General features: G+C 73.4%; 32 protein-coding genes, 1 tRNA gene and 2 rRNA genes (2 of these 35 running past the window's edge). 5 read left to right on the top strand and 30 right to left on the bottom strand.

Annotated elements, in window-relative coordinates; translation table 11 throughout:
• Together FHX32_RS35575 and FHX32_RS32680 are read right to left on the bottom strand one after the other, a co-directional pair.
• A protein-coding gene (locus FHX32_RS35575; RefSeq protein ID WP_167191772.1) for a DUF3800 domain-containing protein crosses the window boundary here: on the bottom strand, window positions 1-806 show its 5' portion. The gene continues 205 nt to the left of window position 1, outside the view; 806 of the gene's 1,011 nt are visible here — the first part of the coding sequence; the start codon lies at window positions 804-806; its stop codon lies off the left edge, out of view.
• Between the two features lie 241 nt (window positions 807-1,047).
• Entirely contained in the window at window positions 1,048-2,571 is a 1,524-nt protein-coding gene (locus tag FHX32_RS32680) for a non-reducing end alpha-L-arabinofuranosidase family hydrolase (RefSeq protein ID WP_167192240.1), read from the bottom strand.
• Between the two features lie 474 nt (window positions 2,572-3,045).
• Here FHX32_RS32680 and FHX32_RS32675 point away from each other — a divergent pair, with 474 nt between their 5' ends.
• Together FHX32_RS32675 and FHX32_RS32670 are read left to right on the top strand one after the other, a co-directional pair.
• Window positions 3,046-12,309 (top strand): Tc toxin subunit A-related protein, encoded by a 9,264-nt coding sequence (locus tag FHX32_RS32675; RefSeq protein ID WP_167191770.1) that lies wholly within the window; start codon window positions 3,046-3,048, stop codon window positions 12,307-12,309.
• Window positions 12,310-12,319: 10 nt separating this feature from the next.
• On the top strand, window positions 12,320-20,014 hold the full coding sequence (locus FHX32_RS32670; RefSeq protein WP_167191768.1) for a SpvB/TcaC N-terminal domain-containing protein: 7,695 nt from the start codon (window positions 12,320-12,322) through the stop codon (window positions 20,012-20,014).
• A gap of 171 nt (window positions 20,015-20,185) precedes the next feature.
• Here FHX32_RS32670 and FHX32_RS32665 read toward each other — a convergent pair whose 3' ends face one another.
• From FHX32_RS32665 to ald, 10 genes are all read right to left on the bottom strand, one after another.
• Window positions 20,186-20,581, bottom strand: coding sequence for a VOC family protein (locus FHX32_RS32665; RefSeq protein WP_167191766.1), 396 nt, complete (start codon window positions 20,579-20,581; stop codon window positions 20,186-20,188).
• 124 nt (window positions 20,582-20,705) lie between these two features.
• Window positions 20,706-20,779, bottom strand: a tRNA-Pro gene (locus tag FHX32_RS32660).
• Window positions 20,780-21,186: 407 nt separating this feature from the next.
• On the bottom strand, window positions 21,187-22,590 hold the full coding sequence (der, locus tag FHX32_RS32655; protein ID WP_486481448.1) for a ribosome biogenesis GTPase Der: 1,404 nt from the start codon (window positions 22,588-22,590) through the stop codon (window positions 21,187-21,189).
• The gene (gene cmk / locus FHX32_RS32650) at window positions 22,587-23,267 is read right to left on the bottom strand and encodes a (d)CMP kinase (RefSeq protein ID WP_167191764.1); all 681 of its coding nucleotides are present in this window, start codon (window positions 23,265-23,267) and stop codon (window positions 22,587-22,589) included. Before cmk ends, der begins: the two co-directional genes overlap by 4 nt.
• A gap of 190 nt (window positions 23,268-23,457) precedes the next feature.
• Entirely contained in the window at window positions 23,458-24,228 is a 771-nt protein-coding gene (locus FHX32_RS32645; RefSeq protein WP_167191762.1) for a pseudouridine synthase, read from the bottom strand.
• Window positions 24,215-25,027, bottom strand: coding sequence for an SMC-Scp complex subunit ScpB (scpB, locus tag FHX32_RS32640; protein WP_167191760.1), 813 nt, complete (start codon window positions 25,025-25,027; stop codon window positions 24,215-24,217). Before scpB ends, FHX32_RS32645 begins: the two co-directional genes overlap by 14 nt.
• On the bottom strand, window positions 25,024-25,950 hold the full coding sequence (locus FHX32_RS32635; protein ID WP_486481475.1) for a segregation and condensation protein A: 927 nt from the start codon (window positions 25,948-25,950) through the stop codon (window positions 25,024-25,026). The genes scpB and FHX32_RS32635 overlap by 4 nt, the downstream gene beginning before the upstream one ends.
• 296 nt (window positions 25,951-26,246) lie before the next feature.
• Complete coding sequence (locus FHX32_RS32630; RefSeq protein ID WP_109906553.1) at window positions 26,247-27,170, bottom strand: ParA family protein; 924 nt, start codon at window positions 27,168-27,170, stop codon at window positions 26,247-26,249.
• A 312-nt stretch (window positions 27,171-27,482) separates the two neighbouring features.
• Window positions 27,483-28,475 (bottom strand): site-specific tyrosine recombinase XerD, encoded by a 993-nt coding sequence (locus FHX32_RS32625; protein ID WP_167192235.1) that lies wholly within the window; start codon window positions 28,473-28,475, stop codon window positions 27,483-27,485.
• Window positions 28,476-28,486: 11 nt separating this feature from the next.
• Window positions 28,487-29,602, bottom strand: a complete 1,116-nt coding sequence (gene ald, locus FHX32_RS32620) for an alanine dehydrogenase (protein ID WP_167191758.1) — start codon at window positions 29,600-29,602, stop codon at window positions 28,487-28,489.
• 224 nt (window positions 29,603-29,826) lie between these two features.
• Here ald and FHX32_RS32615 point away from each other — a divergent pair, with 224 nt between their 5' ends.
• A complete protein-coding gene (locus FHX32_RS32615) occupies window positions 29,827-30,150 on the top strand; it encodes a TM2 domain-containing protein (RefSeq protein ID WP_486481474.1) in 324 nt (107 codons plus the stop codon).
• 92 nt (window positions 30,151-30,242) lie between these two features.
• Here FHX32_RS32615 and FHX32_RS32610 read toward each other — a convergent pair whose 3' ends face one another.
• The 9 genes from FHX32_RS32610 to recN form a co-directional block, all read right to left on the bottom strand.
• The gene (locus tag FHX32_RS32610) at window positions 30,243-30,848 is read right to left on the bottom strand and encodes an NUDIX hydrolase (protein WP_167191756.1); all 606 of its coding nucleotides are present in this window, start codon (window positions 30,846-30,848) and stop codon (window positions 30,243-30,245) included.
• Window positions 30,845-32,587: a CTP synthase gene (pyrG, locus tag FHX32_RS32605; RefSeq protein WP_167191754.1), complete on the bottom strand. Its 1,743-nt coding sequence runs from the start codon at window positions 32,585-32,587 to the stop codon at window positions 30,845-30,847. The genes FHX32_RS32610 and pyrG overlap by 4 nt, the downstream gene beginning before the upstream one ends.
• 158 nt (window positions 32,588-32,745) lie before the next feature.
• On the bottom strand, window positions 32,746-35,118 hold the full coding sequence (locus tag FHX32_RS32600; protein ID WP_167191752.1) for a hypothetical protein: 2,373 nt from the start codon (window positions 35,116-35,118) through the stop codon (window positions 32,746-32,748).
• Window positions 35,118-36,284 (bottom strand): glycosyltransferase family 4 protein, encoded by a 1,167-nt coding sequence (locus FHX32_RS32595; protein ID WP_167192233.1) that lies wholly within the window; start codon window positions 36,282-36,284, stop codon window positions 35,118-35,120. The genes FHX32_RS32600 and FHX32_RS32595 overlap by 1 nt, the downstream gene beginning before the upstream one ends.
• Before the next feature lie 117 nt (window positions 36,285-36,401).
• Window positions 36,402-38,087 (bottom strand): lipid II flippase MurJ, encoded by a 1,686-nt coding sequence (murJ, locus tag FHX32_RS32590; protein WP_167191750.1) that lies wholly within the window; start codon window positions 38,085-38,087, stop codon window positions 36,402-36,404.
• Between the two features lies 1 nt (window position 38,088).
• Entirely contained in the window at window positions 38,089-38,955 is an 867-nt protein-coding gene (locus FHX32_RS32585) for a hypothetical protein (RefSeq protein ID WP_167191748.1), read from the bottom strand.
• Between the two features lie 91 nt (window positions 38,956-39,046).
• Window positions 39,047-39,988 carry a copper transporter gene (locus FHX32_RS32580; protein ID WP_167191746.1) on the bottom strand — a complete coding sequence of 314 codons (942 nt, stop codon included), beginning with the start codon at window positions 39,986-39,988 and terminating at the stop codon, window positions 39,047-39,049.
• 27 nt (window positions 39,989-40,015) lie between these two features.
• Window positions 40,016-41,194, bottom strand: coding sequence for a putative cytokinetic ring protein SteA (steA, locus tag FHX32_RS32575; protein ID WP_167191744.1), 1,179 nt, complete (start codon window positions 41,192-41,194; stop codon window positions 40,016-40,018).
• 119 nt (window positions 41,195-41,313) lie between these two features.
• Complete coding sequence (recN, locus tag FHX32_RS32570) at window positions 41,314-43,071, bottom strand: DNA repair protein RecN (protein ID WP_167191742.1); 1,758 nt, start codon at window positions 43,069-43,071, stop codon at window positions 41,314-41,316.
• An 80-nt stretch (window positions 43,072-43,151) separates the two neighbouring features.
• Between recN and FHX32_RS32565 the strand changes: the two genes are divergently transcribed.
• Window positions 43,152-44,135, top strand: a complete 984-nt coding sequence (locus tag FHX32_RS32565; RefSeq protein ID WP_167191740.1) for a helix-turn-helix domain-containing protein — start codon at window positions 43,152-43,154, stop codon at window positions 44,133-44,135.
• A 215-nt stretch (window positions 44,136-44,350) separates the two neighbouring features.
• Here FHX32_RS32565 and FHX32_RS32560 read toward each other — a convergent pair whose 3' ends face one another.
• The 5 genes from FHX32_RS32560 to FHX32_RS32540 all read right to left on the bottom strand — a co-directional run bounded on the left by FHX32_RS32560 (window position 44,351) and on the right by FHX32_RS32540 (window position 51,034).
• The gene (locus FHX32_RS32560; protein ID WP_167191738.1) at window positions 44,351-48,082 is read right to left on the bottom strand and encodes a S8 family peptidase; all 3,732 of its coding nucleotides are present in this window, start codon (window positions 48,080-48,082) and stop codon (window positions 44,351-44,353) included.
• 270 nt (window positions 48,083-48,352) lie between these two features.
• Entirely contained in the window at window positions 48,353-49,237 is an 885-nt protein-coding gene (locus tag FHX32_RS32555; protein ID WP_088994705.1) for an NAD kinase, read from the bottom strand.
• Window positions 49,238-49,301: 64 nt separating this feature from the next.
• A complete protein-coding gene (locus FHX32_RS32550; RefSeq protein WP_167191736.1) occupies window positions 49,302-50,159 on the bottom strand; it encodes a TlyA family RNA methyltransferase in 858 nt (285 codons plus the stop codon).
• A 19-nt stretch (window positions 50,160-50,178) separates the two neighbouring features.
• The gene (locus tag FHX32_RS35570) at window positions 50,179-50,424 is read right to left on the bottom strand and encodes a hypothetical protein (protein WP_167192231.1); all 246 of its coding nucleotides are present in this window, start codon (window positions 50,422-50,424) and stop codon (window positions 50,179-50,181) included.
• A gap of 28 nt (window positions 50,425-50,452) precedes the next feature.
• A complete protein-coding gene (locus tag FHX32_RS32540; RefSeq protein ID WP_167191734.1) occupies window positions 50,453-51,034 on the bottom strand; it encodes a hypothetical protein in 582 nt (193 codons plus the stop codon).
• 111 nt (window positions 51,035-51,145) lie between these two features.
• On the opposite strand from FHX32_RS32540, the gene FHX32_RS32535 reads away from it, so the two are divergent.
• On the top strand, window positions 51,146-51,484 hold the full coding sequence (locus tag FHX32_RS32535) for an SCP2 sterol-binding domain-containing protein (RefSeq protein ID WP_088994709.1): 339 nt from the start codon (window positions 51,146-51,148) through the stop codon (window positions 51,482-51,484).
• Window positions 51,485-51,525: 41 nt separating this feature from the next.
• Here FHX32_RS32535 and FHX32_RS32530 read toward each other — a convergent pair whose 3' ends face one another.
• From FHX32_RS32530 to FHX32_RS32515, 4 genes are all read right to left on the bottom strand, one after another.
• Window positions 51,526-52,539 (bottom strand): HAD-IIA family hydrolase, encoded by a 1,014-nt coding sequence (locus FHX32_RS32530; RefSeq protein ID WP_167191732.1) that lies wholly within the window; start codon window positions 52,537-52,539, stop codon window positions 51,526-51,528.
• Window positions 52,536-53,651: a Replicase polyprotein 1ab gene (locus FHX32_RS35565; protein WP_486481473.1), complete on the bottom strand. Its 1,116-nt coding sequence runs from the start codon at window positions 53,649-53,651 to the stop codon at window positions 52,536-52,538. The genes FHX32_RS32530 and FHX32_RS35565 overlap by 4 nt, the downstream gene beginning before the upstream one ends.
• Before the next feature lie 1,530 nt (window positions 53,652-55,181).
• Window positions 55,182-55,298, bottom strand: a 5S ribosomal RNA gene (gene rrf, locus FHX32_RS32520).
• Between the two features lie 83 nt (window positions 55,299-55,381).
• Window positions 55,382-57,671, bottom strand: a 23S ribosomal RNA gene (locus FHX32_RS32515) (it continues 822 nt past the right edge of the window).

The following is a 57,671-nucleotide window of genomic DNA, read 5'->3' as shown; positions in this document are numbered from 1 at the left end:
TCGGCCAGTACCCGCTGGAGGCGGCGCAACCGGTCGGCCGTCAGGGCGCTCTGCTCGTCGTGGATCACCAGCACCCGCTGCCGCCCGTCGCTCCAGAACAGGACGGTCTCGGCCAGCGCCGGCAGCATCGGCTCCAGCGGCGGCGGGATCGATCGGTCGTCGTCGCTCAACCTGGCCAGGATGGTGCGCACCCGGGTCCGGCTGAGTTTGTGGAGGACGGCGTCGGCCTGCGCGCCCAGCCCGTGTCGTACCAGCGCGTCCCGTGCCTGGAAGAACCGTTCCACGGTCGGCTGATCCGGCCGGTGTCGCTGTTTGATCCGCAGCATCTCGACGAAGGCCGCGAGGAAGACACGCCAACCGGAACCGGCCGAGCGTCCGGCTCGGTACAGGGCGAGGGCGGCCGGACGGTGTTCCTGGGTCAGGCGGGTGCCGGCCGCGTACGACGGCTCGGTCAGCAGCAGGTCGACGATGCGGGTGACGAGGAAGTACTGCTTGTCGACCAGGTGGACGTGCGCCCGGCCGCGCAGCGCCGCCAGGAACCACTCCAGCGCCGCACCCGCTTCGGGCCGACGGAGAAACTGCCGGGACTTGAACTCGCTCGGCGAGAACCGGAAGCCGGACCGCAGTGTCCCGAGCAGCTCAGCCGCCTCCTCGCCGCGCAGGTCGACACTCGCGTGTGTGATGACGGGAGTGGCGGGATCGAGCAGATTGGTACCGGAGAACCCCGATTCGTCGCAGGCGATCTCCACGACCGCGCCGGCGACCGCGTCCACCGGCGGCAGCCCGCCCTGAAGTGGCAACCTCATGCCCGGTCCCCTGCCATGCCGACCATGGTCGCCGACCCGGCGCGATCGGACCACCCAGTTGACTCCCGGCTCGGGTCGCTGGACATCTCGCTGCCCGATGCGGGGCGGGCTCGGCCACGCGCCGAGCCCGCCGCTCCAACTCCACCCGATCGTGCTCGCGGGCCCGAGCCATGCTCGTTGGATTCGGCGGAGCGCCGTTACCCGCGAACCCCAGGATCACCTGAGCCAGGTCTACGTCACGTCACTGCCGTTGCAGTGTCAGCAGACCCGGTCGGTAGGGCAGGAGGCCGTAGTCGCCGCCGGAGTTGGGGGAACGTCCCTGGTAGAGCAGCCGCAGATTGCAGGGGTCGACGGTCATGGTCTGGTCGGCGTTGGTGCGGATCAACTCGCCGTGGCTGATGTCGTTGGTCCAGGTGGCGCCGCTGTTGGCTTTGCCGGCGAAGGGGTTGCTCTCGGTCGTGGCCTGGGGTGTCCACGATCCGCCCAGGCTGGTGGCGGTGAACGAGCGGAAGTAGCGACCCTGCGAGCCGATCGCCTCGACGAGCATGAGGTATCGGTTCTGGCCCTGGAGCTTGTAGACCTGAACCGCTTCGAACAGGTTGTTCGTCGAGTCGCTCATGATCACCGTCGAGGTCGAGCCGAAGCTGCCCGGGAAGTTGCCGATGGGCATGCTGGCCCGGTAGATCCGGCCGTTGTCCCCGGCGAAGAACAGGTACATGTTCGTGTCATCACCGATCAGCGCCTGGTCGATGGGTCCGGTCGGGGAGTTGGAGATGCTGCCGGAGAAGAGCGTCTGCGGCGCCGACCAGCTGTTCACGTTGGTCGGGTCGGTCGACGTCCGGTAGGAGAACGCCGGTCCACCCCACTGGTAGGTCAGCACCCAGACGTTCCGCGGAGCGAAGTAGAACAATGTCGGTGCAACAGCCGCGAACGGCATCGCGTTCTGGCTGGCCGAGGCCATGTCGGACCAGTTTGTGAAGAGGCCGAAGTTCATCGAACCCCACGTCGTTCCCGTGTCGTGCGTCGTCGCGTAGACGAGGTGCCTGCCGTTGTAGGGGGCGTGGGTGAAGTCCTTGAGCGAGACCCACCCGGACCTCGGGTTCGCCAGCACGCCGGTCGAGCTCCAGCGGTACGTCGATGGAAGAGCGCACGTGCCGGGCGGCGGCGTCGTGGGGTCACCCCCGCCGTCGACGCGGACGAGTTGCCACTGCTGGTTGGCGCCGTTCCAGTCGTCGTACTGCACGATGTTCCCGCCGTCGGCGGTCGAGGCACCCTGCACTTCCATCACCTTGTTGCTGTGCCGGCTGATCAACCGGACGTAGCCTCCGTCGGAGTCAGCCAACCGGAACTGCTGGTTGGTCCCGTTGTGATCGGTCCACTGCACGATGCTGGCACCGTTGGCGGTCGACCAGTTGTAGACGTCCAGCACCTTGCCGGACAGCCGCGACCGCAACCGGTAGTAGCCGCCGCCTGAGTCCACGAACTGCCACTGCTGCTGGTTGCCGTTGTTTCGTGCCCACTGCACGATCCGAGCACCATCGTTCGTGGCCAGGTTGTACACGTCCAAGGCCTTGCCACTGTTGCGGTTGATCAACACGTACCACGCGCTCGTGTCGACCGTCGCCGCGGCGGCGGGTGTCGACACCACCGCCGCGGTGGCAACACCGACCACTACCGCCGTCACACCAGCGGCTACGACCCGGGGCAACCACCCACGCCGCCGCGACGGCGGCGCGAGGGATGAAGACCTACCAACGGCAAACATGATCCTCCTCCGGTGACGAAATCTGAACGGTTTCAGGGATGGGCGCACGTGCGACGCATGGCGAGCCACACCCCGGCGGGTGTTAGCGCTAACGTCGCATCTGCGCGCCCTTGGTGTGCGCCCGATCTCCGAATCGACAACGCAGGCTTGCCCGGTAAGCCAGAGACATCGCCGTCCGTCAATCATCGACTGTGAGCGATAACACGCGCTTAGTCAAGATGTCATCTTCCGGTTCGCCAGCCGGGCACCGAACCCCTCCGGCACAGCCGCTCCTGCCGCGCAGTATGGGCCTTGTTGGCGTTTGCCGTTGCCGATCGGTCACGCGTCGAGGCGGATCATGGACAGTCCGCTGCCGCCGAGTGCCGCCCGTCCAGAGAATGCCGGTAACTCTCGGTCGGACCGGCATCAAGGCAGCATCGCCCGTCGAGGCAGCCAGCGCCGCCGTCGCCGGCTGCCGGACGATCGGAGGCCTCCATGACCGGCCCGCTTGACCCGCCCCGGCGCCGCCCGAGCGACGACCTCCGGAGGCTGCACACCGCGCTGTTACGGGCGCCGGCCGAACTCGCCACCGACGAGCTGGTGGACGCCCGGTTCGGGCCTACCACCCGCCGCGCGGTGGCCGAGTTCCAGCGGGCGCACGATCTGCCGGTGACAGGCACGGTGGACGGGGCGACCCGGGACGCGGTGGAGACGGTGCTGGCCGAGGCACCGTCCCGCTTCACGGTGGCGGGCCGGGTCCGTTGGGCCGACGGGCGGCCCGCGGGCGGCCTCGTGGTCGCCGCGTTCGACCGGGACCTGCGGCACGCCGAACAGCTCGGTGCGGCGACCACCGGCGACGACGGGCTGTACCGGGTGGACTATCCACGGGACCGGTTCACCCGGTCGGAGAAGCGATCCGCCGACCTGTTCGTCCGGGTGTCCGCCGGTGATCGGGTGCTCTCCGATCCGCCGGTGAGCGCGGTGCTGTTCAACGCCCCCGAGCTGGCCGTGCTCAACGTGGACCTGTCCGGCGGTGGGGAGCGGGAACGCAGCGAGTACGAGCGGATCCTCGCGACGGTGGTCCCGCTGCTCGGCGAGCTGCCGCTGCACGAGCTGCGGCAGGACGACGAGGTCGAGGACGTCACGTTCCTGGCCGGCGAGACCGGGCTGCCGGCGGTGGCGCTGGCGCACTTCGGCGTGGCGCACAAGCTGGCGGCCGGCTACAAGCTCCCGGCCGTGTTCGGGTACGCGTTGTTCGCGGAGCGGACGCTGCTGTCGGCGAGCCCGACCGGCGCGGCGCTCGCCCGGTTCGACATCGACCTGAACACCGAGCCGCGGCCGCTGTACTACGACATCGCCCTGCTCGACGAGCGCACTGTCCGGGCCGCCGTGACGGCCGCGGTGCGCCACCGGTACGTCCCCGAGGACCTGCTCGGTGAGCTGGACCGGATCCTGGCGATGCTGTCCCGGGTACGGCCGGAGGCCGAGGCGTACGTCGAGCGGGAACGGCCGGAGGTGCTGTATGGGCGGATGGAGCGGTTCCTCGCCGACGGCGCCCACGAGCGGGTCCGGGACATCCTCGCCGCCGACGCGTCGGGTGACCTGCCGGGGCTGATCGCCCGGTTGACCGAGGCGGCGGCGTTCCCCGACCGGCACACCGGGGACGCGGCCGGCGCCGCGAGCGTGCTGGCCGACGTGCTGGGCTACGACGAGGCGATCGTCGACCGGGTCCGCGCGCACCAGGGAATCGAGCGGCCAGCCGACGTACGCCGGCTGGCCCGGCTGGCGCCGGCGGATTGGCGCCGGGTGCTGCGGGACAGCACGGCGGAGGTCCGGGTGGCCGGCCAGCCGGTCCGGCCGGAGCTGATCGACGTGCACGCCGGCGCGCTGGCCCGGAAGCTGGAGCGGCGCTATCCCACCACGGCATTCACCGCACAGCTGGAACGCGAGGTCGAGCGGGATCGGGCGAGGACCGGCGGCACGGACACGTTGCTGGAGCTGCTCACCGCCAATCCGGACTTCGACCTGGCCACCGGGAACGTGGAGCGGCTGCTGCGGGACCAGCCCGAACACCTGCGGGCCGCACGCCCGGCCCTCAAGGCGACGCAGCGGATCTTCAAGCTGGCGCCGACCTACCGGCAGACGACCGCGCTGCTGGCCGCCGGCGTGCCGTCCGCCGCCCGGATCCACGCCCTCGGCGAGACGCGGTTCGTGGCCACGGCCACGGGCACCGGCCGGTTCACCGACGAGCAGGCCCGGTCGGTGTACCGGAAGGCCGTGAACGTGCACCTGGCGAGCGGACTGCTGGCCGGGGAACTCCAGACCGCGGCCCGGTCGCTGCCGGTGCGGGCGCTGGGCGGCGGGGCGGGGCCGGACCTCGCCCCGGTGAGCGCGGACTTCCCCAACCTGGCGAGCCTGTTCCGGCTCGCCGACTCCTGCTACTGCGAGCCGTGCCGCAGCGTGCACAGCGCGGCGGCATACCTCGTGGACGTCCTGGCGTTCCTGGGTGACCGCCTGGTCACCGACGTCGACGCGCCGGGGCCGGCCACCAAGGTCGCCCGGGACGTGCTGTACGCGCGCCGGCCGGACCTGGGCGACCTGGACCTGAGCTGCGAGAACACCGACATCCCGCTGCCCTATCTGGACGTGGTGTGCGAGCTGCTGGAGGAGGCGGTGGCGCCGGATCCGGGGGTGGCGTTCGCCGGCGCGGTCAGCGCCGGTGCCGCCGCCGTGGAGGCGCCGTCGGCCGCGCTGCTGGCCGTATTGCAGGGCCAGGGCTGGGCGTTCACCAGCCGGGCCCTGGTGTACGAGCCGGATCTGGCCGGCGCCCGGGTGGTCCGGGACACCGGCGTGGTGGCCAAGCTGACCCCGGACGGCACCGGTGGGTGGCGGATACGCCGGCTGCGCCAGACCACCGGCACCGCGGTGGAGCTGGCCGCCGCGCCGCAGTACGTGAACGCGGCCGCGTACGCCGCGCTGGCCGACAGCCGGTACGCGTTCACCCTGCCGTTCGACCTGGCGCACGAGGAAACCCGCAGCTACTTCGCCCAGTTCGAGATCCCGCGGGCGGACCTCATGCGGGCCCTGCGGCTGCCGGCCGGGCCCGCCGAGGCGGCCATCGCCGCGGAGGAGCTGGGGCTCAGCGAGACGCAGCGGCAGTTGGTGGTGACGCCCGACCCGACCGACCAGGACGACATCTGGAACACGGCGCCGCTCGGCCCGCTGGGCGGCATCGCCCGGGTGGACAACTTCCTGGGCCGGGCCGGGCTGGACTACCGGGAGCTGACCGAGCTGCTCGCGCTGGCCTGGGTGAATCCCGGGAACGCGATGTTCGTCAAGCACCTGGACACCGGGTGCGACCTGGGCAAGAAACGGATCCAGAAGCTCACCGACGCGGGCCTGGACCGGATCCACCGGTTCCTGCGGCTGCTGCGGGCCCCGGGCTGCACCGCCTGGACTCCGCCGCTGTTGGACCGAGCGATCCGGGCCGGCGCGCTGGGCGACGGCGCGCTGGACGACGACCTCCTGGTCGCGGTGACCGGGCTGCACCGGCTCGCGGCGCGGCTCGCGCTGCCGCTGGCCGAGGTGGTCAACCTGTTCGCGCCGCTGGACGAGGCGCGGTACGCCGAGGTGTTCACCAACACCGCGAACGGCCCGGTGGACGAGGCGTTCGAGCCCGCGAACGTGGTCGCCAACGAGCAGGCCGAGCAGAACACGCCAGGTTCCGGCGAGCCGCTGTCAGCGCACGAGGCGTACCTGGCCACCTGCCTCGGCGCCACGGCGGGGGACACCGCGCTGCTGGTGGCCGACCTGCCGCCCCCGGCGATCGTCAGCTTCGCGGGGCTCCACGCGGTGTACGCCGGGACGTCGCTGGCCCGCGCGCTCGGGCTCACCACCGCCGAGTTCCTGATCATGAAGGAGCTGACCGGGCTGGACCCGCTCGACTCGCCGGCCGACGCGCTGGACTTCGTCGAGCGGTTCGACGCCGCCCGGGCGGGCTCCGGGATCCGCCCGGCGGACCTGCGCTACCTGCTCCGGCACTCCGCCGACGACCTGGCCGCCCGGGACCTGCCGGAGGCGACGCTGACCGGCGTGCTCAGCGATCTCCAGGCCGGCTATCAGAGCGCGTTCGCGGCCACCCGGCCGGCCGTCGACCCGGCCGCGCCGCCCGAGGAGAACCTGCCCGGGATGCGGGCACTGCTGGCCACCGTGCCCGGGGTCACCGAGGCGGACCTGGGCGGGTTGGCGTCCATCGTGGACGGCAGCTGGGCCGGCACCACCGCCGCCGCCGGCCAGTTCGTCGACGACAAGCTCGGCGGCCTCGTGGACACCACGCCGATCAAGGCCGCCATCGTGGCCAACCCCACCGAGGCCCAGCAGACCACTCTGCTGCTGGCGATCACCAGGGCGCTGTCCACGTACGCGTACACCCGTACCAAGACCGACCTGGCGGTCGCGACGGTGGCCGCCACCTACGGGTTCTCGCCGGAGGCCGCCGCGGCCGTGCTGTCCGGGGCGGAGCTGACCCGGCCGCTGCTGGCGGTGCTCACCGACGACGCGCTGGTGGACCTGGTGAACGATCCGCCGGCACCGCCGGCGGTGACCCCGGCCGCGTTCGACGAGCAGTACCGGGCGCTACGCCTGCTGCACGTGCTGGCTCGGCTCGTCGAGCACCTGAAGCTGCCCGACGCGGACCTCGGCTGGCTGCTGGCCAACGCGGGGCCGCTCGGCTGGCTGGCCCCGGACCGGCTGCCCTACCAGACCGGCGAGCCGCCGGCCACGCTGGCCGGCTGGATCCGGCTGGCCGGCGGCGTCGAGCTGGCCCGGACGTACCCGCCGGTGGCGAACCCGCTGGACGCCGCCGCGCCGTGGACGGTGTACGGCCTGTTCGACCTGGTCCTGGCGGCCGGCAGCACCGCCACGCAGGTGCACGCCCACCTGGCCCAGCTCGGCGGCTGGGACACCGCCGTGCTGGCCGAGCTGGACGGCCACCTCGGACTGTCCGCCGCGGACCTCACCGCGTACCGGCTGCCGGCCACCATCCAGACCCTGGCCGGCACGCTCACCCTGCTGCGCCGGCTGGGCCTGCCGGTGGCGTCGGCCGTGCCGCTGGCGCAGCCGGTCACCACCGCCGCCGAGGCGGCCACCATGCGCCAGGCGCTCAAGGCGCGGTACGCCGAGTCCGAGTGGTTCGGGGTGCTCCAGGGGGTGCAGGACCGGCTGCGGGTGGTCAAGCGGGACGCGCTGGTCGCGTACTTGCTGGCCGAGAACCCGGCGCTGCGGGACAGCAACGACCTGTACGACCACTTCCTCATCGACGTCGAGATGGGCGCCTGCATGTCCACGTCGCGGATCGTGCAGGCGCACGCCACCGTGCAGTTGTTCGTGCAGCGTTGCCTGCTCGGGCTGGAGCCGGACAGCGTCGCGGCCACCACCGAGGACCCGGGCTGGGAGCAGTGGGACTGGATGGCGAACTACCGGGTGTGGGAGGCCAACCGGAAGATCTTCCTGTATCCGGAGAACTGGATCCTGCCCGAGCTGCGCGACGACAAGTCGGAGCTGTTCGTCGAGCTGGACGACCAGTTGCAGCAGGACGAGCTGACCGACCTGGCGGTGGAGAACGCCACCATCGCGTACCTGGAGAAGCTGGACGACCTGGCGCACCTGGACGTGATGGCCTGCTACTACCAGCACGACACGCACACCATGCACGTCTTCGCCCGCACCCGGGGTGGCGACCCGGCGGTGTACTACCACCGGCAGTTCGAGCGGGAGCGGTATTGGACACCGTGGCGCCGGGTGCCGCTGGACATCGAGGGGAACCACCTGCTGGCGTTCGACCGCAACACGCGGCTCACGCTGGCCTGGCCGGTGTTCACCGAGGAGGTGGACACCGCGCAGACCTCCACGGTGCCCGACCCGGACAGCATCCCGCCGGCCGGCACCGACACGGAGAAGCCGCGCCGGCGCTGGCGGATCCAGCTCGCCATCGGCGAGCGGGCGCAGGACCGGTGGCAGCCCAAGAAGATCTCCAAGGACGCGCTCTACTACCCGGCCAGCGGCTACCAGGAGGAGTTGCCCACCGCCGACGAGTTCAACTGCTTCGCGTACGCGGCCGGCGGCGCCGGCCAGGCGATCAGCATCGTCACCGACGGCCAGTTCGTCGGGTCGTTCGCGCTGACCGGCTGCCGCGGCTATCCGGAGCCGATGGACGGCGGCGGGGGCGGCGGCATGCTGCTGTCGCCGGTGTTCCGGGAGACCGAGCTGCGGGCCGAGCGGTTCACCGAGCTGATTCCCCGGGAGCTGAACGACCTGGCGATCAGCACAGCGTTGCTGGGCGCGTACCAGACGCTGGTGGCGCAGACGCCCGGCCGGTTCCGGGTGACGTACCCGATGCAGATGTCGCTGCTCGACTGGATCATCCTGCTGCTCAGGATCTGGTTGCGCGGGTTCGGTTCGAGCGCCTACGACCGCCAGCCGGTGCTGCCGCTGGGCACCCTGATGCCCTATTTCTACGGCGACTACGACCGCGGGTACGTCATCATTCCCGGGTTCTACGACCGGCAGGCCGAGGATCCGGACGACCGGATCGAGAAGACGTACAGCGACGTGGACCAGTTCGTCCGCGACGTGCTCGCACTGCTCACCGAGTACCTGCGGCGGTACGCCGAGGACCCGGCGCACGACCTGAACGCCGCCGTGGCGGCGATGACGCAGGACCCGGAGTACCACCGGCTGACCGCGGAGTTCGACGTCTACCGGAAGCTGTCGTACGGGGTGCGGTTCGCCAACTTCTACCACCCGCTGCTGTGTTTCCTGCGGGCCACGGTGTACCGGTCCGGCGTGCCGGCGCTGATGAGCCGGGCCACCCAGCTCACCAACACCGGGTTCGACTTCGCCGCCACCTACCAGCCGGAGCCGGTGGTGGTGCCGCCGTATCCGGTGGAAGACCTGGACTTCGCCGCCGACGGCGCGTACGCGGGCTACAACTGGGAGCTGTTCTACCACCTGCCGTTCGACATCGCGCTGCGGCTCAACCGGGACCAGCGGTTCGCCGAGGCGCGGAACTGGTTCCACTACATCTTCAACCCGGTGGGTACGGCCGACGGCGCGCCGGCGCCGCAGAAGTACTGGGTGACGAAGCCGTTCTTCTCCACCGGCGTGCCCGAGCTGCTCAGCCAGCGGATCGGGGACATCCTCACGGCGATCGCGGCCGATCCGTCGGGGGCCAGCATCACGGACCTGAAGTTCGCGGTGGAGCAGTGGCGGGAGAAGCCGTTCAACCCGCACGTGGTGGCCCGCAGCCGGCCGGTGGCCTACCAGCTCGCCGTGGTCATCAACTACATCAGGAACCTGGTCGACTGGGGCGACCAGTTGTTCCGGCAGTTCACCCGGGAGTCGGTCACCCAGGCCACCCAGCTCTACATCCTGGCCGACAAGCTGCTCGGGCCGAAGCCGAGCGTGGTGCCGCCGCTGGTCACCCCGGCTCCGGCCACCGTCAACCAGCTCCAGGCGAGGGTAGACCTGTTCGGCAACGCGCTGCTGGACCTGGAGAACCTGATCCCCGACCTGGACCTGCTGCCGCACGGCGGGGCCGAGCTGCCCAGCCCGCTCAGCTACTCGGCGCTGTACTTCTGCGTCCCGCCCAACGAGGAGATGCTGCGGCTGTGGGACCTGATCGCCGACCGGCTGTTCAAGATCCGCAACTGCCAGAACATCGACGGGGTGGAGAGCGTGCTCGCCCTCTTCGCGCCGCCGATCGACCCGGGGGCGCTGGTGCGGGCCGCCGCGGCCGGCGTGTCCGTCTCGTCGTTCCTGGCCGGGCTCGGCGCGCCGCTGCCCAACTACCGGTTCCGGGTGCTGGCGCAGAAGGCCACCGAGCTGGTGGGGTACGTCGGTGAGCTGGGCGACGGGCTGCTGGCCGCGCTGGAGAAGCGGGACGCCGAGGCGCTCGCCCGGCTGCGCGCCGGCCAGGAGATCTCCCTGCTGGACGCGGTACGCGAGGTCAAGCTCGCCACGATCGCGGAGGCCGAGGGCAACGTCGCGGCGTTGGAGCTGAGCCGCAAGGTGGTCGAGGAGCGGCAGCGCTACTACTCCAGCCGGCCGTACATGAACGCCTGGGAGATCACCGCGACGGCGCTGTCCGGCCTGTCGCTGCTCGGCGAGGCGGCGATCGCGGTCGGCTACATCCTCTCCGGCGGGCTGAAGCTCATCCCGAACTTCACCGCCGGTGGCGCCGGGTTCGGCGGCTCCCCCACGGTCACCCTCACCCTCGGTGGGGACAAGGCCGGCGCCGCCGTGGACTCGGCGGTGATGACCCTGGAGGCGATCGCCCGGGCCCTGGACAAGGCCGGCGGGATGGCCGCGACGCAGGGCGGCTACCGGCGTCGGATGGACGACTGGGAACACCAGGCGGCGCTGGCCGGCCTCGAACTGACCCAGATCGACCAGCAGATCGCCACCGGGCGGCTGCACGTGTCGATGCTCCAGCAGGAACTGGCCGCGCACGACCAGGAGGCGGACAACGCCCGGGCGACCGAGGAGTACCTGCGCGCCAAGTACACCAACACCGAGCTGTACGAGTGGATGGTGGGCCGGGCCAGCTCCGTCTACTTCGGGGCGTACCAGCTCGCCTTCGACGTGGCGAAGAAGGCCGAGCGGTGCTTCGCGCACGAACTGGGCACCGAGGCGGCGTTCCTGCAACCGGGCTACTGGGACAGCCTGCGCAAGGGGCTCGCCGCGGCGGACGCGCTGCGCCACGACCTGAAGCGGATGGAGGCGGCCTACCTCGACCGGCACGCCCGGGAACGGGAGCTGACCCGGCACGTCTCGCTGGCCCAGCTCGACCCGGCGGCGCTGATCGAGCTGCGGGCCACCGGAACCTGCGTGGTCAACGTGCCCGAGGCGCTGTTCGACCTGGACCATCCGGGGCACTACTTCCGGCGGCTCCGCGCGGTCAGCCTGTCCATCCCGTGCGTGGCCGGCCCGTACACCCCGGTCACCGCGAAGCTCTCGCTGGTGAGCAACCGGTACCGGACCAGCACCGCGGCCCGGCAGGGGGCCACCAGCGCCAAGGACAAGTACGCCGAGGTGCCCGGCGACGACCGGTTCGCGTACAACGTCGGCGGGATCGAGTCGATCGCGACCAGCACCGGGCTCGGCGACAGCGGCATGTTCGAGCTGAACTTCGCCGACGACCGGTACCTGCCGTTCGAGGGCAAGGGGGCGATCGGCACCTGGCGGCTGGAGCTGCCCACCGCGATCCGGCAGTTCGACTACGACACCATCAGCGACGTCATCCTGCACCTGCGGTACACCGCCCGCGACGGCGGCTCGACCCTGCGCGGCCTGGTCGAGGACTCGCTGCGCGAACTGCTCAACGAGATGCTCGTGGACGCCGCCCGCACCGGGCTGTTCCAGGCGTACAGCCTGCGCCACCAGTTCCCCGACGAGTGGTGGCAGCTCGTCCAGCAACAGAGCACCGAACTCACCATCGCACCGGAGCACCTGCCGTACCTGGCCCGCGACCACCAGCCGGTGGTGGACCAGGTGACCTGGTACGCCCGGGTGGACGCCGACCCCGCCACGTACGCGCTCACGGTGGCCGGCACACCGGTGACCCTCGAACGGGACGGTGACCTGCACCAGTGCGTGGGCGAGTCGGACCCGCTGGTGCTCGGCACCCCGGTCACCCTGGCGGCCGACCCGGACGGGCTGACCGACCTGATCGTCCTGCTGCACTACCGGCTCGACGGCTGAGGGGGTTGGCGTGGCCACCAGCTACCCGGTCGGCGGCGGCTCCTGGGGACCGGGATCCGGCCCGCGCTGGCGCGGTGCCGCCGATCCGGCCGGCACACCCGGCGGCGCGGCGGGCGGCCCACTCGGCGGCGCGGCGGGCGCGGTCATCGGCGGGGCGCCCGGCTGGTCGGGCGCGATCCCGCCCGACCAGCCGGGCGCCGCAGCGCGGACCGCCGACCGGGCGGCGGCCGGTCCCGGCCTCGCCGGGCCGGCGATCAGCCTGCCCACCGGCGGCGGCGCGATCCGTTCCATCGGCGAGACCTTCACCGCCCACCCGGTCACCGGCACCGGCGGCATGTCGGTCTCCGTTCCGACCAGCGGCGGGCGGTCCGGGTTCCACCCGGACCTGACACTCGGCTACGACTCGGGCGCCGGCAACGGCCCGTTCGGTCTCGGCTGGCAGCTACCCGTACCGGCCATCACCCGGCGCACCGACCGGGGCCTGCCACGGTACGACGACACCGACACCTTCCTGCTGGCCGGGGAGGACGACCTGGTGCCGGTGCCGGGCGGCACCCCGGTCGCCGGGCACACGGTCCAGCGGTTCCGGCCGCGTACCGAGGGGGCGTTCGCCCGCGTCGAACGGTGGACCCGGGACTCCGACGGGGACGTGCACTGGCGCACCCTGTCCGGGTCGAACCTGCTGGCCGTCTACGGCCGGGACGGCAACTCCCGGATCGCCCGGGACGGGCGGGTGCACACCTGGTTGCTGTGCGAGACCCGGGACGACCGGGGCAACGCCATCGTCTACACGTACAAGGCCGAGGACGCCGCCGGCGTGGACCTCGACCGGCCGCACGAACGGCACCGCACCGAACGGAACGCCAACCGCTATCTCAAGTCGGTGCGCTACGGCAACACGGTGCCGCTGCTGGACGCCGCCGGCCGGCGGCCGGTCGACCTGACCCCGGACCAGCTCGCCGGCGCCGGCTGGGTGTTCGAGGTGGTGTTCGACTACGGCGAGCACGATGTGGACGACCCCCGGCCCGGCGACACCGGCACCTGGGCCTGCCGCCCCGACCCGTTCTCCAGCTACCGGTCCGGGTTCGAGGTCCGCACCTACCGGCTGTGCCGCCGGATCCTCATGTTCCACCACTTTCCGGACGAGCCGGCGGTCGGGGCGGACTGCCTGGTCCGCGCGGTGGAGCTGGAGTACGCCGCCGGTCCGGTGCTGTCCACCCTGGTCGAGGTGACCCAGCGGGGCTACGCACCGGCGCCCGGCGGCGGGCACACCAGCGCGGCGCTGCCGCCGGTGACCTTCGCGTACACCCCGGCGACCATCGCGCCGACCGCGCGCGAGCTGGACTCCGACAGCCTGGCCAACCTGCCAACCGGGGTCGACGGGCGCGGCGACCTGTGGGTCGACCTGGACGGCGAGGGGCTCGCCGGGGTGCTGACCGGGCACGCCGGGGCCCTGTACTACCGGCCGAACCTGGGCGAGGGCCGGCTCGGCCCGGTACGCGCCCTGCCCACCGCGCCGTCGCTGACCGACCTAGCCGGCGGACGCCAGCAACTGGTCGACCTGACCGGCGACGGGCGGATCGAGCTGGTGCAGCTCGGCGCCGAGCCGGCGGGTTTCGTCCGGCGCACCGACGGCGGCGGGTGGTCCGGCTTCCAGCCATTCAGCGAGCTTCCCGCCGTCGACTGGACCAGCCCCGACCTGCTGCTGCTGGACCTCACCGGGGACGGCCGGGCCGACCTGCTGCTTGCCGGGGACACCGTGCTGACCTGGCACGAGTCGCTGGCGGAGGCCGGGTACGGCGCAGCGCGCCCCGCGTTGTGGCCGGCCGACGAGGACCGCGGGCCGCGGCTGCTGCGCTCCGACGACCGGCAGAGCGTCTTCCTCGCCGACATGTCCGGCGACGGGCTCACCGATCTCGTCCGGGTCCGCGACGGCGAGGTCTGCTACTGGCCCAACCTGGGCTACGGCCGGTTCGGCGCCAAGGTGGAGATGGACGACGCGCCGTGGTTCGCCGGGCCCGCCGCGTTCGACCCGACCCGGGTGCTGCTGGCCGACGTGGACGGCACCGGCGTCATGGACCTGTGCTACCTGGGGCCGCGGGAGATCCGGCTCTGGTACAACCGGTCCGGCAACGGCTGGTCGGAGCCGGTGGCGCTGCCCGACCTGCCGCACCTGGCACCCGACTCGACGGTGACCGTCACCGACCTGCTGGGCACCGGCACCGCCTGCCTGGTCTGGTCCTCGCCGCTACCCGGCGACGCCGCCGGCCCGATGCGGTACCTGGACCTGGCCGCCGACGGCAAGCCGCACCTGCTCACCCGGGTGGTGAACAACCTGGGCGGCGAGACCACCATCCGGTACGCGGCGTCGACCGCGTTCTACCTGGCCGACCGGCGGGCGGGCCGGCCCTGGGCCACCCGGCTGCCGTTCCCGGTGCAGGTCGTCGAGCGGGTGGAGCAGGTCGACCGGATCGCCGGCACCCAGCTGGTGACCAGCTACCGCTACCACCACGGGCACTACGACGGCGTGGAGCGGGAATTCACCGGCTTCGGCATGGTCGAGCAGGTCGACGGCGAGTCGTTCGTGGACTACGTGCTGGGCGTCGAGGCGATCGACGGTGACCAGGACACCGAGCCCGAGCTGTTCCAGCCGCCGGTCACCACGAAGACGTGGTACCACACGGGCGCCCCGGTCGACCTGTCCGCCGAGTGGTACGCCGGCCGGCACCTGCCCGAGCCGGAGCTGCCGGCCGGGGTGCCCGCGGCGGAGCTGCGGGAGAGCCGGCGGGCGCTGCGCGGCCTGCCGCTGCGCCAGGAGGTGTACTCCTACGACGGCAGCCCCGCGCAGGACCACCCGTACGGGGTGGTCGAGCAGACCTACCGGGTGGACCGGCTGGACCCTCGGGTGTTCCTGGCCGTCGAGCGGGAGGCGGTCACCCTCTCCTACGAACGGAACCCGGCCGATCCCCGGATCAGCCACCGGCTCAACCTGGTCCTCGGCCCGTACGGCACGGTGCTGGAGGCCGCCGCGGTGGTCTACGGCCGGACCACCACCGACCCCGACCTGCCCGCCGAGGTGACCGAGGAACAGCGGCGCGGCCATATCACGTACGGCGAGCAGCGGTACACCACCGACATCGACGACACGCTGCCGGTGCCGGCGTACCGGATCCGCACCGCGTTCGAGGCGCTGGGGCACGAGCTGACCGGGCTGGCGCCGGCCGGCGTGCTCTTCACCCGCGCCGAACTGCTCGCCGGGTTCGCCACGGCCACCCCGATCGGGTACGAGGTGGTGGCCGACGGGGTCACCACGCAGAAACGGCTGCTGTCCCGCTCGCAGGTCCGGTTCCTGGACGACACGCTGGCGCCGCTGCCGGCCGGGCAGTGGGACACCCTCGGGCTCGCGCACCAGACGTACCAGCTCGCCTTCACTCCGGCCGCGCTGGCCGCCGGCTACGGCACGGCGGTGACCGGCGCGGACCTGGCCGCCACCGGCTACGTCCAGCTCGACGGCGCCCCGGACTGGTGGATCCCCTCGGGCGAGCTGCGCTATCCGACCGACCCGGCCGCGCACTTCTACCTGTCCACCGGCGCCCGGGACGCGCTGGGCCTGGCCACCTCGGTCGCCGTCGACCGGTACCACCTGCTCACCGAGCGGGTGGCGATCGACCAGGCGGCCTGGTCGGTGACCACCGCTGTCAACGACTACCGGGTGCTCGGCCCGAGCCTGGTCACCGACCCCAACGGCCAGCGCCGCGCGGTGCGTTACGACGAACTGGGCCGGGTGGTGGCGTCGGCGCTGCTCGGCCGGCCCGGCGCCGGGGACGGCGACACGCTCGACGACCCGACCCTGACCTTCACCTACGACCCGTTCAACTGGATGGTCAACGGCAAGCCCGCGTACAGCCGGGGGCGGCACCGGGAGCGGCACGGGCCGGCCAACCCGCGCTGGCTGGAGAGCTACGAGTACAGCACCGGCACCGGCGGGCTGGCCATGACCAAGTCCCGGGTGCATCCGGGGCCGGCGCTCGAGGTGGGCGACGACGGCGCGGCGGTCGAGGTGGACGCCGATCCGCGGTGGCTCGGCACCGGCCGCACGGTGGTCAACAACAAGGGCAACCCGGTGAAGCGGTACCAGCCCTACTTCAGCACCACGCACGAGTACGAGGACGCGGCGGCGCTGCGGGAGATCGGCGCCACGGCGGTGCGCTACTACGACCCGCTGGGCCGGGCCGTGCTCACCCGGTTCCCGAACGGGACGTTGAGCCGGGTCGAGTCCAGCGCCTGGGCGCACCGGCTGTACGACGCCAACGACACGGTGCTGGACAGCCAGTGGTACGCCGAGCGGGGTAGCCCCTCGGTGACCGACCCGGAACCGGGCGACCCGGACACCCGGGCCGCGTGGCTGGCCGCCGCGCACGCGAACACGCCCGCCGTGATCCACTTCGACAGCCTGGGCCGGGGCGTCTACTCGGTGGCCGACCGGGGCGGCGGCCAGCGGTTCGGCGTGCGCGCCAGCGGGGACCTCACCGGCCGGTTCTCCGCCGGGTACGACGCGCTGGGCCGGCACATCGCCGAGGCGTTCACCGCGATGCACGGCGCCGGGGTGCGATCGTGGAGTGCGGAGAAGGGCGAGCGGTGGGTGTTCCAGGACGCGCTCGGCGGGGTACGGCGGATCTGGGACGAGCACGGGCGCGCCTTCCGCACCGCGTACGACACGCTGCACCGGCCCGTGGGGCTGTACGTCAGCGAATCCGGCGGCCCGGAACGCTGCCTCCAGTACGTGGTGCACGGCGACCGGCACCCGGACGCCGCGACGCTGGGCCTGCACGGCGTGCCGTACCTGGTGTTCGACCAGGCGGGCCAGGTCCGGGTGCCGGAGGTGGACTTCAAGGGCAACCCGCGGCGGGCCGAGCGGCGGCTGGCCACCGACGTGGACGGTCCGGACTGGTCGGCGGTGGCCGTCGCGCCCGACCACGCCGCACTGCTGGCGGCGGCGGCGCCGCTGCTGGAGAGCGAGGTCTTCGCCACGTCGGGCGAGTACGACGCGCTCAACCGGCCGACCCTGGTCACCCTGCCCGACGCCACCGAGCTGCGGCCCACCTATCTGGAGGGTGGAATGCTGGGCCGGCTCACCGCCAGGCTGCGCGGCCAGGGTGCGGAGGTGGAGTTCCTGGCCGAGCAGGACTACGACGCGCTGGGCCGGCGGCGGTTCGCCCGGCACGGCAACGGGCTGGTCACCGAGTACTTCTACGATCCGCGGACGTTCCGGCTGGAGCGGCTGGTCACGGCCGGAGTGCGGGAGCTGCGCTACACGTACGACCCGGTGGGCAACCTGACCCGGGTGGCCGAGCCGGGGGCGCCGGCCTTCTTCGGCAACGCGGCGGTGCCGGCGGCCAGCGACTACGCCTACGACCCGCTCTACCAGCTCGCCCGGGCGACCGGGCGGGAATTAGCCGGCGCGCCCAACGACACGATCCGCGACCACACCGACGTGCCGCCGGCCGCGAGCCTGACCGACGTCGGCGCGGTGCGCGCCTACACGGAGGAGTACGACTACGACCCGCTCGGCAACATTACCGTGCTGCGGCACCGGTTCCGGACGCAGGCCGGGGTGGGCGCGGGCTGGACCCGGCACTACCGGTACGCGTACCAGGACGACCCGGCGGACGTCACGAACCGGTTGGCCGCGACCAGCGTCCCCGGTGATCCCGACGCGGGTCCCTACTCGGCGACATACGCGCACGACCCGGTCGGCAACCTGATCGCCGTGCCGCACCTGGCGGCGCTCGACTGGAACGCGCAGGACCAGCTCCGCCGGGTCGACCTGGGCGGCGGGGGCGAGGCCCGGATGGTGTACGCAGCCGGCGGGCAGAGGCTGCGCAAGGTGGTGGACCGCCCGGGCAGCGTCCAGCTCGAATGGATTTTCCTGGGGGCGGTGACCGTGTTCCGCCGGCGCAACCGGGTCACCGGCGTGCTCCAACTCGAACGCTGGACCACCACGATCTCCGACGGCACCGGACCGGTGGCCCAGGTGGACGTCAAGACCGTAGACACCGGCGGGTTCGACCCGGCCAATCCCGTGGAGGTCCCGCTGATCCGCTACCAGCTCGCCAACCACCTCGGTTCGGCGGTGCTGGAGACCGACGCGGCCGGCGCGGTCATCTCGTACGAGGAGTACCACCCGTACGGGACGACGGCCTACCGGTACGGCCGGCCGGGCACCGACCTGAGCCTCAAGCGGTACCGGTTCGGCGGGCACGAGGTGGACGAGGAGACCGGCTTCTACTACGCCGGCGCTCGGTACTACGTACCGTGGCTGGGCCGGTGGGCGAGCAGCGACCCGGGCGGTTTCGTCGACGGCGGCAACCTGTTCCGGTACTGCCGCAACAACCCGGTGGGGATGGCCGACCCGGCCGGCTTCAAGCCGATGAATGTCCAGGGACCGGAGACGCACACCATCTCCATCCAGGAATCGCACTTCACCGGCGCCGAGAACCCCACGGTGGAGGACTTCCGCCAGTATCTGAGCAGCCACGGCGCGACGCTCGATCCACGGATCACCAACAAGAACTCGGTCATCTACTACCAGCCCAACGTCACCCTCAATCTCGAGGAGGGCAACTGGTCCGAGCATCCCGGCGGCACCTGGGTGCTGCACGCCGTCCTGCCGCCGCCGGCGCCGCCGAAACCGAAACCGGCGCCACCCCCGCCACCGCCCGCGCCACCGCCGCCGGAACCGCCACCCGCCGAACCGGCACCGGCGCCGGAACCGCCACCGGCGGCTGCCACGCCGCCCGCCGCCCCGCCCGAGCAGTCGTCCCCGGCGCCGGGCACGGCCGGCGTCGCCGCCGCGCAGACCGCGCCGGCAGCCGAGAAGTTCATCTGGAACTACAAGTTCAAGGGCCAGCCGGGCACCTTCCGCGGCAACATCCTGGAGTGGCTGTACGGGGTGCCGTGGCGGGACAACGGCGCGGACCTCGACGTCGAGACCCCCACCTCGGTCAAGCAGATCAAGTCGACCAACCAGTACGACAAGGCGGGCAACATAACCCGGTCGGCGACCCGGGACGCGGACGCCGGGATCAGGGCGAACAAGAGCGGCACGATGACCGGCAAGCGCCCCCAGGCGGTCATCATCACCGAGACCGATGTGCCGGCCAAGGCGGCGAACGAGATCCGTACCGCCACCAACCCGGGGCCCAACCGCAAGATCCCGGCGAACGCGCTGCCCCCGGAGCACGTACGGGGGCTGCCCGGCCGGACCGGCCTAGCGGGCAACGGTCTGTCGATCGCCGGCTTCGGGCTCTCCGTCTACGCGCTGTGGGGCGACTACCAACGCGGCGACTGGGAGATGGGCATCGGTGACGCGCTCGGCGCGGTCGGCGGCGGCCTGGAGGTGTACGGGATCTTCGTCGGCGGAACGATCGCCGGGGTGAGCGCGGTGACCGCCGGCCTGGTGATCGGCGGCCTGGGACTCGCCGCCGTCTCCTACGTGAGCATGAACCGGGCCGCCGAGGCCGGCGACACGGGCGGCGTGGTGGCCGGCGCGGTCGGCATCGGCGCCGGCCTGGCCATCGCCGCGGGCGCCATCGGTATCCTGGCCGGCAGTGTGGTGGTCGCCCCGGTGGTGCTCGCAGTCGGCATCGTGGCCGCCATCGGCGTGGGCGTCTTCCACGCCGGCCGGTACTTCAACTGGTGGTGAGCGCCTTCCGACCGTGACCGTCCGTGTTATGGCAATCTCATCCACGAGCGGGGTTCCTGGTTCGGGTTGTCTTGGAGTGACAAACCTTGATACCGGAACCCCGCTTCTCACTTCCTGATCAACACACCCCTTGACCAGGCCCCGCCCACGCCTAACTGAACGGCGTTGGGTCTAGTTCTGCGGTGCCAGGGTGCGTAGGACGCAGAACTCGTTGCCCTCGGGGTCTGCCATGACCACCCAGTTTCGGTCTGAGCCTTGGCCCACATCCGTCTTGGTGGCGCCGAGGCCGAGCAACCTGGTCACCTCGTCCTCAGTGCTGCCGTCGATCGGGCTGACGTCGAGGTGAAGCCGGTTCTTCCCGGTCTTGCCCTCGGGCACCCGGATGAACAGCAGGGTGGGCGACAGCTGGCGGGCCCGAACATCCTCAACGGTCGGCACCCAGGAGCCAATCTCGACCTTGCCCTCGCTCCGGTCGATCACCTTGAAGTCCAGCACCTCGCACCAGAAGGCCGCGAGCCTCTCGGGATCGTGGCAGTCAACGGCCAACTCGGTGAACCGACTTGTCATGGCTCTCCCAGATGTTCGGACGGGGTTCGGAGTATCGGCCGGCCAATGAGCCGTTGCTGTACTTCGCTGCCGTACAAGATCAGAAAAGGCCATCCGGAAGATCCCGAATGGCCTCTGACCTGCGTCGGGACGGCCGGATTCGAACCGACGACCCCTTGACCCCCAGTCAAGTGCGCTACCAAGCTGCGCCACGTCCCGATGCCATCGCGCGGTACTTCCCGCGACAGCCGGTACAGCTTAGCGCAGATCTTCCCGTCGCCCGCACACGCCCCTCCCGGCCCACAGGTGCGCCGCCCGCCTCACCACCTCTACGGCTTCCTAGGAAGATAGGGGGAATGCGTCGCCGACACCGCACGCAGGGACATCCGGATCTCCGAGCCGTGGAGGGTTCGCCCCGGAGCGGCGATACCGCAGAGTCATCAAAATGACTCTGCGGTATCGCGCTTGCGGGACGACCCGGCGGCCAGGAACGACACCCCGGTGGCGCGCGGGTGGAGTTGACGCGGAAGACTCCGGCCCGGAGGCATCATGGGCCGCCGGACGCTCCGCACGTCAAGGGCGAGCCGCCCGCCCCGGGTGGGAACCCCCACCCGGGAACGGACACGTCAGCCGTGCGCCTTGCCGCGGCCGCCGGGGCCGAGCTTCTTGCGCGGGCGTACGGAAATCTCGATCGGGCTGCCCTCGAAGCCGAACTCCTCGCGGAGCTTGCGCTCGACGAAGCGCTGGTAACCGGCGTCCAGCGGACCCGTGGTGAAGAGCACGAACCGCGGCGGCGCCACTCCCGCCTGGGTGGCGAAGAGGATCTTCGGCGCCCGCCCACCCCGCACCGGGTGCGGGGTGGCCTGCACCAGGGCGGTCAACCAGGCGTTGAGCTGCGCGGTCGGCACCCGGGTCTCCCAGCTGGCCAGCGCCTTGCGCAGCGCCGGGGCGAGCTTGTCGACCGCCCGGCCGGTCTTCGCCGACAGGTTGAGCCGGATCGCCCACGGGATGCGGCGCAGTTCGCGCTCGATCTCCTTGTCCAGGTAGTACCGGCGGTCGCCGTCGACCAGGTCCCACTTGTTGAAGGCGATCACCAGCGCCCGGCCGGCATCGGTGACCATGGACAGGATCCGCTGGTCCTGCTCGCTGATCACCTCGCTCGCGTCGAGCAGCACCACCGCCACCTCGGCGGCCTCGATCGCCGACGCGGTACGCAGGCTGGCGTAGTACTCGGTGCCGCTGGCCTTGCCGACCCGCTTGCGCAGCCCGGCGGTGTCCACCAACTGCCAGGTCTCCCCGCCGATCTCGACCAGGCTGTCCACCGGGTCGACCGTGGTCCCGGCTACCGCGTCGACCACCGCCCGCTCCTCCCCGGAGAAGCGGTTGAGGAGGCTGGACTTGCCCACGTTCGGCCGCCCGACCAGCGCCACCCGGCGCGGGCCGCGGGGCCGGTGCTCCACGATCTTCGGAGCCTCCGGCAGCGCGTCCATGATCGCGTCCAGCAGCTCGCCGGAGCCCCGGCCGTGCAGCGCCGACACCGGGTGCGGCTCACCGAGGCCGAGCGACCACAGCGAGGTGGCCTCCATCTCGATGGCGGTGTTGTCCGCCTTGTTCGCCACCAGGATCACCGGCTTGGCGCTGCGCCGCAGCATCCGCACCGCGGCCTCGTCCACGTCGGTGGAGCCCACCACCGCGTCGACCACGAAGAGCACCACGTCCGCGGTGGCCACCGCCGCCTCGGCCTGCGCCGCGATCGCGGCCGCCCGGTCCCGGGCGTCCGGCTCCCAACCGCCGGTGTCCACCACGGTGAACTGCCGGCCGGCCCACTGCGCGTCGTACGGGACCCGGTCACGGGTCACCCCGGGCACGTCCTCGACGACCGCCTGCCGGCGGCCGATGATCCGGTTCACCAGGGTCGACTTGCCCACGTTGGGGCGGCCGACCACGGCCACCACCGGCTGCGGACCGGGCTGCTCCTCGGTGTCGAGGTCCGGTTCCCGCAGCTCTACCCAGCCCTCGCTCCCGGTCACGCCACTCCCCGCTCGGTGAGCAGCGCGCGCAGCCGGGCAACGACCTCGTCGATGCCCAGCTCGGTGGTGTCCAGCACGACCGCGTCCGGGGCCTGCTGCAACGGGTTCACCTTCCGCGTGGAGTCGAGCCGGTCCCGGCGGGCCAGGTCGGCGGCGGTGGCGGCCACGTCGGTGGCGTCCTCGGCGCTGCGCCGGGCCGCCCGGGCCGCTTCGGACGCGGTCAGGTAGACCTTCAGGTCGGCGTCCGGCGCCACCACCGAGCCGATGTCCCGGCCCTCGACCACGATCCGGCCGTGGTTGACGATCATCTCCCGCTGCCGGGCGACGAGCAGCGCCCGCACCGCCGGCACGGCGGCGACGGCGGACACCGCCGCGGTCACCGCGGGGCCGCGGATCTCGGCGTCCACGTTCACCCCGTCGGCGGTCACGCCGTACCCCTGGGGGTCGGTGCCGATGCGCAGGTCCACCTCGCCGGCGACCTTGGCCACCGACTCGGCGTCGGCCAGGTCGACCCCGGAGCGCAGCACCGCCCACGTGATCGCCCGGTACATCGCCCCGGTGTCCAGGTAGCGGGCACCGAGGCCGGCGGCGAGCCGCCGCGAGACGGTGGACTTACCCGAACCGGACGGCCCGTCCACAGCGACCACGCAGCGCCCGGTCCGTACGTTTTCCTCCACCGTCGTCCTCCTCAGCCCGTACCTCACGGGTCGCCGGTCGCGACGCCGTGAGCGGTCGTCCATCGTCAATCATGCCCGCGGCCCGGCATCGGGCCACACGCCCTGCCGCCGCGCGCCATCCGCGCCCGCGCGTCGAGCGCGCCGGCGGCCGTCACGGAGCCTACCGGCTGCCGTACCCCGAACGACGGGGTCAGTCACCCACCGCCTTGAACAGGGCGGCCACCTCGGCGTTGGTGAGCCGGCGGGTGCGCCCGGCACGCAGGTCACCCAGCCGGATCGGCCCGATCGAGGTACGCACCAGCCGGGACACCGGATGCCCGACCTCGGCCAGCAGCCGCCGGACGATGTGCTTGCGCCCTTCGTGCAGGGTCAGCTCCACCTGGGCGGTCCGTCCCAGCGTGTCCACCACCCGGAACGCGTCGACCCGGGCCGGGCCGTCCTCCAGCTCCACCCCGGCCATCAGCCGCTTGCCCAGGTTGCGCGGGATCGGCCCGGCCACCTCGCACAGGTAGGTCTTCGGCACCCCGTAGGAGGGGTGCATCAGCCGGTGCGCGAGGGTGCCGTCGTTGGTGAGCAGCAGCAGCCCCTCGCTGTCCGCGTCGAGCCGCCCGACGTGGTAGACCCGCTGCTCCACCCGGTTGCCGAGGAAGTCGGCCAGCGCGGTGCGGCCCTTCTCGTCGGCCATCGTGGAGACCACCCCGCGCGGCTTGTTCATCGCCAGGTAGACCAGGCGGGTGTCGGCGACCAGCCGTTCGCCGTCCACCTCGATCACCGCGGTCGTCGGGTCGACCTTGTCGCCCAACTGCGCGACCCTGCCGTTCACCGTCACCCGGCGCCGGAAGATCAGGTCCTCGCAGGCGCGGCGGGATCCGACACCGGCGGCGGCGAGCACCTTCTGCAGGCGCTCGGCGCCGGTGTACACCGGCGCGTCGGGTCGGGGGGCACGGTCATCGCGTGGCATCGGCAAGCTCTTCTACGTCGTCGGGCAGGAACGGGGCGAGCGGCGGCAGGTCGTCGAGGCTGTTCAGCCCGAGCTTCTCCAGGAACATCGTGGTCGTCCGGTACAGGAACGCCCCGCTGTCCGGTTCGGTGCCACACTCCTCGACCAGGCCGCGGGAGACCAGGGTACGGATCACCCCGTCGCAGTTCACCCCGCGGATCGCGGAGATCCGCGAGCGGGTGACCGGCTGCTTGTAGGCGACCACGGCCAGGGTCTCCAGCGCGGCCTGGGTCAGCCGGACCGACTGCCCGTCCAACACGAACCGCTCGACGTAGCCGGCGTATTCCGGTCGGGTGTAGAGCCGCCAACCGCCGGCGGCCCGGCGCAGCTCGAAGCCGTGCCCGGCCGCGGTGTAGCCGGCGGCGATCTCGTCGAGCATCGGGCCGATCCGCTCGACCGGCTGCTCCAGCACGTCGGCCAGGGTCGGCTCGCTGACCGGCTCGTCGACCACCAGCAGGATGGCCTCCAGCGCCCCGCGCAGCTCTGCGTCGTCCAGCTCGGGCGCCGGCTCCGGCGCCGTCCGCCGCCGCCCGCGCTTCTCCGGTACGCCGGCAGCGCCGCCCTCGGCCGCGACCGGCCCGGGCTCCGGAAGCGGCAGCTCCGCCGCCGCGTCTCCCCCGGTCGACGCCGTGTCGGCGGTGGGTGGAGTGGCAGGCTCGGCGGGCGGCGGGGACGGCTCGGCGGTGGGCGGGCGCTGCCAGGGCGGCACCCAGGCGGCGGCCTGGTCGGCCAGGGAGTCGCGGCGCTCCTCGTTGCTCATCGCGGTCCCTCCTCGGTCCGTGCCGGCGCGCCCCCACCGGCGGCGCCCGGGTCCCCGTCGACGCTCTCGGCCCCAGCGGTGGCGCCCGCGTCCTCGGCCGGGGTGCCGGCGTATTCGTCGATGTGCAGGTCCGGGCCGCCCTCGGCAGGGCCCGTCCAGCGTACGGTCAGCTCCTCCAGGGCCTGTTCCTGGACGAAGGCGACCAGGCCCTCCCGGTAGAGCTCCAGCAGCGCCAGGAACCGGGCCACCACCTCCAGGGTGGCGTCGCAGTCGGCGCAGAGCAGGGAGAAGCTGGCCGTGCCGGCCCGGCGCAGCCGCTCGGTGATGATCGCCGCGTGCTCCCGGACGCTGACCCGGACCATGTGCACGTGGGCGATCGAGACCTCCGGCACCGGCTTCGGGGTCATCGCCCTGATGGCCAGCTTGAGCAGCCGCTGTGGGCCGATACCGAGCACCAGCTCGGGCAGCGCCTCGGCGTAGCGGGGCTCCAGGGTGACCGCCCGCGGGTAGCGGCGGCCGCCGACCTCCTCCAGCGCGGCGATGTGCGCCGCCGCCTCCTTGAACGCCTTGTACTGCAACAGCCGGGCGAAGAGCAGGTCCCGGGCCTCCAGCAGGGCCAGGTCCTCCTCGTCCTCCACCTCGGCGGCGGGCAGCAGCCGGGCCGCCTTCAGGTCGAGCAGGGTCGCGGCGATCAGCAGGAACTCGCTGGCCTCGTCCAGGTCCCACCGGTCGCCCATGGCCCGGATGTACGCGATGAACTCGTCGGTGACCCGGTGCAGCGCCACCTCGGTGACGTCGAGCTTGTGCTTGCCGATCAGTTGCAGCAGCAGGTCGAACGGGCCGGTGAAGTTCGCCAGCCGGACGGTGAACCCGCCACCCCCGGCCGCTTCCTCCGTCGCCGCACCGGCAGCGTCCGCCGCCACGCCCTCGGAGTCCGCCGCCGCACCGTCAGGGACCGCCGCCACGCCCTCGGAGTCCGCCCGGGCGCTGTCGGTGGACGCCGCCGCGTCGTCGCTGGCCGCCGGAACCGCGCCCGTGGCGTCGACCGGGCCGGCGTGGTCCCCGGCCACGGCGGCGCCAGGGCCGGCGGCGGCGCCAGGGCCGGCGGCGGCGGCTGGCGGCTGCTCCGGCGCGGCGGGCGGGTCGAGGGGCGGCGCGGTCACCGGACGACCGTAGTCCACGGCCGGCGCGGCCCGGCGCTCTGGTGGTGCACTCCGGGCTACCGCTCCGCCTGGGCGGCGATCACCTCACGGGCCAGCTGCCGGTAGTTGCGGGCGCCGGACGAGGCCGGGTCGAGCGTGGTGATCGGGGCGCCGGCGACGGTCGACTCGGGGAACTTGACCGTCTTGGTGATGACGGTCTGGTAGACCTTGTCGCCGAACGCCTCCACCACCCGCTGCAGCACCTGCCGACAGTGGGTGGTGCGGCTGTCGTACATGGTGGCCAGGATGCCCTCGAGCTCCAGGTCGAAGTTGAGCCGCTCGCGCACCTTGTCGATGGTGTCCAGCAGCAGCGCGACCCCGCGCAGGCTGAAGAACTCGCACTCCAGCGGGATCAGCACACCGTGCGCGACGGTCAGCGCGTTGATCGCCAGCAGGCCCAGCGAGGGCTGGCAGTCGATCAGGATGAAGTCGTACTCCTTGCGGATCGACTTGAGCACCCGGGCCAGGGCCATCTCCCGGGCGACCTCGTTGACCAACTGGATCTCGGCGGCGGAGAGGTCGATGTTGGCGGGCAGCAGGTGCAGCCCGGCCACGTCGGTCTTGATCAGCACGTCGTCGGCCGTGACGTCGTCCTGCATGAGCAGGTTGTAGACGGACAGGTCGAGGTTGTGCGGGTTGACCCCCAGCCCGACCGAGAGCGCGCCCTGCGGGTCGAAGTCGACCAGCAGCACCTTGCGGCCGTACTCGGCCAGCGCCGCGCCCAGGTTGATGGTCGTGGTCGTCTTGCCGACCCCACCCTTCTGGTTGGCCATCGCGATGATCCGGGCCGGCCCGTGCCGGTCGGTCGGCATCGGCTCGGGGATCGGCTTGCGCATCGTGTAGGCCGCCGGGTCCGCCGGACCCAGGTCGTTACCGAGCGCGGCCTGCTGCTCGCGGAGCTCCGACGTCCACGTCTCGGCACGGTCACCGTTGCCAGCCATGTCCTCGTTGCCCCCTCCCGACGACCACCCGGCGTCGGAGCCGACCGACGTCCTTCGCGGCGCCGCTGCGCACCCCGGTCGCATCGCCCCGCCAGGTCCGCGCCGATGCCGACTGTACGCCACCGGCCAGCAGGGCGTTCGGCACCCGCTCGGCGTGTCGGCCGCCGCCCTCGCCGCCACCCCGACGCCCTCGCCCTCACCGCCGGCGGACCGGCGCCCGCACGTTCACCGAACGAGTGGCCAACACGGTCGGCGTGGCCACTCATTCTCTGTATGTGGGCGGAACCACGGGCGGGGGTGCAGGGGGCGGGGTCAGGCGCGGGCGCGGGGGTGGGCGGTGGCGTACACCTCGCGCAGCCGCTCCACGGTGACCAGCGTGTAGACCTGAGTGGTGGTGACCGAGGCGTGACCGAGCAGTTCCTGCACCACCCGCACGTCCGCGCCGCCGTCGAGCAGGTGAGTGGCGTACGAGTGGCGCAGGGTGTGCGGGGAGACCGCCTGCGGGCCGTCGACCGGCAGGCCGGCCCGCTGCGCCGCGCGGCGCAGGATGGTCCAGGCGCCCTGCCGGGACAGCGCCCCGCCGCGAGCGTTGAGGAAGGCCGCCGGGGTGCCCCGGCCGGCGGCGGCCAGCGCGGGCCGGGCCCGCACCAGGTAGGCGCGCAGCGCCTCGACCGCGTACCCGCCGATCGGCACCAGCCGGGTGCGCCCGCCCTTGCCGCGCAGCAGGGCGGCCCCCTCGACCGGGTCGAGGTCGTCCACCGCGGCGCCGACCGCCTCGGAGATCCGCGCCCCGGTGCCGTACAGGAACTCCAGCAGCGCCCGGTCGCGCAGCGCGAGCGGTGCGCCCTCGCCGGTGGCGGCCACCGGGCCGGCCGTCTCCAGCAGCCGCACCACGTCGTCGACCGGCAGCGCCCGGGGCAGCCGGCGCGGCGGGGTGGGCGGGCGCACGTCGCGGCTCGGGTCGGCCCCGGCCAACCCCTCGCGCACCGCGAAGCGGTGCAGGCCGCGCACCGCGCTGGCGGCCCGGGCCGCGGAGGAGGCCGCCAGCGGCGGATGCCCGTCCTCGCCGGCGCGCAGCCGGGCCAGGTGCGACTCGACCAGGCCGGGGCCGACGGCGGCGAGGTCGGCGACGCCCGCCGCGGCCAGCGTGGCGAGGTACCGATCCAGGTCCCGGCGGTACGACGCCAGGGTGTTCGCGGACAGTCCACGCTCGACCGTCAGGTGGTCGAGGTAGCCGCGCACGGCACGGCGCAGGGCCGGCGCGGGCTGCGTGCCCGCGCCGGCCCCGTCCGGTGCTCCGGTCAGCCCGCCGCCTCTCAGGCCAGCACGTCGTCCAGCGGGAGGACGTCCATGCCGTGCGCCTCGGCGACCGGACCGTAGGTGACCTGGCCGGCGTGGGTGTTCAGGCCCAGCGCCAGCGCCGGGTCCCGGCGCAGCGCCTCGCGCCAGCCGTGGTTGGCCAGTTCCAGGGCGTACGGGAGGGTGACGTTGGTCAGCGCGTGGGTGCTGGTGTTCGGCACCGCGCCGGGCATGTTCGCCACGCAGTAGAAGATCGACTCGTGCACCCGGTAGACCGGGTCGGCGTGCGTGGTGGGGCGCGAGTCCTCGAAGCAGCCGCCCTGGTCGATGGCGATGTCGACGAGGACACTGCCGGGCTTCATCCGGGAGACCAGCTCGTTGGAGATGAGCTTGGGCGCCTTTGCGCCGGGCACCAGCACCGCGCCGATGACCAGGTCCGCGTCCAGCACGGCCCGCTCGATCTCGTACGCGTTGGAGGCGACCGTCTGCAGGTGGCCCCGGTAGATGGCGTCGGCCTGGCGCAGCCGGGCGACGTTCTTGTCCAGCAGCAGCACCTCGGACTGGAGGCCGAGCGCGATGGCGGCGGCGTTCATGCCGGAGACGCCGGCGCCGATGACCACGGTCTTGGCCGCGTACACGCCGGAGACGCCGCCGGGCAGCACCCCCCGGCCACCCCCGGTACGCATCATGTAGAACGCGCCGACCTGCGGGGCCAGCCGGCCGGCCACCTCGGACATCGGGGCGAGCAGCGGCAGCGACCGGTCGGGCAGCTCGACGGTCTCGTACGCGATGCCGGTGACCTTCCGGTCGAGCAGCGCGTCGGTGCACTCCTTCGACGCGGCCAGGTGCAGGTAGGTGAAGAGCACCTGCCCCTCGCGCATCCGGTGGTACTCCTCGGCGATCGGCTCCTTGACCTTGAGCACCAGCTCGGCTGCGTCCCAGACCTCGTCGGCGCTGGCCAGGATCTTCGCGCCGGCCGCGGCGAACTCGTCGTCGGTGATGGTGGAGCCGACGCCCGCGCCGGACTCGACGAAGACCTCGTGGCCGTGGCGGGTGAACTCGTTGACGCCCGCGGGTGTGATCGCCACCCGGTACTCGTGGTTCTTGACCTCGCGGGGGATTCCGACCTTCACGATGCAGACACCTTCCTTCGGGGCCGCTCTCCCCCGACTGCTCGGTGCCACGGCGGCCCCATTGCCACCGCGGTCCACCGGTCCCGCCGGCGGCAGTCTAGGCGCGTCCGCGGCCGCCGGGGGCCAGCACAGTGACATCCGGTGACCACCGACGCTGACGAAGTGTCAGGCGTCGCCTCGGCCGGCGGGGTACGCCGCCTCAGCCGTCAGGACAGTGTTCGTCCATTATCGTCCCACTCGCTGGGTACCGTTGCGGACAGGACGAGAGTCGATCACTAAGGTGTCGCCTCATGACCACTCCTCCTTACCAGCCCGGCTACCCCGCCGGCGTTTCCGACAAGAGCAAGGTGATCGCCGGTGTCCTGCAGATCCTGCTGGGCGGCTTCGGCGTCGGCCGCTTCTACATGGGCGACACCAAGACCGGCGTGATCCAGCTGGTCGTCACCCTGGTGACCTGCGGCCTCGGCAGCATCTGGGGCCTCATCGACGGCATCCTGATCCTGGTCAACGGTGGCGTCGACGGGCAGGGTCGCCCGCTGCGCGACTGACCCGACCCCCGGGACGACGGAAGGGGCCGTGCGGTATGCCGCACGGCCCCTTCCCGCGTCCGTCCGCCGGTGGACCGGCCCGACGTCCGGGCTCAGCCCGGCACCGGCGTGTCCGCCCGGCGCAGCACCGACCAGCCGGCGTCCCGGGCCCGGGCCGCGGCGAGCAGGCCGGCGACGCAGGACGCGTTGGTGATCTCGCCGGCCAGGACCATGCCGACCGCCTCGTCCAGGTCCAGCCGGACCACCTGCAGGTCGGCCTCCTCGTCGCGGCGCTCGTGCCGCGACTCCGCCGGCACGTCGGTCAGCTCACGGGCCAGGAAGACCCGGACCAGCTCGTTGGTGAAGCCCGGCGAGCTGTGCAGGTCGACCAGCACGTCCAGTCGCCCGGCGACCAGGTCGACCTCCTCGGCCAGCTCCCGGGCCGCCGCGGCGGCCAGGTCCTCGCCGGTGACGTCGGTCAGTCCGGCGGGCAGCTCCCACAGGTGCCGCCCGACCGGGTGCCGGTACTGCCGGATCAGCACCACCTGGCCGGCGGCGTCGAGCGCCACCACGGCCACCGCCCCGACGTGCCGGACGTAGTCCCGCACCGCGGTGCCGCCGCCCGGCATGGTCACCTCCTCGCTGACCACGTCGAAGATCCGCCCCCGGTAGCGTTCCTCGCGGGAGCGCACCTGGTAGCGGTGCTCGACCGCGCTCATGAGGCGGACGCCGCCCTGGCCGCGGCGGAGCCGCCGTTCTGGGCGGCCGCGTTCGCCGCCGCCTCCAGGTCGACCGGGAGCTGGTCGGCCTCGGAGTAGGTCACCGCCGCCTTCACGAACGCGGCGAAGAGCGGGTGCGGTCGGGTCGGCCGGCTCTTCAGCTCCGGGTGCGCCTGGGTGGCCACGAAGAACGGGTGCAGGCTACGGTCCAGCTCGACGAACTCGACCAGCCGGCCGTCCGGGGAGGTGCCCGAGATGTGCAGGCCGGCCCTGGTCAGCGCGTCGCGGTAGGCGTTGTTCACCTCGTACCGGTGCCGGTGCCGCTCGCTGACCTCGGTGCTGCCGTACGCCTCGGCGACCAGCGACCCCTCGGCGAGCCGCGCCGGGTACGCCCCGAGCCGCATGGTGCCGCCCAGGTCGCCCTTGCCGGCGACGATGTCCTCCTGGTCCGCCATGGTGGCGATGACCGGGTGTTTGGCCTCCTCGTCGAACTCCAGCGAGTTGGCCCCGTCCAGCCCGGCCAGGTGTCGGGCCACCTCGATGGTCATGCACTGCAGGCCGAGGCAGAGCCCGAGCAGCGGGACAGCGTTCTCCCGGGCGTAGCGGGCCGCGCCGATCTTGCCCTCGATGCCGCGCACGCCGAACCCGCCGGGGATGACGACGCCGTCCACGCCGGCCAGGGCGGCCGCCGCGCCGGACGGGGTGACACACTCGTCGCTGGGCACCCAGCGCAGCTGCACCCGGGCCCGGTGGCCGAAGCCGGCCGCCCGGACCGCCTCGCTGACCGACAGGTACGCGTCGGGCAGGTCGACGTACTTGCCGACCAGCGCGACGGTGACCGTGTGCCGGGGCTGGTGCACCCGGTCCAGCAGGTCGTCCCAGCTGCTCCAGTCCACGTCCCGGAAGGAGAGGCCGAGCCGGCGCACCACGTACGCGTCGAGCCCCTCCCGGTGCAGCACCTTCGGGATGTCGTAGATGCTCGGCGCGTCCGGGGCGGCGGTGACCGCCTCCCGGTCGACGTCGCAGTAGAGCGAGAGCTTCTGCTTGACCTTGTCCGGGATGTCCCGGTCGCAGCGCAGCACCAGCGCGTCCGGCTGGATGCCGATGCTGCGCAGCTGGGCCACCGAGTGCTGGGTCGGCTTGGTCTTCAGCTCGCCGGAGGGCGCCAGGTACGGCACCAGCGAGACGTGCAGGTAGAAGCAGTTGTCCCGGCCCAGGTCGTGGCGGACCTGCCGGATCGCCTCGAGGAACGGCAGCGACTCGATGTCGCCGACCGTGCCGCCGACCTCGGTGATCACGACGTCGGGCACCTGGCCGTCGTCGTCCGGGTCGGCCATGGCCAGGATCCGCGCCTTGATCTCGTTGGTGATGTGCGGGATGACCTGGACGGTGTCGCCCAGGTACTCGCCGCGCCGCTCCTTGGCGATCACCGCGGAGTAGATCTGGCCGGTGGTGACGTTCGCCTTGCCGGAGAGCGCCCGGTCCAGGAACCGCTCGTAGTGGCCGACGTCGAGGTCGGTCTCGGCGCCGTCCTCGGTGACGAAGACCTCGCCGTGCTGGAACGGGTTCATGGTGCCCGGGTCGACGTTGAGGTAGGGGTCGAGCTTCTGCATCACCACGCGCAGCCCGCGCGCGGTGAGCAGGTTGCCGAGGCTGGAGGCGGTGAGGCCCTTACCCAGCGAGGAGGCGACGCCCCCGGTGACGAAAATGTGCCTGGTCGTCCGTGCTGAAGGGGCCAAGGCCTGCTCCCGTGTCGTCCGTCGCGGTCGTGCAGACCGCCGTGCCGATCAGCCAAGTGATCACGCGATCCACGGGATTCCACGGTAACACCTCACCGGCGGTGTGCCGGTGCCGCACCCGAGGTACGCGCCGGTCGGCGCCGGTCCGCCTCCGCCGGTCAGGAGGTCGCGACCTCGGTGGACGAGCGGGCGGCGCGGCCCCGCTCCCCCGGCCGCGGCTCGTCGGCCGCCGTCGCGGACGACTGCCCGCCCGCCTTCGAAGCCGCCCCGGACGACGGTCCGGTCGCCTCCGAAGCGGGCGTGGACGACGGTCCGACCGGGTCGGAAGCCGGCGCGGACGGGGAACCGGCCCGGTCCGGGGCCGCGTCGGGCGATGCGGGCGCCGGGTCCGGGACGGGGTTCGCCGGGCCGTCGTCGCGCTGCCCGCCGGCCTCCGGCCGGGTCCGGTCGGTGGAGTGGTCCAGCACCCGCAGCGCGGACAGCGCCGCCATCGGCACCACCAGCGCCCCGGCCGCCCCGGCCACGTCCAGCGCCGAACCGCCCAGCACCCCGCCGATCACCGCGGCGACGGCGGTGCCCGCCATCGCCGCCCGGACCGCCGGGTAGATGCCGAACAGCCGCATCAGCCCGCCCCACGGCTGGAGCAGGGCGAACCACACCAGCAGCGCGCCGGCCAGCGCCAGCACGGTCAGCGGGCTGTTGACCAACGTCTCCACGTTGGCCGTGCTGGACCGGTGCACGGTCAACCCGCCGGTGCCGTCGCCCAGCGCGGCCAGGAACCGGCCCAGGCTGCCCCGCTCCGGCGCGGGCCGGCGCAGGTCGAGCAGCGCCAGGCCGACGGTCACCGCCAGCCCGGCCATCGCCGCCCAGGCCAGCCGGCTCACGGTGAGCCAGCCGCCGGCGCTGATCACCGCGGCCACGCTCACCCCGGCGGTCAGCGCGATCGCGCCGATCGGGTCGGCGCCGAGGTAGGGGCTGCCGACGACCACCACGGCGGCGCCGCCGACGACGGCCACCACGGCCGGCCGCCAGGAACGGCGTACCCGCTGCGCCAGCCAGCCAGCGCTGAGCAGCGCGCCGGCCAGGAACGCGCCGAGCCCCACGGTGCCCAGCCCGGCGTACCGGCCGCCCTCCAGAGCCGAGTAGCCGACCACGCCGTTGAGCTGCAACCGGGCGCCGGTGACCACGTCCAGCCCGACGGTCAGCGTGGTCAGCCCGGCCACCGCGCCGAGCGGGCCGAGCGTCGCCGGATAGCCGGGGGTGAGCCGGACGGCGGCGGTCGCCCCGATCACCAGCAGCACGGTCACCCCCGCGTACCAGGCGCCCGCGTGCTCACCGCGCCACCAGGGCACCACGTCGGCGAGCAGGGCCGCCGGCACGGCCAGCGCGGCGGCGATCAGCAGCACCTCGACCACCGCCACCACCCGCCGGGACACCGGTTCCGGGCCGTACGGGCCGGCGTGCCGGCGGGCCCGGCGCAGCATCGGCAGCACCGCCAGGCCGAGCAGCACCTGGGCGGCGGCGAGCAGGGTGAAGAACCAGCCGGCGACCCGCCGCTGGGCGGCGGCCTCCCGGTCGGCGTCGGCCGGCTGGGCGATCGCGGTGGCCAGGTCGGCCGGCCGCCCGCCCACCGACTCGGCGGGCCGGCCCAGGAAGGGCCGCTCGGGCATCGGCCGGCCCAGCGCCGCGAGCGCGGTCGGCGCGAGGTCGACCAGTTGCAGGTAGCCCTCCCGGCCGGTGCTCGCCGAGGTGAGCCAGCCGCCCTCCCAGCCCGGCCCGTCGGCGACCGCCACGTGCAGCCGGGACGGCAGGTCGGTGTCGGACACCCCGGCGACCAGCACCAGCGAGCGCGGCGGGCGGGCGGCGAGCACCCGGGCCAGCTGGGCGTCGGCCGCCCGGGCCGCCGCCTGCCGGGCCGCCGGGTCCTCGCCGGCCACGGTGCCCAGGTCGACGATGCTCAGCACGCAGGAGCCGAGCAGGACGGCCGGGTCCGCCGGCAGCGCCGGGGCGTACCGGTCGACCCGGCCGAACGGCCGGGCCGCGGCCACCGCCGCCCCCGGCCCGACCGCCACCGAGCAGCGCACCGACTCGGACAGCGAGCCCGGGACCGTGCCCCACGGCAGCCGCTCCTGATTGTGCAGCACGACGCTCTCCTGGTCGGGCAGGTTCGCGCCGATGCCGTCGGGCTGCTCGACGGTGACCGCCGCCGGCGGGCACGCGCCGGCCTGCCGGCTGCCGTTCCACGCCGCGTAGCTGCCCGCGCCGAGGGTCAGCCAGCCGTCGACCGGGCAGGTCGGCCGGTGCGCGGAGCGCACCGACAGCGAGCCGATGGAGCCCCGCTGGGCCATCCGCCACAGCGTCGGGGTGGTCTGCGGGTCGACGTCCTCCCAGCGCAGCCCGGCCACCCCGGCCAGCACCACGAAGTCGGCGGTGCGACCGGGGGCCTCCGTCGTCGGCCGGGCCGCCAGCGCGGTGATGCCGAGCGCCACCACGACCAGGGTGAGCAGCGCGGGGGCGATTCTGCGCAGCATCACCGGCGTCCCGTCGAGGAGGCGTCGGCGCCGGGGGTGGCCGGGCCGGCGGCGTCCGGGGCCAGCTCGGCGTAGAGGGCGGCGAGCTGAGCCAGGGTGTCCGCCTCGGTGGGCCAGCCGGCGGCCCGGGCGGCGCCCCGGCGGGCCAGGTCGGCGCGGCGGGCCGGGTCGTCGAGCAGCCCGCGCACGGCCGCGTCGACCGCGTCCACGTCGCCCGGCGGCACCAGCACCGCGGCGTCGCCGACCAGCTCGGGCAGGCCGCCGACCCCGGTGGCCACCAGCGGCACGCCGGCCCGCAGCGCCTCCTGCGCGAACAGCTGGCGGGCCTCCCAGTCGCTGGTCACCACGGCCAGGTCGGCGCCGGCCAGCAGATCGGCCACGTCGGTGCGGTGGCCCAGCAGGGTGACCGGGGCACGGGCGGCGGAGATCCGGGCGGCCAGCGGCAGGTACGCCGGGCCGCTGCCGGCGATCACCACCACCGGCGGCGGGGTCCGGGTACGCCACCGGGCGGCCGCGTCGATCAACACGTCGTACCGCTTCTGCGGGTGCAGCCGACCGACCGAGACGATCAGCGGCTGGTCCGCGGCGACGCCGAACTCGGCCCGGACGGCAGCCCGGCGGCGGCGCGGCGCGGGCAGCGCCGGCGCGGCGACCGGGGCGAGCCGGGCGTCCGCGGCGCCCAGGTCGGCGGCCCGTGCCACCAGGTCGGCGGAGGCGCCGAGGGTGACCCGGGCGCCGCGGGCGACGATCCGCTCGACCAGCCGGGACAGGCCGCCGCGCAGGCCCCCGGCGAGCACCGCGTTGTGCCAGGTGACCACCACCGGAACGGCGGGCCGGGCGAGCACCGCGACCAGCCCGGCCCGCAGGCCGTGGGCGTGCAGCACGTCGACCGGCTCGGCGCCGAGCGCCCGACGCAGCGCGGCCACCGCCCGCGCGTCGGCCGGGGTGGGGCTGGCCGGGATCTCCACCGGGTGGAAGCGGGCTCCGGCGCCGGTGAAGTCGAACTGTTCCTGGGTCGCGGCCGGGCCGCAGACCAGCACCCGGACGCCGGCGGCGGCCAGCCCGGCGGCCAGCGAGCGGACGTGCTGCCCCACCCCGCCGGTGCTGGAGGCGAGCAGCAGACCGATCGTGCCGTGCCAGCCGGGAACCGGTGCCGGTTGCGTCACCACGACCCCCTCCGCTCGGCGACCGCCGACCGCCGGTCACCCGTCCCGCGCCGTACCGGATTCATCCGGCACGACTCCCGTCGCCGGCCGTGCGGCCCGCGGGCGCACGCCACGCGCTCACCGGGACACCGTCTCCTTCCCGTCCCCCCGTTCCGGGGGCACGCCGTCGGGTCGCGCCCCGCCGGCCCGCCGCCCCCGGCCGAGCCGCCGCAGCACCCCCGCGAGCAGCGGCTGCACGTCCCGCCGGTCCACCAGCCGGGCCACGGCGAGGAACACCACGCCGACCAGGACTCCGGACAGCATGCCCTGCACGAGTGCCGCGAGTGTCGTCGGGGTCCCGTCCCCGGTCGCCGCGAGCCAGTGTGCCGCAGCCGCGCCGGCCGCCGCGGCCAGCACGCCGGCGAGCAGCCCGGCGCCACCCGCCCGGGCCGCTCCGGCGAGCGCGGCGACCCCGGCCGAGCGGCGCACCGCCACCAGCAGCAGCCCACCGAGCAGCAGCATCCCGACCGAATTGGCCAGGGCGACGGCCGGCACCCGGTCGCGCAGCGGCAGCAGCGCGCCGAGGGACAGCGCCGCCGCTGGCACCACCAGGAAGCCGACGGCGATCGCGCCGGTCGCCGCCCGGGTCTCGCCCCGGGCGTACAGCGCGCGGCTGAGCAGGGCGAACAGCCCGTAGCCGAGCAGTCCGGGGGCGAACCCGGCGACCGCCCCGGCGGCGGTGGACGCCGCCGGGCCGTCGAAGAAGAAGTGCCCGACCGGCACGGCGGTGCCGACCAGCGCCGCGGCGCCGAGGAAGCTGAACAGCAGCACCCCGCGCACCGCCGGCGCCAGCGTGGCGCGGTAGCCGTCCTCGTCGCCGGCCGCCCGGGCCGCCACCAGGGTGGGGTACGCGGCGACGGCCAGCGGCACCGCCAGCACCGCCCACGGCAGCAGGTAGACGGCCTGCGCCAGGTTGTAGACGCCCGGGTTGGCGGCCGCGCCGTAGGTGACCTGGTTGAGGCTGACGATCAGCGCGACCTGCTGGGCGGTGACCGTCACCGCCCCGGCCACCGCCAGCCCGCCCACCCGGGCGCGGGCCTCGGCGGGAAACCCGAACCCGAACCGCGGCGCGAGTCGCAGCCGGCGGACCGGGACCAGCAGGGACAGCGAGAGCACCACCACACCCGCCGTGGTGCCGGCCGCCAGGAACAGCTCCCCGCCCCGGCTCACGTCGGTGACCGTGGCCAGCCGCCCCTCGGCCGCGGTGAAGCCGAGGTAGACCACGATCACGGTGAGGCTGGACAGCAGCGGCGCGATCACCGGCCAGGCGAACCGGCGGTGCGCCTGGAGCACGCCGGTGAGCACGATCCCCACCCCGTAGAGCGGCAGTTGCGGGGCGAAGACCCGCAGCATCCGCTCGCCGCTGTGCTGCTGGGCCGCGCTAAGGCCCTCGCCGAGCGCCCCGACCAGCGGCCCGGCGAACAGCACCACCAACAGCGCCAGCGGCACGAGCAGGACCAGCGTCCAGCAGAGCAGGGCGCCGGTGGTACGGGCCACGCTCGCCCGGTCCCCCGCCGCCACCGGCCCGGCCAGCAGCGGCACGACCAGACTGGCCAGGGCCCCGCCGGCGACGATCTCGAAGATGAAGTTCGGCACCTGGTTGGCGACGACGTACGTGCCGCCGAGGTCGGTGGGGGCCAGCGTCCAGGTGAAGACGGCGGTACGGCCGAAGCCGGCGAGCCGGCTGAGCACGGTGAGGACGGCGATGAGCGCGGCCGCTCCGGCGACACGGCCGGTGCCGGCGAGGGGTGCCGGTGTGGTCACGTCAGTCGGCGCGACGGCCCAGCGCGTCGAGTTCGCGCAGCCCGGGGGTGCGCTGGATGACCTGGGTGAAGCTCACCTTCTCGCTGGCCGCGGTGAGGCCGGCGAGCGCGGCGAGCACGGCGGCCCGGCCGACCGGGCCGGTGCGGGCGGCCAGCGCGACGCCGAGCAACGCGCCGAGCGCGTTCGCGCCACTGTCGCCGACCATCACCCGCTCGCCGAGGTCGTCGGGGAGCAGGCCGGCGGCGGCGCCGACCGCGCCCGCGGCGATCCCGCCGTGCGGGCCGCCGGCCAGCGGCGCGCCGAGCAGCACACCGGACTTCAGCGCCCGCCCGGGGCGCAGGTCGAGCAGGTTGAGCAGGTTGGCGGTGCCGGCCACCACCCCCGCGCCGAGCAGCACGTCCACGCCGCGACCGAACGCGCGCTGACGCTGCCGGCGGGGATGCGCGGCGACCCGGGGATCGGCGGCGAGCAGGGCGGCGGCGCCCAGCCCGGCCGCGCCCACCCCGACGATCTTGATCAGGCCGGCGGTGACCCGCCCCTCGCGCAGCGCGGCCAGGTGCCCGGCGAAGCCCTTTGCGGTCTTCTGCTCCGGCCGCGCCCCGACCACGTCGTCGTAGAGCCCGACCGCGCCCGCCCCGACGCCGGCGACCAGCGCGGCGGCCCCCGAGGCGGCGCTGGTGGCGCCGAACGCGCCCGCCCCCGCCGCACCCACGGCCAGGGCCGGCCCGGCGGCCAGGCTGACCGAGCGGCCACGGAAGTTCGTCCGGTCCAGCGCCGGCCCGACCGGGGCGCTACGCACCTCGCGCAGCGCGTACCGGGCGGCGGCCGCACCGGCCCCGGCGATCAGCAGTCGACCCAGCACGCTCAAGCTGCTCCCCCGCTCCGCTCGGCGGCGGCCGGCGCGCCGCCACGGCCCGGTTCCACGGCCGGCAGGCCGGACACCCGGGTACGTCCTTCGCTCACTGGGGCAGTCTAGGCAGCAGCGAGGCGGCGTTGTCGCCGACGCCGTACTGTCCGGCCTTCTTCTCGTTGAGCTGCTGCACCAGCGCCAGGGTGGTGACCAGCTGACCCTGGATGGTGTTGGCGTTGTCGACGGTGGAGATGGTCTGGGTCAGCACCGGGTCACCGCGCACGATGGCCACCAGGTTGCCGCCGGCCGAGCCGGTGCCGCCGACCACGATCGAGCCGGTGCGGTCGAACTGCTCGGCGACCTTGACCACCGACTCGTCCTTCTTGGCCGAGTCCTTGTCGACGTACGGCTGCCCGCTGACCACCACCACGGCCTCGGCCGACCCGGTCACCCGGTCCTCGGTGGTCAGGTAGCCGGCGTTGCTGTACGCGGCCAGCACCGCCCGCCGGTCGGCCTCGCTGACCGGGGCCGCCCCCGGCGAGCGGTCGAGCAGCACGCTGGCCAGCAGGGCGCTGGAGGTCTCCACGCCGTGCCCGTTGCCCGGCAGGCCGGAGGTCGGCGCGCTGGTGGGGCGGGCCGCGGTCACCGCCAGCTCCAGCAGGTTGTTGTTGTTGTCCGGGTTGATGAACTTGTCCTGCAGGTCGACCCGGCCGGTGACGTCGGCACCGGCGAGCTGCAGCATCTTCACCACGCCCTCGGTGTGCTCGCGACCGGTGGGCAGGCTGAGCACCAGCACCCGCTTGCCGGTGAGCCGGCCGGGCAGGACGACCTGGGCGATCTCGGCCGCGAAGTCCTCCTCCATCTCCAGCTCCCGCTCCAGGTTGTTGACCGTCTGGCGCATCTGCTGGTTGTCCTTGCGCAGCGCGTTGACGTTCTCCTTGAGCGAGTCGGCCACCGGGCCGTTGAGGGCGGCCGTGCCGACCACCAGGCCGATCGCCAACGCCAGGAACACCGCGGTCAGGGATACCACGTGGTAGCGGAAATTGATCACGCTTGCAGCCTCTTGATCGTCGGGGAGCTAGAAGAGCTGGCCGAGCTGGAACACGAAATTGTCCCACCACTCGGAGACCACGCCCAAATACGCCTTGCCGACGGTGGAGACCGCCACGGCGGAGGCCATCGCGGCGACCGCCGAGAGGACCAGCAGCAGCAGCGAGGAGCCGGAGATGCTCTGCCGGTAGAGCCGGCTGACGCCCTTGGCGTCGACCAGCTTGCCGCCGACCTTCAGCCGGGTGAGGAACGTCGAGGCCATCCCGCCGCGGCCCTTGTCGAGGAACTCCACCAGGGTGGCGTGGGTGCCGACCGCGACCAGCAGCGAGGCGCCCTTCTCGTCGGCCAGCAGCATGGCGAGGTCCTCGCTGGTCGCGGCGGCCGGGAAGGTCACCGCCGGGACGCCCAGCCCGGTGACCCGGGCCAGCCCGGGCGCCCGGCCGTCGGGGTAGGCGTGCACGATCACCTCGGCGCCGCAGCGCAGCACGTCGTCGGTGACCGAGTCCATGTCGCCGATGATCATGTCGGGGGTGTAGCCGGCCTCGACCAGGGCGTCCGCGCCGCCGTCCACGCCGATCAGCACCGGCTTGAACTCCCGGATGTAGGGGCGCAGCACGTCCAGGTCGGCCTTGTAGTCGTAGCCGCGGACCACGATCAGGCAGTGCCGGCCCTGGATCTGGGTCTGGATCTCGGGCACGCCGACGCCGTCGAGGAGCAGATCGCGCTCCTGCCTGAGGTAGTCCATGGTGTTGGCGGCGAACGCCTCCAACTGCACCGAGAGGCCCTCCCGGGCATCGGCCATCGCCTTGGCCACCGTCTCGGCGTCCTGCAGGGCGCCGTGCGCCACCGGCTCGTCGCCGACGTACACGGTATTGCCCTCGATCCGGACGACGTCGCCCTCGCGGATCTGCTCGAAGATGCTCTCGCCCAGGTCGTCCAGGAGCGGGATGCCCGCGCCGATCAGCACCTCCGGGCCGAGGTTCGGGTAGCGACCGGAGACCGACGGCTTGGCGTTGAGCACCGCGGCGACGCCGACGGCGACCAGCGAGTCGGCGGCGACCCGGTCCAGGTCGACATGGTCGATGACCGCGATGTCGCCGGGACGCAGCCGCCCGACCAGCCGCTTCGTACGGCGGTCGAGCCGGGCGGTGCCGACGATCCGGCCCGGTTCCGTGGTCCGGGTCCGGCGCAACGTGGGTAGACGCATCGTGACCATCCTGGCATGTGAGGCAGGGTTTGCTGTCGCGACATGCCTGAGCAGGGCCGCCTACCCAGGGAAGCACACCGGGACGCGCCCCGGTGTGCCTGTGGTCACAATCGGCGGGGTCACAGCCGCCTTTCCCGGGCCGCCACCGCCAGCAACTCCTCGGCGTGGGCGATACCCAGATCCGAGTCCGGCAAACCGGCGAGCATCCGGGCCAGCTCCCGGGCCCGCTCGGTGTCCTCCACGACGCGCACCCCGCTGGTGGTGACCGCGCCGCCGGTGTCCTTCGCCACCACCAGGTGCCGGTCGGCGAACGCGGCCACCTGCGGCAGGTGGGTGACCACCAGCACCTGGTGGCTGCGGGCCAGCCGGGCCAGCCGGCGGCCGATCTCCACCGCGGCCTGGCCGCCGACCCCGGCGTCGACCTCGTCGAAGACCAGCGTGGGTGGACCGCCGGAGCCGGCGAAGACCACCTCGATGGCGAGCATCACCCGGGACAGCTCACCGCCGGAGGCGCCGCGCTGCAGCGGCAGCGCCGGCGCGCCCGGGTGGGCCAGCAGGCGCAGCTCGACCTCGTCGCCGCCGTCCGGGCCGACGCCGACCTCGACCCCGTTGACCGGCAACGCCGGCTCGGCCCGCCCGGCCGGCCGGGGCAGCACCGCCACCTCGATCCGGGCGTGCGGCATGGCCAGCCCGGCCAGCTCGACGGTGACCTGCTCGGCGAACCGGGCGGCCGCCTCGCGGCGCGACGTCGACACCCGGCCGGCCAGGTCGGCCACCTCGCCGGCCAGCCGCTGGGCCTCCCGGTCCAGCTCGTCGAGGAATTCGTCGGAGGTGTCCAGGTCGGACAGCCGGGTGCGGGCCCGCTCGGCCCAGGCGATCACCCCGGCCACGTCGTCGGCGTACTTGCGGGTCAGCCCGCGCAGCGCCGCCCGGCGCTCGTAGACGGCCTGCAACCGGGCCGGGTCGGCGTCGAGCGTGGCCAGGTAGGCGGAGAGTTCGGCGGAGACGTCGGCGACCAGGGTGGCCGCCTCCTCCAGCCGCGCCGCCAGCTCGCCCAACGCCGGGTCGGTGCCGGCCTGCGCCTCCAGGGTGCGCCGCGCCGTGCCGAGCAGGGCCGTCGCGTCGGGCGTGTCGTCGGCGGCCTCCACCCCGCCGGCGACGCACTGCTGGGCCAGCCCGGCCGCGGCGCGCAGCCCCTCGGCGTGCTCCAGCCGCTGCGCCTCGGCCTTCAGCTCGTCGTCCTCACCGGGCTGCGGGTCGACCCGGGTGATCTCGTCCAGGCCCAGCCGCAGCAGGTCGGCCTCCTGGTTGCGCTCGCGGGCGTTGCGCCGCCGGTCGGCCAGGTCGTCGACCACGCGCCGCCAGCCGGTGTACGCCTCGCGCAGCGCGTCGAGCAGCTTCTCGTGCTCCGGGCCGGCGAACCGGTCGAGCGCCGCCCGCTGCTCGGCCGGGCGCAGCAGCCGCAGCTGGTCGGACTGGCCGTGCACGGCCACCACCTGCTCGCCGACCTCGCCGAGCATGGACACCGGCATGCTGCGGCCGCCCAGGTGCGCCCGGGACCGGCCCTCGACGGTCACCGTGCGGCTGAGCAGCACCGCGCCGTCCTCGTCGGGCTCGCCACCCGCGTCGGTGATCCGGGCGTGCACCGTCTCGGCGACCCGGCCGGCCAGCCGCAGCCGCCCCTCCACCACGGCGCGGCCCGGCGCGGCCCGCACCCGCCCGGCGTCGGCCCGGCCACCGAAGAGCAGGCCGAGGCCGGTCACCACCATGGTCTTGCCCGCACCGGTCTCGCCGGTGATGACGTTCATCCCGCCGGTCAACGGCAGCGTGGTGTCCTCGATGACGCCCAGTCCGGTGATGCGCAGCTCTTCCAGCACAGCACCCGACAGTAGACGCGGCCCCCGACAGTTGACCAGCCGGCGAGGCCGTGGGTCGCGGCGTCGTACAGTTCAGCTCCGTGTTGGACGTGATCGGCCTGACCTCGGACGAGGAGGAGCTGTACCGCTGCCTCGTCCAGCTCACCGTGGCCCGGGTCGACGAGCTGGCCCGGCGGCTGCGCCGCCCGCGCGCCGAGGTCGTCGCCCAACTGGCCGCCCTGCGCGGCAAGGGGCTGGTGCTGCCGACCGGACCCGACCCGGACGGGCCGCTGCGGCCGCTGGCGCCCGACGTCGCGCTCGGCGAGGCGCTGCTGCGCCGGCAGGAGGCGCTGGAGGCGGCCCGGGTGGCGGTCACCCGGCTGACCGAGGAGTACCGCGCCGGCCTGCGTCGGCACGACGCCGACCACCTGGTCGAGGTGATCACCGGCGCCGGGGTGCTCCGGGAGCGGCTGCGCGACCTGCAGAACTCGGCGCGCGACGAGGTGCTGTGGTTCTGCCGGGCCAACCCGCTGGCGATGCCCGGCGCGGAGAACGTCGAGGAGTTCGACGCGCTGGCCCGTGGGGTGCGCTACCGGGCCATCTACGAGCGGGAGATGCTCCTGGAACCGGGCGCGCTGGCCGACGTGGAGCAGGGGGTCCGGGCCGGCGAGCAGGCCCGGGTGCTGGACCGGTTGCCGGTCCGGCTGGCCATCGTGGACGCCCGGACGGCGATCTGCCCGCTGGTGCCCGACCGGGACGGCGGCGAGCCGACCGCCGCGGTGATCGGCAGCAGTCAACTGCTCGACGCGCTGATCGCCCTCTTCGAGAGCCACTGGCGGGTGGCGATCCCGCTGCGGTCGGCCACCGCGCCCGCCGGTGACGACGCCGACGGGTACCAGCCGGACGCCGACGAGGTGCGGCTGCTCTCGCTCTTCGTGGCCGGGGTGCCGGACAAGTCCATCGCCTCCCAGCTCGGGGTGAGCCGGCGTACCGTGCAGCGCCGGCTGGCCGACCTGATGACGGCCGCCGGGGTGGACACCCGCCCGGGGTTGGCCTACCAGGCCGCCCGGCGCGGCTGGCTCTGACCGCCCGGCACCGGCCTCCCCGCGCCGCGCATGATCTCGGCGGCGATGACCGGCTCCGCGGCCGGCCGCGCCGCCGCCGGCCCCGCCACCCGAAGGCGGTGCCGGCGGCGACTGGCCGCGGCCCGGTCCGGCTGCCGACCATCGCCTGGTGGCAGCCGGACGGGCCGGCGGTGCGTCCGCGCGGGTGAGGGGGCCGGCCCCGCGCGGACGCCGGTTCAGCGCAGCCCGTACGCGTCGATCACGGTCTGGTCGACGACGTTGCCGGCGCGGTCGGCGGCGTGCACCCGCAGCGACACCGCTCCCGTGCCGGCCGGCACCAGCGCCGTGTAGCGGGTGCCCGAGCCGCGCACCGGCACCGACCGCCAGGTCGCGCCGGAGTCGAAGGACACCTCCACCCGCAGGCTGGTGCCCTTCGGCGCCGGTACGCCGGCCGGCTGGCGCAGCGTCAGGCCGAGCCGGTGCTCGTGCCGGCCGGACACCTCGCCGCGCAGGTCGGCCGGCACCTGGTAGTCCACCTGGAGCAGCGGCAACGGCCGCGCCTCGTCGCCGGCCGGCCGGGCCGAGCCGAACCGCCAGCTCGTCTCGGTCCGGGTGGCCCAGCGCCACTCCTCCGACGCGCGGCGGGTGGTCAGGTCCAGCCGGTAGCGGGCGGCCTGCGGGGTGGTGGCCACCGGCGCCCAGCCGCCGCTGAGGTCGGCGATCTGCTGCCCGTCCCGGCTGAGCCGGGCCTCCACCACGTCCTGCTCCTCGCTGGCCCCGGCGGTGCCGTAGTGCCCGTCGGCGTCGACGAACTCGGCGACCCGCAGGTCCAGGGTGTCCCCGGTGCGTCGCGGCACCGGGGCGCCGGCGGCGGCCGGCACGGCCGGCCGGACCACCGGGGCGTGCCAGGTCTCGGTGTCCCGGTCGGTGCCGGTGTACCGGCGGGGCTGCTGGGTCAGCCCGCCGAGCAGGCGACCCCAGCTCGACCAGGTGAGCCGGTGCATCACCCGGTGCTGCCACCACGAGTCGCCGGCGCTCACCCACTCCTGGCGGGTGCTGCCGCTGCGCGCGATCCGCTGGTCGTCGTTCCAGGAGTACTCCTGCCAGGGGCGCCAGCCGAACCGCTGCTCCTTGGTCCAGTCCAGCCCGCCGGTGTCGGCGTAGTGCGTGGTCACCTCGGCGGTGTTCGCCGCGGTCACCTTGTGCACGATCCGCTCCGGCACCCGGCCCTTCGACACCTGGAACACGTCGTACAGGTAGGGGCTGTCCACGGTCAGCGTCAGGTCCAGGGTCGCGCCCCCGGTGCGGGCCGCCGCGATCATCCGCTGGCCGTCGTCGTACGCGACCACCATGGCCGGGACGGGCAACCGATCACCGACCGGGTTCCAGACCGTCCACGCGCTCCAGTCCGCCGGGCGGACGATGAGCACCACCGCCACGCCGGCCGCGGCGGCCGCGGCGACCTGCTCCTCCTCCGAGCGCTCCGGGTCGGCGGTGAGCAGCGCGGCGGCTCCCCGCGCCCGGGCCAGGTCGGCCGGGCTGCCGGTGCCGGCCCAGACCAGCGGCAGCTTCCGCCGGCCGGTGGGGGCCGGGGACTGGTGCAGCAGGTTGATGTCCAGCGGGCCGGCCACCTTGCTGACCGTGGCCTCCACCATCGGCTTCACCAACTGCCAGCGGGAGGAGAACTCGAACTCGCCGCGGCTGACCGGGCGGGTCGGGGTCACGTTCACCTGCTGGATGGTGCTGAACGTCATCACGCCGTGGTCGACCTGCCGGCCGTTGCCGAAGACACGGTGCTCGTAGAAGCTGATCGTCGCGCGCTGCTCCGCCGGCTTCGGCGTCTCGATCCGCACCGGCGTGCCCTTGCGCGGGTCGAGCAGCACGGTGAGGTCCCGGTCGATCGTCAGCTCCGGGTCGGTGACCAGGGTGATCTGCTCGTCCAGCGGGGCGCCGTGCTCGATCAGCGCCTGAAGCAGGTACGGCCCCTCCTCGACCTGCACCTGCACGTCCCCGCCGAAGGTGAAGAGCAGCCGGTCCGACTCGGGGTGCTCGCCGAAGAGGGTGATGACCGGCGCCGGGCCGGGCTGCCCGGTGATGCCGAGCGCGCGGAGGGTCACGGTGTGCTGCGGGCCGCTGAGAGTGAACCCGACGGCGGTCCGTACCGTCACGCCGTCCGCGCCGGTCGCCACCAGCCAGCCGCCGTGCGGGCCGCGGTCCAGCTTGGCCGGATCGGCCCGCAGCGGCACGGCGACCCTGCCGCCGGCCGGCACGGTCACCTCGGTGGCGCCGACGGACACGCCGTCGGCCTCGGCCGCGCCGCTGTCCAGGTTGCGCAGCTCCAGCGCCAGCCGCAGGGTCTGCGCCGCAGCGGTGCCGTTGGTGTACGTGACGGTCCGCTCGGCGGTCGCCTCGCCGGTCAGCCGGCCGAAGTCGGCGGTGGCCGAGCCGTACACCCGCTGGCCGAGCGCCCGGGGCACGTCGACCCGGCCGCCGCCCTGTTCGTAGACGGTCAGCTCGGGGTTGCTCTTCGCGGTGCTGACCAGCGCGTCCTTGAGCTGCCCGGCAGTCCAGTCCGGATGCTCCTGGGCGAGGATGGCGGCCGCGCCGGCCACGTGCGGCGTGGCCATCGAGGTGCCGGACGCGCCCGTGTACGCCTCCCCCACCGGCGTGCCCATGCCGGTGCCGGCGGCCCGGGCGGCGACGATGCCGACGCCCGGCGCGGTGATCTCCGGCTTCAGGCCGCTGTCACCGAGCCGAGGGCCCCGGCTGGAGAAGTCGGCCAGCTGGTCGGCGCGGTCCACCGCGCCGACGGTGAGCGCCGCGGTCGCCGCGCCCGGGGCGCCGACCGTGCGGGCCGCGCCCTCGTTGCCGGCGGCGACCACGAAGAGCGCCCCGGTCTGCGCGGTCAGGTCGTTGAGCGCCTGGCTCATCGGGTCGGTGCCGTCGGTGGGGCCACCGCCGAGGCTCATGTTGACCACCTTCGCGCCGGAGTGGACGGCCCACTCCATGCCCGCGATGATCGCCGACTCGTAGCCGCTGCCGCCGTCGTCGAGCACCTTGCCCACGAGCAGCCGCGCGCCGGGCGCCACGCCCTTGCGCAGCCCGTCCGAGGCCGCGCCGCTGCCGGCGATGGTGGCCGCCACGTGGGTGCCGTGGCCGTGCCCGTCGCGGGCGCTTCCGGTGCCGGAGAAGTCCTGACTCTCGGCGATCCGGCCGGCCAGGTCCGGGTGGTCGGCGTCGGCGCCGGTGTCGAGCACCGCGACCCGCACGCCGGCGCCGTCCCGGCCGGCCGCCCAGGCCCCCGGCGCGCCGATCTGCGGCACGCTGTGCTCCAGCGCCGGACGGACCCGTCCGTCCAGCCACACCTGGGCGATGCCGGCGCCGAGCCGGGCCGGGCCCGCTGCGGCGGTACGACCGGCCGGCGCGTTCCGCAGCGCGGTCCACAGGCCGCCGAGGTCGCCCTTGCCGACCCGCAGGGCGGCGCCGTTGATGCTCTCCAGCGGCCGCGCGTCGGTCGCCCCGGCCAGCGTGCGGACCCGACCGGCGGCCGGCTCCTGGTAGCGCACGATCAGCGGCAGCGCGCCCTGGTCGGCGTCGCCGTAGCCGTCCGCGGCCAGCTCCTGCACGTCGAACAGGTCCGGGTCGAGCACCCCGGCGGTGAGGTACGGCACGACGTCGCTGGGCAGCACCCGCACTCCGCCGTCGACCTCGATGGTCTGGAAGGTGACCCGGTCGCGGCCGGGGCCGGGGTGGACGGTGGCGGCCACCCGGCCGGGTGCGGCCGAGGTCAGTTCGACCTGGTCACCGGTGATCAGGGTGATCCGGACGGGCGCGGCGCCACCCGGGGCGGGTGTGCCCGGGGTCGGGCCGGTGGGTCGGGCGGGCGGGGCGGCGGACGCCGGGGCGGCGAGTCCGACCACCAGCGCGCCGACCGCGCCGGCGGCGAGCCAGCGTGGGGGCCAGTGCATGGATGAGCTCCTCTACTCCAGGGCCGGCACCGGTGGGGACCGACCGATCGGAGTCTGCGACGGAGATCATCGTGTGGTCACTAGCGACGGTTGCCGCACCGGCGACATGTCGCCAGGTGGACACGCGCGCGAGGCCGGGCGTCGGCCCGGCGTTCACCGGTGGGCCGACGCGAGTCGGGCCGTTTCCGACGGCCGGTGCCGCCGGTCGAGGGCACTGTCGGCAGGCCGGCGCCGGTCGAGCCGGGCTGCCGGGGGCCGGACGGCCGGGGGTCAGCGGCGGGAGCCGCGCCAGCCGTGCACGGGCAGCCCGAACTTGGCCACCAGCCGGTCGGTGAAGGGGCGGGCGCGCAGCCGGACGATGCGGACCGGCAGCGCCCCGCGCCGCACCGTCACCCGGGCACCGGGCGGCAGGTCGTAGACCCGCCGCCCGTCGCAGCTGAGCACCGCCAGGGTGGTGAACGGGTCGACGGTGATCGCGAAGGTGGAGGTGGGCGCGGTGACCAGCGGGCGGCTGAACAGCGCGTGCGCGCTGATCGGCACCAGCAGCAGCGCCTCCACCTCCGGCCAGACCACCGGCCCGCCGCCGGAGAACGCGTACGCGGTGGAGCCGGTGGGCGTCGCGCAGACCACCCCGTCGCAGCCGTAGCGGGACAGCGGCCGGCCGTCCACGTCGACGAGGAGTTCGAGCATCTGGGCCCGCTCGCCCTTCTCGACGCTGATCTCGTTGAGTGCCCAGGACTCGATCGTCGGGCCGCCGTCGAACTCGGCGGTGACGTCCAGGGTGAGCCGTTCGTCCACCGTGTAGTTGCGGCCGACCACGTCGCGTACCGCGCTGTCCAGGTCGTCGATCTCAGCCTCGGCGAGGAAGCCGACCTTGCCGAGGTTGATGCCGAGCAGCGGCACCTTCGCCGGCCGGGCCAGCTCGGCGGCGCGCAGGAAGGTGCCGTCCCCGCCCAGGGCGAAGACGATCTCGGCGCCCTCGGCGGCCTTCGGGCCGGTCACCGGGATCACGCCGGGCAGGTCGAGGTCGTCGGCCTCCTCGGCGACCACCCGCACCTCGAAGCCGGCCGCGATCAGGTCGGCCGCCACCGCCCGGGCGTGCTCGGTGCTGCGCCGGCGGCCGGTGTGCGTCACCAGCAGGGCGGTCCGGCTCACCGGACCGTCCGTTCCGAGCCGGGCGCGGACCGGCCCCGCGCGTCCCCGCCGTTCGCGACCGCGCTCACCCGGCCACCTCCTCCGTCGCCGCGTCCGGCACGTCGCCGGACGCCGCCGGACCGCCCGGCCCGGCCGCCACCACGGCCCGCACCCGCTCCGGGTCGGCCGGTGGTGCGTCCCGGCGTAACCATACGAAGAACTCGACGTTGCCGCTCGGCCCGGGCAGCGGGCTGGCGGCCACGTCGGCGAGGCCCAGCCCGAGCTGCGCGGCGGCGGTCGCCACGGCCAGCACCGCCTCGGCCCGCAGCGCAGGGTCGCGGACCACCCCGCCCGCGCCGACCCGCTCCTTGCCCACCTCGAACTGCGGCTTCACCATCAGCGCCAGGTCGCCGTCGGCGCCGGTGCAGCCGGCCAGCGCCGGCAGCACCAGGCGCAGCGAGATGAACGACAGGTCGGCCACGGTCAGCTCGACCGGCCCGCCGATGGCCTCCGGGGTGAGCGTACGGACGTTGGTGCGTTCGAAGACGCGCACCCGGGCGTCGTTGCGCAGCGGCCAGGCGAGCTGGCCGTACCCGACGTCGACGGCGACCACCTCGGCCGCGCCGGCGCGCAGCAGCACGTCGGTGAAGCCGCCGGTGGAGGCGCCGGCGTCCAGGCAGCGACGGCCGGCCACCCGCAGCCCGGGGCCGAACGCGGCCAGCGCGCCGGCCAGCTTGTGGCCGCCCCGGGAGACGTACTCCGAGCTGGGGTCGTCGCCGGTGACCAGCAGCGGGTCGGCCGGGTCGACCATCGCGGCGGCCTTGCGGGCCGGCACTCCGCGCAACTGCACCCGGCCGGCCTCCACCAGCGCGGCGGCCTGCTCGCGGGAGCGGGCCAGACCGCGGCGGACGAGCTCGGCGTCCAGCCGGTTACGACGTGCCATGGGTGGTTCTCCGGTCTCCTCAGGCCTGGTCGATGGTGGCGAGGGTCTCCCGCAGCGTCTCGTAGGCCGCCTCGTACTGTGCGATCTGGTCCGCCGGTGGCAGGCCCGCCGCGTTGATCATCGCCTGGACGGCGGCGTCGACCGCGGGATGACGTACCTCGCCGGTGTCGTCGATCACCGCCGGGCGCGGCGGTCCGGGGCGGGCGCCCGGCGGCGGCCCGGGGCGGGCGCCGGGGGGAGGGCCGGGACGCGCCGGGCCGGTCACCGCGGGCCCCGGCGGGTCGGCACCGGCCTCACTCGGCACCGCCCGGCTGCCGCTTACGCGGCGGCGCCTTCTTCACCGGCCGGGCCGGCTCGGCCTGGGCCGGGGTGATGGTGGCCGGCGGCTTCTTGACCACGGCCTTCTTCGCGACCGCCTTCTTCGCCACGGCCTTCTTGGCCACCGCCTTCTTCGCGACGGCCTTGGCCGGCGCGGCCGGTTGCGCCGCGCCCGGAGCCGGCACGCCGGACGCCTCGGCGCCGGGGGCCGACACGCCCTGGGGGGGCGCCTGCGGCACGGGGCCGGACGGGCCGCCCTTGGCCTCGCGCAGCCGGCGCTCCAGCTCGCGCACCCGGCGGGTCAGCTCGGCGACCTCGTCGGCGGTGGCCAGGCCCACCGCGCCGAGCGCGCGGTCGACCTCGAAGCGGACCAGCTTGGTCAGCGCCTCCCGGTTGGCGGCGCCGGTGGAGAGCAGTTCCTCGGCGAGACCCTGGAGTTGGGCGGCGGTGGCCCCGCCGGAGCCGACGAGCCGGCGGACGGCGTCCTGGGCCTTCTTCCGGGGCGCCTCCGTCAGGCCCATGGCCAGCTCGAGGTAGGCGCGCCACGCGTCCTGCATGCCTGAGTCCTTCCGCGGGGTGGAGGTGTGTAGGTGTCACGCTACCGGCCCGGCGGGGCACCCCGTGCGGTACGGTGCCGGGTACGGCGTGGCTAGCGGTGAGGGGGCGATGTGGCCAGCGTGGACGAGTGCCGACAGGCGTTGCAGGACCTGGCCGACCGGCTGGACCGCAACGCGGAGACGGTGCGGGAACGGGTCGACCTGGACCGCACGCTGGCCTGCCGGATCACCGACCTGGACACTGCCTTCCACGGGCGGATCGCCGACGGCCGGCTGGTCGAGATGACCGACGGCGACGACCCGAAGGCCAAGATCGCGCTGAGCACCAGCAGCGACGATCTGGTCGCCCTGGTCCGCGGCGAGCTGGACGTGACCCGCGCGGTGGCGTCCCGCCGAGTGTCGATCAAGGCGAGCCCGTTCGACCTGATGAAGCTGCGCAAGCTGCTCTGACACTCGGCCGCAGCGCTGCGCGGCCCCGGGCGTACGTGCCCTCAGCCGGGCAGGCCGAACTCGGCCAGGGCCCGGCCCGCCTCCGCCGACGCGGCACGCACCGGCGCCGGCCGCGGCGCGGACCAGGCGGCCGCGCAGAGCGCCGCCAGCGCATCCAGCGTCCGGCCCCCGCCGGACAGCTCCAGCGCCCCGTCGCGGTCCGCCACCGACCAACCGGCGGTGTCCGCCGGGGCGGGCACCCGCACCACGGCCGCCGGGTCGAAGAGCCCCGCCAGGTCCATCGAGACGTACGTGGGCCGGCGCTCGGCCGGGGCCGCCAGCAGCTCGGCCACGTCGCTGACCCCGGTGAGCACCAGCAGGCTGTCCAGCCCGGCCCGTCGGGCCCCCTCGATGTCGGTGTCCAGCCGGTCGCCCACCACCAGGGTCCGGCCCTGGCCGGCGCGGCGGGCCGCGGTGCTGAACAGCGCCGGCTCCGGCTTGCCGACCACCACGTCCGGGTCCCGGTCGAGCGCGGTCCGCAGCGCGGCGACCAGCGCCCCGTTGCCCGGTAGCGGGCCCCGCCCGCTGGGCAGGGTCCGGTCGGTGTTGGTGGCGATCCAGGCGGCACCGCCCCGGACGGCCACGGCCGCCTCGGCCAGATCCACCCACCCGACCTGCGGGCCGTACCCCTGCACGACCGCGACCGGGTCCTCCCCGGCCGTGGCGACCGGGGTCAGGCCGGCCGCGCGCAGCTCCGCGCGCAGCGCCTCGGCACCGACCACCAGCACCGGGCTGCCGGCCGCAAACCGGTCCCGCAGCACTTCGGCGGCGGCCGCCGCCGAGGTCAGGACCTCGTCCGCGCGGGCCGGCACGCCCATGCCGGTGAGCAGGTCGGCCACCTCGCTGGACCGGCGCGAGGCATTGTTGGTGGCGTACGCCACCAACCGCCCCTCCCCGTGCAGCCGGGTGACCGCCTCGACCGCGCCGGGGATCGGCCGGTCGATCAGGTAGATCACCCCGTCCAGGTCGAAGACGACGAGCGCGTACCCGTCGACCAGCCGCTCCCCGTCGATCACCGCCGGTCCGACTCCGGCTCGTCCGCCGGGGTCGCACCGGTCGGGGTGGCCGTAGCCGGTCCGGCGCCGGGCTCCTCGCCGGCCGCCCGGAACGTCGCGGTGACCTCGCCGGCCGGCGCGTCGCCGGCGCTGGCCACCGACTGCGCCTCGACCTCGGTCAGCTCGTCGTCGGCCAGGTCGTCCGTCGGCACCTCGGCGGCCTGCGGTTCGTCCCGCCACTCGGCGGCATCGACGTCCCACCGGCCGCCGGCCGCGTCACCCTGGTCCGGGCCGGCCTCCGCGTCGCGCCGGTCCGGGCCGGCCCCGTCGGCCGCCTCACTCTGGTCCGGACCCGTCGCGTCGGCCGCCTCACGCTGGTTTGGGCCGGTCTCCGCGTCGCGCTCGCGCGGTGCGGTGACGTCGGCGTCGCCGGTGAGGTCCGCGTCCGGCCGGGCCGGCACGGCACCGGGCGTGCCCGGGCCGGCGGCGATCTCCTCCGCCGACTCCTCGTCCTCGTCGTCGCCCTCGATCAGCACGCCGTCGAGCTCGAGCAGCCGCTCCGCGGCGTCGGTCTCGCCCTCGGTGTCCACGTCGGCGGCCCGGGAGAACCACTCGCGGGCCTCCTCGCGTCGCCCGACCGCCAGCAGCGCGTCCGCGTACGCGTACCGCAGCCGGGCCGCCCACGGCTCGGTCGCCTCGCTGGTCAGCTCGCGGACCTGGAGCATCGCCACCGCGGCGTCCTTCTGGCCCAGGTCGCCCCGGGCCCCGGCGGCCACGATCAGCAGCTCGATGGCGGTGGCCTGGTCAAGCTTCTCCCGGTCCGCGCCACGGAACAGGTCGATCGCCCGCTCTGGCCGGCTCAGGGCCCGCTCGCAGTCCGCGAGCACCGCCAGGTGGCTCTGCAGTCCGGTCATCCGGTGGTACGTGCGCAGCTCCGCGATCGCAGTCTGCCACTCGCCCGCGTGGTACGCGGCCAGGCCCACCGCCTCGCGGACGGCGGCGATGCGGGACGCCAGCCGACGGGCGGCCAGCGCGTGCGCGAGCGCCTCGGCCGGGTCCTCGTCGATCAGCTGACCGGTGGCGACCAGATGGCGCGCGACCGTCTCCGCGACCGGCTTCGCCAGCGAGAGCAGCTCGGCGCGGACGTCCTTGTCGAGGTCGGTCGCGACGATCTCGTCGGGCAGCGCGGGGCCGCGCTCGGCCGCACCGGCCTCGGGACGCTCCCGCCGCTCGTCGCGGCGATCCCCGCCCCGGTACCCGCCGTCGCGGTCCCCACGGAAGCCGCCTTCACGGCGGTCGCCACCGCGGAAGCCCTCACGCGGCGCACCACCCTCACGACGGTCGCCACCGCGGAAGCCCTCACGCGGCGCACCACCCTCACGACGGTCGCCACCGCGGAAGCCGCCCTCACGGCGGTCGCCACCGCGGAAGCTCTCACGCGGCGCACCACCCTCACGGCGCTCGCCGCCGCGGAAGCCCTCACGGTCACCGCCACGGAAGCCACCCTCACGGCGCTCGCCGCCACGGAAGCCACCCTCACGGCGCTCGCCGCCACGGAAACCGCCCTCACGACGGTCACCACCACGGAAGCCCTCACGGTCACCGCCACGGGAACCGCCCTCACGGCGCTCGCCGCCACGGAAACCGCCCTCACGACGGTCACCACCACGGAAGCCCTCACGGTCACCGCCACGGAAGCCACCCTCACGGCGCTCGCCGCCACGGAAGCCACCCTCACGGCGCTCGCCGCCACGGAAACCGCCCTCACGACGGTCACCACCACGGAAGCCCTCACGGTCACCGCCACGGAAGCCACCCTCACGGCGCTCACCGCCACGGAAACCGCCCTCACGACGGTCACCACCACGGAAGCCCTCACGGTCACCGCCACGGAAACCACCCTCGCGACGGTCGCCACCGCGGAACCCGCCATCGCGGTCACCGCCACGGAAACCGCCCTCACGGCGCTCACCACCACGGAAGCCCTCACGGTCACCGCCACGGGAACCGCCCTCACGGCGCTCGCCGCCACGGGAACCGCCCTCACGACGGTCACCACCGCGGAACCCGCCATCGCGGTCACCGCCACGGAAACCACCCTCGCGACGGTCGCCATCGCGGTCACCGCCACGGAAACCGCCCTCACGGCGCTCGCCACCGCGGAAGCCCTCACGGTCACCACCGCGGAAACCACCCTCACGGCGCTCACCACCGCGGAAGCCCTCACGGTCACCACCGCGGAAACCGCCCTCACGGCGCTCGCCACCGCGGAAGCCCTCACGGTCACCACCGCGGAAACCACCCTCACGGCGCTCACCACCGCGGAAGCCCTCACGGTCACCGCCACGGAAACCACCCTCACGGCGCTGGCCACCGCGGAACCCGCCATCGCGGTCGCCGGCGTCCCGCCGGTAGCCGCCCGGCCGGAAGTCGCCATCCCGCGGCCCGCCGCGGAAGCCGCCCTCGCGGCGGTCGCCGCCGCGCTGGCCGCCGCGGTCGTCACGGGGGCGACTGTCGCGCCCACCCTGCCGGTCGTCGTAGCGGCGCGGACGGTCTCCGCCCTGGGGTCCTGAACTCACGGGTACATCCTTCCTGATTGCGCCACCTACGGCGCGACGCAGTCGAGGGCCGACCCGGATGGGGCGGCCCTCGACTGGAAGATTGTCCGGCGGTGTCCTACTCTCCCACACCCTCGCGAGTGCAGTACCATCGGCGCTGGAGGGCTTAGCTTCCGGGTTCGGAATGTGACCGGGCGTTTCCCCTCCGCCATGACCGCCGTAACTCTATCAACATATCAAACAACACCACACAGTGGTCTGTTGTTCGTTTGCTGTGAGTTGCACAGTGGACGCGTAGCAGCTTGGTAGTCAAGTCCTCGGCCTATTAGTACCGGTCAACTGAACCCGTTACCGGGCTTACATTTCCGGCCTATCAACCCAGTCGTCTAGCTGGGGGCCTTACCCACCCAAGGGGTGGTGGGATACCTCATCTTGAAGCGAGCTTCCCGCTTAGATGCTTTCAGCGGTTATCCCTTCCGAACGTAGCTAACCAGCCGTGCCCCTGGCGGGACAACTGGCACACCAGAGGTTCGTCCGTCCCGGTCCTCTCGTACTAGGGACAGCCCTTCTCAAGTATCCTACGCGCACGGCGGATAGGGACCGAACTGTCTCACGACGTTCTAAACCCAGCTCGCGTACCGCTTTAATGGGCGAACAGCCCAACCCTTGGGACCTGCTACAGCCCCAGGATGCGACGAGCCGACATCGAGGTGCCAAACCATCCCGTCGATATGGACTCTTGGGGAAGATCAGCCTGTTATCCCCGGGGTACCTTTTATCCGTTGAGCGACACCGCTTCCACACGCAAGTGCCGGATCACTAGTCCCGACTTTCGTCCCTGCTCGACCTGTCAGTCTCACAGTCAAGCTCCCTTGTGTACTTGCACTCAACACCTGATTGCCAACCAGGCTGAGGGAACCTTTGGGCGCCTCCGTTACCTTTTAGGAGGCAACCGCCCCAGTTAAACTACCCACCAGACACTGTCCCTGAACCGGATCACGGTCCGAAGTTAGATACCCAAATCAACCAGAGTGGTATTTCAAGATTGCCTCCACCCATACTGGCGTATGGACTTCACCGGCTCCCACCTATCCTACACAAGCTAATTCGGATACCAATGTCAAGCTATAGTAAAGGTCCCGGGGTCTTTCCGTCCTGCCGCGCGTAACGAGCATCTTTACTCGTAATGCAATTTCGCCGGGCCTGTGGTTGAGACAGTGGGGAAGTCGTTACGCCATTCGTGCAGGTCGGAACTTACCCGACAAGGAATTTCGCTACCTTAGGATGGTTATAGTTACCACCGCCGTTTACTGGCGCTTAAGTTCTCCGCTTCGCCCCGAAGAGCTAACAGGTCCCCTTAACGTTCCAGCACCGGGCAGGCGTCAGTCCATATACATCGAATTACTTCTTCGCATGGACCTGTGTTTTTAGTAAACAGTCGCTTCCCCCTGCTCTCTGCGGCCATACAACGCTCCACCCGCGCGGGGCTTCACGTCTCCGGCCCCCCTTCTCCCTAAGTTACGGGGGCAATTTGCCGAGTTCCTTAACCACAGTTCGCCCGATCGCCTCGGTATTCTCTACCTGACCACCTGTGTCGGTTTGGGGTACGGGCCGCTCAGAACTCGCTAGAGGCTTTTCTCGGCAGCATAGGATCACTGACTTCACCTGAATCGGCTCGGCATCACGTCTCAGCCTACATGTGCTGCGGATTTGCCTACAGCACGGCCTACACGCTTACCCCGGCACAACCACCGGCCGGGATCAGCTACCTTCCTGCGTCACCCCATCGCTTGACTACTACCCGCCAGGTTCCCACGCTCCCCCAGTTCGGTCCGAAGACCTCCCCAGGCTCGGGTGGTTAGCACAACGAGGTTCATCAGGGTCGCTCTTTCGCGGGTACGGGAATATCAACCCGTTGTCCATCGACTACGCCTCTCGGCCTCGCCTTAGGTCCCGACTCACCCAGGGCGGATTAGCCTGGCCCTGGAACCCTTGGTCATCCGGCGGAAGGGTTTCTCACCCTTCTTTCGCTACTCATGCCTGCATTCTCACTCGTGCCGCGTCCACAACTCGATCACTCGGCTGCTTCACCCCCGGCACGACGCTCCCCTACCCACCCACACACCTGCACGAAGCTCCGAAGAACTTCGCGAAGTCATTGTGTGAGTGCCACAGCTTCGGCGGTGTACTTGAGCCCCGCTACATTGTCGGCGCGGAACCACTTGACCAGTGAGCTATTACGCACTCTTTAAAGGGTGGCTGCTTCTAAGCCAACCTCCTGGTTGTCTATGCGACCCCACATCCTTTTCCACTTAGCACACGCTTAGGGGCCTTAGCTGGTGATCTGGGCTGTTTCCCTCTCGACTACGAAGCTTATCCCCCGCAGTCTCACTGCCGCGCTCTCACTTACCGGCATTCGGAGTTTGGCTGATTTCGGTAAGCTTGTGGGCCCCCTAGACCATCCAGTGCTCTACCTCCGGCAAGAAACACGCGACGCTGCACCTAAATGCATTTCGGGGAGAACCAGCTATCACGGAGTTTGATTGGCCTTTCACCCCTAACCACAGGTCATCCCCCAACTTTTCAACGTTGGTG

The organism is Micromonospora sp. CNZ280 (assembly GCF_011759515.1).
This window is presented reverse-complemented; position numbering and strand designations above follow the sequence as displayed.

What these genes read in the sequence shown, in the direction of transcription:
- FHX32_RS32645 (WP_167191762.1), bottom strand. Translation starts at nt 24,228, where the DNA reads ATGCCACGCGATGACCGTGCCCCCCGACCCGACGCGCCGGTGTACACC.
- FHX32_RS32665 (WP_167191766.1), bottom strand. Translation starts at nt 20,581, where the DNA reads ATGACAAGTCGGTTCACCGAGTTGGCCGTTGACTGCCACGATCCCGAG.
- FHX32_RS32675 (WP_167191770.1), top strand. Translation starts at nt 3,046, where the DNA reads ATGACCGGCCCGCTTGACCCGCCCCGGCGCCGCCCGAGCGACGACCTC.
- scpB (WP_167191760.1), bottom strand. Translation starts at nt 25,027, where the DNA reads ATGAGCAACGAGGAGCGCCGCGACTCCCTGGCCGACCAGGCCGCCGCC.
- FHX32_RS32630 (WP_109906553.1), bottom strand. Translation starts at nt 27,170, where the DNA reads ATGGCTGGCAACGGTGACCGTGCCGAGACGTGGACGTCGGAGCTCCGC.
- FHX32_RS32540 (WP_167191734.1), bottom strand. Translation starts at nt 51,034, where the DNA reads ATGCAGGACGCGTGGCGCGCCTACCTCGAGCTGGCCATGGGCCTGACG.
- steA (WP_167191744.1), bottom strand. Translation starts at nt 41,194, where the DNA reads ATGCGTCTACCCACGTTGCGCCGGACCCGGACCACGGAACCGGGCCGG.
- FHX32_RS32560 (WP_167191738.1), bottom strand. Translation starts at nt 48,082, where the DNA reads ATGCACTGGCCCCCACGCTGGCTCGCCGCCGGCGCGGTCGGCGCGCTG.
- FHX32_RS32550 (WP_167191736.1), bottom strand. Translation starts at nt 50,159, where the DNA reads ATGGCACGTCGTAACCGGCTGGACGCCGAGCTCGTCCGCCGCGGTCTG.
- FHX32_RS32600 (WP_167191752.1), bottom strand. Translation starts at nt 35,118, where the DNA reads ATGCTGCGCAGAATCGCCCCCGCGCTGCTCACCCTGGTCGTGGTGGCG.
- FHX32_RS32680 (WP_167192240.1), bottom strand. Translation starts at nt 2,571, where the DNA reads ATGTTTGCCGTTGGTAGGTCTTCATCCCTCGCGCCGCCGTCGCGGCGG.
- FHX32_RS32610 (WP_167191756.1), bottom strand. Translation starts at nt 30,848, where the DNA reads ATGAGCGCGGTCGAGCACCGCTACCAGGTGCGCTCCCGCGAGGAACGC.